The sequence below is a fragment of the Vibrio sp. 99-70-13A1 genome (assembly GCF_013114625.1).
GTDB lineage: Bacteria > Pseudomonadota > Gammaproteobacteria > Enterobacterales > Vibrionaceae > Vibrio.
Genome location: NZ_VTXD01000038.1, coordinates 1 through 45,785, shown reverse-complemented (window position 1 = coordinate 45,785; position 45,785 = coordinate 1). Strand labels below are relative to the sequence as shown.

Genomic DNA, 45,785 nt, shown 5'->3' with positions numbered 1-45,785 from the left:
CTCCAGCAGGGTTTCCTTTGAATGCTTCACTTGTAAATGAATCAACCTGATAGATATCTAAGTCCATTTGGTTCTCCGAATTTAATAAAGTCGTATAACGCCGCGTTAAGGGGTGAACAACGCCAACCACCTAACCTAAACCATTGTGCCGTAAACACTAAAACCGATTCAAACTAAAAATGCCAAGCGTTGAGAATCCCTCTTGAACGCCTTGTTATGCGAAATTCGACAAGGCTGATTTGTACGCATTTCTAGCCTCAGGGCTTAAGTAACTGTCCATACCTTGGAACAGTTCAAATAGCTCAGCACCATATTTGAGTTTGAACTCTTCACTGCTATAAACAAGCTCTAGCTCATTAGCGACGGTTAACTCGCAAAACAATTTCGCCATTGCATTGTCGAGTGTGAATGTTGAACCAGTAAACCTGTCTTTAAATTGGATTTCTAGCACTTTGCCAAATTGAGGGAATACATAGTCTCGGTCGCATGAGCAATACAAATAAACCAATGCTTCTTCATCATTACCAATAATTCGCGCTATTTCTTGGCGCTGGCTTAACGACACCATATTTTCATCGAAACCCGCTGTTCCATACGCGGCATGAAAGAGACCTGCGATTTGAAGTAATTCGCTACTACCCCAGTTAATTAGAACTTTCTCAGTACCTTTTAGGTGTGCTTCCAATGAGCCATTGAGGTGCTGAAAATCACCCGCACCAAGCTCTTGCAGCATTCCAAATTTATCCATAAATATCAATTTCCTTTAGGTCGCATAACGCCGCGTTAAGTGGTGAGCAACGCAGACCACCCTACCTAAACCATCGTGCCGTAAACACTAAATTCAAAATAAACCGAAAATGCCAAGCGTTGGGAATCCGTCTTAAACGCTTTGTTATGTTCACTTTAGCTTGCTGAGTAATTCGACAAAGCATGCTTCACCTTTGGTGAAAATATCTTCGCTTTCATCGATATAGTATTTACGCTGTACCCTTTGACCTTTGTTCACTTCAAACTCTATAAAGTTGTTGTGAAAGTCTTCAAATAAATTTTGAAATTGACTGCGTATATGCTCTGGATTTAACTCTATTGGTAGAACTACTAAGGTTGAGCAAGATCTGTAAGCACGTTCATATTCTAATTTCGCTTGAGTCAATCGCCTATGAGAGCTAACAACATCTTCGCCGCATATCTTATTTATTTCGGCTTCATCTGTGATGATTTTTTTGAAAGGAAAAAGTTCAACACCATTTTGAACCATTAAGCGCTTTTCTTCAGCAAACCAATATCCAATTTCAGCACTAACATAGCTCTCAAAAGCGGTTCTTAATGATTCCAATTTTTTCCATTGTTCAGAATGAGTATGCTGTTTCCTCCACGTTGTCAAAGCAATAAATGCCACAATCCCTGTTGCTATTGTAGCTAGATCGCTACCTACACTTATTAGTGTCGTCACATAAGCTTTAGCATTGCCGAACACCCCTAAGGTAACAAGAGCACCAGCAACAAAAGCAAACAATAAAGATGCTACATGCTTAATTTTCAATTTCGAACTCCTGTGAACATAACGCCCAATTAAGTAGCTGACAACGCTACCAATACACTCAAATTTAACACCGAAATCACTGAAGCTAAACCGAGCTGAAAATGCCAAGCGTTGGCAGTCTGCTTAAATTGCTTGTTATAAGCGAGGCTTGAGCATGTGCACAAACTGCTCGTCTTGCCCTACTACGCTAAAGCCCAACCTTTTATAAAGTTGTCCCACTCGATTTCCTTGCAAGTAACAAAGCTTAATTGGTAATGACTTTAGATCCGCAAGTTCAATAACAGTTTTCAATACTTGGCTGCCAATACCTTTATCCTGATATTCCGGTAGCAAGAAGAAACGACCAAAGTATAGATATTCAGAATGCGCCTGTACTAGGTAACTACCCACTGCGACACCATCAACTTCTATTATGGTCGGCTTTTCCTCTTCCCATTCATTGCTATGAATCTCTCTTTGAACATTCTCGTCCCAGCCAAAAACAGCTTTAATAGGCTCATATTCTGCTGATTTCTTAAGTTTAAATAAGAACTCATAATCACTATTATCAGCTTTACGGATTTCGTACACCTAATTCTCCAAACCTACAACTACGAACAGCTTATAACGCCCAATTAAGTTGCAGACCAACGCAAACCTGAACTAAAAGCAACGCGCCGATTACACCCAAACCAATTGGAGCTGAAAATGCCGCGCGTTGGCTGTCAGCTTGAATTGCTTGTTATATTTTACAACAATCGACTGATTTCATTGATAAAGAATTACGATACTAACTTGGTTTTCTAACCTAACTCACACGCTGAAATTGAAAGTGACGCCCAAAAACAACAAACCAATTCGATGAAAGGAAAATCAGATATTCGTAGTTAAATCCAGACAAACAAGAAAACTGAAACCTTCCAATTTACCAGCGATTTCAAAACCAAAACGGCAACTTTCATTGACGCGACTTTGAGCCAATTACATTTTCAATCGGCGCTGCTCGAACCCGAACTGAAGCACCCACGAACCTTGGCATGTTTTACGGCTAAAGAGATCTAGAACCTTAAGACCTCGATATTTGACTGCTGAAAGTAGCTGAAACAGACAGCCTGAGAAAACGACAAATCACCTACTTCATATTAATTTTAAGACGCTGATTTCAAATAAAATATAACGCCCAATTAAGTAGCTGACAACGCTACTAATACACTCAAATTTACCACCGAAATCACTGAAGCTAAGCCGAGTTGAAAATGCCAAGCGTTGGCAGTCTGCTTAAATTGCTTGTTAGAACTGTACTACAGAGCAATTGTAAGTTTGATTTCCATTAGTTTTTTAGCTAATTCCTCGTTTGCTGGCATTGGGAATACGCCTACAGATTTCACAGCTTTTTCACTGTTCTCACATAGTTTCTCATAACCAATTGAGCTTATTTCTGTAACATTGCCATGTTCACTTAAATGTATATTAAGCGTACAAATCTTACCTTCAAGCCTATCAGACCAAATCAATTCATTTTGAATCATTTGGGTATAGATTTGCCCATACTTATTTAGCTCAGACGAGCCTACCTTGCCTATGCTGCTATTGCTTTGAGAAGCACAGCCAGAGATCGCAAACGCCATACTTGCAGCTATACAAATATATCGAAACGGAGCCTTCATCCTATTTATTCCCTAAAAGTTCTAACGCCCTGTTAAGGTGTGAGCAACGCAATACCAAAGCAGCCGCATACCACCTTAAACACTAAAATCAACGCATAGTGAAAATGCCACGTGTTGCGAATCACTCTTAAACAGTTTGTTATATGAAGTTAGTGCCTAGAAAACCAAGATAGTCTTTCCTGCTCTTCTGGATAAGTCTCACCATAAACACAAGTGTACTGTACTGTGATTGTCGTAGATGCAAGAGATCTTCTGATTTCCTTTTTGATTCGATCATCAAAACCGTCCTCAAATGTTGCTTCAATTAAAATAAACTCATTTTGAGGAGCCAATACACGACCATCTATATTAGCAGCGAACGTGTCCCAAACAATTTCTGATGCTTTATCGCCTAACGACTCAACCAACGTATCGTATTGTTGACCAAACTTATTGATTTCACAGCTTTTAATTATTAATGGACCTAGCCCATAATTTTTCACTTTAACGAAAATCTTGTTTTCGTAGTCTCCCTTTGAAATATGCACAATAGGTCTCAACGACAATTTATTGTGAGTACGTTGAGCTTTAAGTGTTGTCTTAGCTACTACGAGTGAAATGACTGATACGATAACAGCACAAATCGCAATTATTTCTGACGGTTTTAATTCTAACCAATCCAAAATGCCACCAAACCTATCTTTTCATATAACGCCCAATTAAGTTGCAGACCAACGCAAACCTGAACTCAAAGCAACGCACCGATTACACCCAAACCTTTTGGAGCTGAAAATGCCACGCGTTGGCTGTCAGCTTGAATTGCTTGTTATGTGTCATTTATTCGATCAAGGCTAAATATAATATTACCATGTACATCATTTACTAAATTTTCATTTAACTCAAACAGATAAGGCATGTAATCCTTAAACTCCGGAACAGTAGAAACCTGATTATGCAAAGCTAGTTGAACAGCTCCTTGGCATCTTGTTGCTCCAAACAACATAACCTGATTAAAAAGTTCAAGTTCCTTTTTAGTAAAGTCTATCGTCCTAAAGCCATGGTGGGTTGAGTCATTCCTAAAAATTCTTATTTTTTCAATGATCCCTTTGATTTTCTTTTTCCATATACCATATCTAGGGTTTGCTTCTAATGCTGTGATAACAGAACTAGAAACTAGTTTACTTGACTTTCCGTTTGGAAAACCAAGAAACCACCGGATTGTAGCCCCTATATTATCCATCTCCGATTCTTTCAACAAAGCTTCTACTGCAAACCAATTAAATAAGATTTTTAACTGATAATTATTTTCGTGCTTACTATTTCTTAGCCAGTGCAAAGACCTTAAATATCGATTGCTCAACTCCGTATTTTGAGCCAAAACATAGTGCGTCATGTCTACTTGCTGCACATCACCTTGGTGTGTGAAGAATGCCATACTAGGTCTATGTGTGTTGTCTTTAATCTCATGTAACGAACCTTTAAGCAGATCTTTTACAAAGCCTATTTTAGACAACGAGAAGTTTGATATTGGAGCTTCAATTGACTTCAAATCCAATATTTCGGCAAAACGGTCATCTGCAATTTCCACAGCCTTGGGTATCGAAAGTTCATCGACAATAGTAGCGATTCGAGCGCAATGGCTATACTTAGAGAAATCTAAATGCAGGCTCTTTGCACAATTTTCTAGAAACCTTGACTCTTCTTCAAAGTCAGCACTTGCAGACCGTAGTTCAACATTCGAATAAACTAATGTTGAAGGTAAACATATACTTTGTGATTCAAGTACTTTTACTACTAGGAAAGCGGGCATTTTGTAACCTCTGACAACACATTTACTAACTTTTGGAGAGCTACTTGACGGATTGACTTTTCAGCTTGAGGACTCAACTTCATTTTGTTATTTCTTAGATAAGTACACAATGCAGCGATGGAACCATACTGTTTTTTCTGAACTACCATCGGTAGAATTTTATTCAGCAACTCCATTTTAAGTATCAGATTTTTAAAGATATATTTAGCTACCTGTTCGAAAGCCTTTGTGTTGTGCACCGAATAATAATACGTCAATTGTAAACCAAGTAATTCTTGCTCATTATATTTTTGCTCTATCAATAGCTTATCAAAGTTAAATACACCCTCATTATCGAAGCTCTTAATAGATAGCTCATAACCAAGCACTAAAGTTCTTTTATGGTTGGGCTTAATCTTGACCAATTCATCAAAATAGTGCTTCGCTTCCAATATCCTGCCTTGTTTTAGTAAAAACGATATGTATTCAGACAGTCGTTTTACGTATTTCTTGTGGGAACAAGGAGTATCTCTAAATTTCTTTTCTACAACTTCCACCTATTACTCCATACTCGGACACATAACGCCCAATTAAGTAGCTGACAACGCTACCAAATACACTCCAATTTACCACCGAAATCACTAAAGCTAAACCGAACTGAAAATGCCAAGCGTTGACAGTCTGCTTAAATTGCTTGTTAGTTTCATTGCTGGCGGCTTAGTAACAAGCTTGCTCCAGAAATAGCTAAAAAAGTAGCACAACCTCTATTGAAGCGCTTTGCCATTTTCGGCTTCGTGAACCACTGCCTTAAATATATTCCGAATATGGCATAAATAGATATTGCACCCATTTCTAATATTAGGAACGTAGCGCCTAAAACGAAGAACTGTTCATTTACACTAGCCGAAACATCAACGAACTGTGGGAGAAAGGCAGTAAATATTAAGATTGCCTTTGGATTACCAGCAGCTAACAAAAATTCTTGTTTAGCTAAACCAAGCCGGTTATGAGTGCTTTCTAATTCAGCGACGGGACTTGACTCCGAACGCCAAAGATTAATAGCAATCAACAACAAGTACGCCGCACCCACAATTTTAATGGTTAGAAATAGAGACTCAGATTTGTAGAGAACAACAGCTAAACCTGAAGCTGCCAAAGCTATCATTACAGAGAATGCAGCTATTCGACCCAAACCAGCAATGAAAGCAGACTTGAAGCCGTAACAACGAGCATTATTCATAGACAATAGGTTGTTTGGACCAGGAGTCATATTGAGCGTAAAGCACGCTGGTATAAAGAACAATAACTTCCAGATTTCCACAATATTTCCTCCATGAAAACTAACGCTTTCTATACATCACCATGTATACCTAATTACCCACGCTACCGCCACTTCACACGGGTGAAGAACTTAGGATAACATCACGTAACTGATTGAAACACATATCAACTAAGTATTACAACTTGCTGTGAACTTGGCAATTAGATTGCAAAATGTCTCATAATTCTTGAATCACTTAACTTTAAGCACAACTGTATATAAACACATACCAAAAAGATAAGTTAATCATGAAAAATCAGTTTCTACTCAGTGTGCAAGATCATATGCGGACACGCCATTATGCGAGTAAAACCATTGAGGCGTACATTATGTGGATCAAGAAATACATCATATTCCACAATATGGAACACCCTTCTAAGTTAAATGAAGTGGATGTTGAAAGATTTTTGAGCTATCTCGCTATTGAAAAAAAGGTCGCCGCTAAAACCCAGGCTTTAGCTTTAAATTCGATCAACTTTTTATACCGTGAATATTTTAGAACACCATTGTCTCTCGAAATGAAGTTTCAAAAATCGCAACTAGACAGAAAGCTCCCCGTCGTTTTAACAAAAAATGAGATGTCACAGTTTCTGGTGCATATTGATCCTAAATATAAGCTCCACATTATGCTGCTTTATGGATCAGGGCTGCGGGTAATGGAGTGCGTAAGGCTTAGAATACAAGATATTGATTACCACTATGGAGCGATAAGAATCTGGCAAGGGAAAGGCGGTAAAAATAGGACTGTGACACTGGCTAAGGAACTTATGCCCTTGCTAAAGCAACAAGAGAGTTTGGCACTCAACTATTACAAAAAAGATATCAACTCGGCTGGTTATAATGGGGTATGGCTCAACCAATCTTTACAGCGCAAGTACCCAAATGCTCACCTCGACTTTAATTGGCATTACCTGTTTCCTTCAGTCAAGCTATCTACCGATCCACAATCCAATCTATTAAGGCGCCACCATATAAATGAGATAGCCTTACAAAGGGCTGTTAAACGTGCAGGGAAAGACGCCGGAATTACCAAAAATATAACCTGTCATACATTGCGGCACAGCTTTGCTACTCACCTTTTAGAGTCAGGTGCAGATATAAGGACGATACAAGAACAGCTAGGGCATTCAGATGTAAAAACCACCCAAATTTATACCCATATATTAGACAGAGGCGCGAGCGGCGTTACCAGCCCACTATCAATTATTTTAAAGTAGATATAAAACTAGTCACAACATTAATAATGTCATACCAGCCACTAATGGCAGATATAAAAAAGCGCATTTAATGTTTCACAAAAGAGTTTAAAGTACCTTTGCTCTGCATCAAATGCGCTTTCCACAGAAAAGTATGACTAGTACCTTCCTATAGGGGGCTTAAGTATCCTATGAGACGAACGAAAGAAAAAGAGTCGTTTACATATTATAAATTTCCCCTTTTCTATTACTCTGATCAATATTGCTATTTTAGCTAATAGCTAGTGGCTGGAAATCGAAAACTATATTGCTCTTGGAGTGGTATTAAAATGGCGTTTAAACTCTCGACTAAACTGAGATGGGCTCGAATAGCCAACAAGCCTTGCTGCATCACTTATTCTCATTCCTTCCATTTGAATGAGATCTTTTGCCTTATTTAATCTGACTTTTTTTAGATACTGCAAAGGGGACTCAAATGTCACATTTCTAAATGCACTATGAAAAGCAGAAACACTCATATTCGCTTCTTCTGCTAAAGACTGAACAGTAATCGTTTGGTCATACTCCTCATGCACTTTGGATAACGCTTTAGCTACTCTAGCGTAATGCCCATCTTGATGAGCAAGATCAAATAAAACTCGCCCTTCAGCGCCAGTTAATGCTCTATAAACAATTTCATTGATTACAGCGTCACCTAAAATATTGGCTTCTATTTCACAATGGAGTGTCTTCATTAATCTGGTGCAGCTGTCTAACATTAACGGTTCCATTGCTGTCGATTCAAGCCCACTACTTCCCGTTTTATGTTTATTACAATAGCTTTCTAAAAAGCCTTGTTCTTCTAGTTGCTTAACGAGCTTATGCAGTCGTTTGGGATCAATCGTAATTGATAAGCCCAATAACGGCTCCTCATCAATAGGCAAGGCTTCACACTCTAGCGGCATAGGAACACCAACGACCAAGTAATCGCCCGCAGCATAAGTGACAGGACGATCACCGATGTAGATATTTTTTCGCCCTTGAGCAAGTAAGATGATCCCCGATTCATAAGTAAAAGGCTGCCTCCCATTACCATTACTGCTTCTATAAATCCAAACGCCGTCTATTTCAGTTTCTCTGATTCCTTCAAGATCATTCCAACCTTTTTTATCAACATAAGACTGCATCAAGTTCGCGAGAGTTTGCATAAATAGAGCCTATTCCAACCAATTTCAATATCTAAAGAATAACAACACTGTAGAAATAGGCAATTAAATTGGAGAAATCACTCTTTAAACACACAATAAATAGCACTAATATGCAAATATACAAACAAAACAATAATCAAATGCGCTGGTTTAAGGCATGTTGAACTTACACAAGGAATTAGCAATGCAATTCACATACGTAAACCCTACAGTTATCCATTTTGGACAAGGTCAAATCCAAAATATCAGCAACTCTGTTGAATCATCACAAAAGGTTTTAGTTATTTATGGTGGCGGTTCAATTAAAAAAAATGGTGTTTATGACCAAGTAACTGAAGCACTTAAAGACCACTCTTGGGTAGAATTCTCAGGTGTTGAAGCTAACCCAACAAAAGAAACACTGGATAAAGCGGTTGCGATTGTTAAAGAACAAGACATTGATTTCATCATCGCTGTTGGCGGTGGTTCAGTTATTGATGGTTCTAAGTATGTTGCAGCGGCTGCGAAATACGATGGTGACGGTTGGGATATCCTGCAAGGTAAGCACCAAATCACTGAAGCAACACCAATTGGTGCAATCTTAACGCTTCCTGCGACTGGTTCTGAATCCAATATGGGCGCGGTAATCACTCGTAAAGAAACGCAAGAAAAACTGCCGTTCATGCATCCAGCTGTTCAGCCAAAATTTGCGGTAATGGACCCAGATGTAATGAAATCACTGCCAGAGCGTCAGCTTGTGAATGGTCTTGTTGATGCATGGGTTCACGTATGTGAGCAGTACATCACTATGCCAACTAACGCTATGGTTCAAGAAGGTTATGCAGAAACGCTTTTGAAGAACCTGCTGGTTCTTGGTAAGCAATATGATGAGCGTGATAACGATGCATGGCGTGCAAACCTAATGTGGACAGCCAACCAAGCTCTGAACGGCTTAATTGGTACTGGTGTTCCTCAAGATTGGGCGACGCACATGATTGGCCATGAATTCACTGCACTTTGGCATGTAGACCACGCTCGTTCGTTAGCAATTGTTCAGCCATCTTTACTTCGTAACCAAATCGAAGCAAAACGTGGCAAGCTAGAGCAAATGGGTAAAAACGTATTCGGTTTAGAATCAGGCTCTGATTTGGCTGAGCGCACGATCGCTGCTATTGAAGATTTCTACCATAGCTTAGATGTTGCAACGGAATTTTCAGACTACGAAGCAGACAAACCAACAGCAATTGACCGTATTATTAGCCAGCTTGAATCACATGGTTTTGTTCAACTAGGTGAAAACCAAGCGATCACTATGGAAAAAACACGTGAGATTCTAGAGTCTGCGGTTCAATAATTAATTAGCAAAAGATGTAAAGTTGATGACTTAAGATCGATTGTATATAAAAACAGCGGAATTTTTGCCGCTGTTTTTTCGTTGAAGCACAAAGCTTTACTTATCACCCATAAGCCAAGATTTTTATGTGCAATCGCATTTCTATCTTGTTATGGTGAAGCATACCGCAGATATGTATGAAAAGAATTTGAACAGTCACCAACAAATGGTTGAGTTTAAAGCACTTAACAAATGGTATGGCGATTTCCATGCCCTTAAAAATATTGATTTAAGTATCCAGCAAGGCGAAATTGTTGTGATTTGTGGACCTTCGGGTTCGGGTAAATCCACACTTATCCGCTGTATCAACCAACTAGAGCCTTTTGAATCTGGTGCGTTAACGGTTAGGCAGCAAACCTTGCCATGCCAGTTCAATACTCCAGGCAAAGTAGGAATGGTATTCCAACACTTCCATTTATTTCCGCATTTAACCGTTCTTGAAAACCTCACGCTATCCCCGATTAGAACTCTAAAAATGAACAAGTCAGACGCCGAATCTCTGGCGATGCATTATTTAGAACGGGTACACATTGCTGAGCAAGCTCATAAATACCCCGTGCAATTATCGGGAGGGCAGCAACAGCGAGTCGCGATTGCTCGCTCACTTTGTATGAAACCTGAACTGCTACTATTTGATGAACCAACATCTGCACTTGATCCTGAGATGATTAATGAGGTACTTGATGTCATGGTAGAACTGGCAAGTGAAGGGATCACTATGGTGTGTGTGACACACGAAATGGGATTTGCTAAACAAGTGGCTGACCGAGTCATTTTTATGGATGAAGGGCAGATTGTAGAATCGAACACGCCTCAAGCTTTATTCGAAAACCCTCAGCATATCCGTACTCAAACTTTCCTAAATCAAATTCTTACCTATTGATGATCATACGAATTTTTAAACCCGTGATTTCTGCGCTTTTTCAAATTAGCCTGTTGGTTTTTGCTATCGGGTGGATTTTAGATTCTGGTGCGCAATCTATGGGTTACAGTTGGCAGTGGGACCGCGTACCCGATTACATTGCCTTCTATGAAGATGGTGAATGGTGGACTGCCGAACTGATTGAAGGCTTGCTTGTCACCATTAAGATTTCTTTACTATCCTTAATCGCGACCTTATTCATTGGCTTAGTAACGGCATTACTTCGAAATTCTGATTCGATCGTCGGCCGAACGATTGCCACCAGCTATGTAGAACTGATACGAAACACACCGCTTTTAGTGCAAATTTATTTGCTCTATTTTGTGTTTGGTCCTGTTATTGGTTTAGACCGATTCAGTACCGCGGTATTAGCCCTGGCACTGTTTCAAGGCGCTTATACCGCTGAAATATTCCGTTCTGGTTTGAATGGTATTGCTAAAGGGCAATTTGAAGCCGCTCAATCTTTAGGGCTATCGAAAACCTTTACATACTGGGATGTTATATTGCCCCAAGTGGTGCAACGTACACTGCCACCACTGACCAACGAAGTCATATCATTAATAAAAAATTCCTCTATTGTGAGTGTCATGGCGATATTCGATCTAACAACAGAGGCCAGAAACATTGTTTCTGAAACTGCGATGCCATTTGAGATTTGGTTCTCAGTTGCCATCATTTACTTAGCGCTTACACTTTCACTTTCTGCCGTTTCCGCTTGGCTTGAGCATAAGCTCGGGGCCAACTGGCGAACTCAATAAGGATTTATCAGCATGAAGCTATTTAAAACCGCAATCACGACCCTACTGACGCTCGCTGTCAGCTTGCCTGCAATTGCAGCATCAACTCCAAATTTAGATAAGATCAACGACAGAGGCACACTGCGTGTAGGAATGTCGACTTTCGTTCCTTGGGCTATGCGTAATAAACAAGGCGACTTAGTTGGCTTTGAAATTGATGTTGCTAAGCAACTGGCGAAAGATTCAGGATGGAAAGTAGAATTTGTTCCAACCGCATGGGACGGTATTATCCCTTCCCTACTTTCGAAGAAGTTTGATGTGATCATCGGCGGTATGTCGATTACTGAAGCGCGAGCAAAGAGCGTGCTATTTACTGCACCTTATTCTCACTCAGGCGTTCAGCTAGCCGCAAACAAAGAACTGGCAGAAGGTTTTACTCAAATTGATGACTTTAACTCTCGCCGCGTGAAAATTGCCGCTCGTCGTGGTGCGTTCACAGTGCAAGTTGCACGTGACACCTTCCCTAAAGCAAAAGTGCTTCAGTTTGATGACGATGCTCAAGCTTTCCAAGAAGTGTTAAACGGCAATGCGCATGCGGTTATCGCCTCTAGCCCTAAGCCTGAACATGAAAGTATCAAAAATTCAGATACTCTATTTATTCCTTTTACCGATCGCCTATCTAAAGGAAATGAAGCTTTTGCTGTTCGTCTAGGTGAAACGGATAAAGCAGAATTCTTTGACCAGTGGATTCAGAAACGTACTGAAGATGGCTGGTTACAAGAACGCTATGAGTATTGGTTTGCTACATTAGATTGGCAAGATCAGATTGCTCAAGGTCAATAGACTCCTTAGCAATGTTTGATAAACCCGTTAGGTGAGAAGTATAAACTCACTTAACGGGTAATTGATCACTCATTTCCTGATCCTGATTTTCATAAACCATTTCTACAATCTGAATTAACACCCAAATAGGTCCTTTGTGAGCAGTACTAGCAACGCATATTCCGTTAAACCTAATATGAATAACAAACCTTGGTTCCGTCGTCTGAACTTGCTCGACGGAATACTGCTTGCCGTAATCGCTGCATTCTCAATTTGGTTGTATTACCGTTCTTCTATTGGCATTAATTACCAATGGCGTTGGAGTGAGGCTTTTACGCTTATTTTTATTCCACCTTCCAGCGGTAGTGTCCCTTATTTTTTCCAAGGTTTAATCGCCACTTTACGACTAAGCTTATGGAGCATGGCATTAGCCTTATCGTTTGGTACCGTTTTAGGCGTCGCTCGCCATTCAAAAGTGACTTTTTTCCGAACCCCCGCACTTCTATTCATTCAACTACTACGCAATATCCCACCTTTGGTATTCGTGTTTATTTTTTACTTCTTCGTTTCAAATCAACTCATCCCATTATTAGGGTTAGAAGTATTGCTAAGAGAGCACAATGGCGATATCAATAAGGTACAAGCCTTCTTATTTGGACCTGCTAATTTGTGGGAAAATTTAGCCTCTGGTGTGATTTGTATTGGACTATTGTCTTCTGCTTACATTGCTGAAGTTATTCGTGCCGGTTTAGAAAGCGTACCTAAAGGACAGTGGGAAGCCGCCGATTCGCTTGGGCTTTCTGTCTTCGCTAAATACCGCTTTGTGATTGGCCCACAAGTATTGACTGCCATCACCCCACCTTTGGCCGGGCAGGCTATTTCTTTAGTAAAAGATACATCGATTGTTTCGCTAATTTCGATTCAAGAAATGACTTTTGTTGGTACAGAAATGGCGAACTCATCCGGTCTTATCTTTGAAATTTGGCTGATTGTTGGCGCCGTTTACTTTTTACTGTGTTTTATGCTTTCGCAATTATTCAAATCCATTGAGAAGCGTTCGAGCATTTATTTGAACCTTCAATAGTCTGGAAGTTTGAATCCATAGCCTAATATATTCTGTAAGCTATACATTTGGTTACGTTGCTCACAGCAATTACATTGATAGTAAAGGATTAGCACATTTAACCCATTTGAATCCTATACTTTGTCCATTCACTTCATACATGAGTTATCTATGGATCAACATAAAGAAAAAGCTTACCACGCCGTTGTTGGCGCTTTGGTTGGGGATGTCGCTTCTATGGGGTTACATTGGCTCTATGACCAACAGCAAATAATCAAAGTTGCTGGCAATCATCCTGAATTTCATGCACCAGATAGATTCGACTATCAAGACAAAGGCTTCTTTGCCCATGAAGGAAAATCAGTCGGTGACCATTCTCAGTATGGAGCGCAAGTTTTAGCTATGGTTGATGCACTAACTTGTGCAAAAGCGTACTCAGAGAAATGCTATATTGAACATTTTAGAGAGTGGTTCGACTTTGGCGGATACTGGGTCGGTTACATAGATAAGCCAACTAAAATAACCTTACAAAATATCCACCAGCTAGAAGCAAACGGGCTCCCCGTCACTCAATGCGGCGCTGATGATACCCAACTACCCGCCATTTCAAAGCTCATTCCCTTAATCGCCTGTTTTCACACCTCTAACGAACTACCTGCTATGGTAGAAAGCGCCGTAAGAGTCACTAATAACAATGATAAAGCCGTCGAGTGGGCTCAAGCTCTTACTCTACTTCTGCAAGCTGCTATTCAAGGGCATACACCAATGCAGTGTGTGGAAATGGTCAGACAAACCTGCAGTTCATTCATACACGAACAAGTGAACTTAGCGCTCGCTGAACCTGAATTATCCATCACCGAAGCAGCTCAGAAGTTTGGGTTACATTGTGATTTGGCTGCTGCTTTTCCTGTGATTATTCGTATTGTGGCGACGGCAAAAAACTACGAGCAAGGGATTCGAGACAACATTCTATGTGGTGGGGATAATTGTGGTCGCTCTATCATCATTGGGGCTGTACTTGCCGCGAGCTATTTTGACGATGACAGATCAATGCCATGCGAATGGCTTGCTCGGTTAAATCTGAATGGCAGCGTATTAGCTTTACCTATCCAATAAAAAAGCGCTGTGAAATACAGCGCTTCATTGTTATTCCTAATTTCTAGCTCTAAGGTCTAGCTTCTAGCTTCTAGCTTAAAAACATAAAATCTCAGAGATAGCTAAGTACCTTTGAACAACTATTTTGGCAAGTTGTCTAATGCATTCGCCATAGTGATCAAACGGTCTAAAATACGTTCGCCATCCACCCCAATACCATTGTGTTCGTACTCATTGGTAATCCACGCCTTAGCCATCGGCATGTTAGAAAGCGTTTCACGCGTGTAATCCAGTTCGACATACATGTCGTCTGCATACGCCGCGCATGCGACTGGCACGGAATTTTGGCTCAATACGTTTGCATCATAGACATCACACCAATCTTGCTTTTCAGCCAATAGATTTGCCGCATCACGGAGTGGTTTCAGCGTCTCTAGTTGATCGAACATCCACGGATAAACCATTTCACCGGTAAACCAAAATTCATTACCCGTTTGGTAATTATATTGTGGATACTGCTCGCGAACACGATGAGCTGACCAGTTTGAAGCGAAGCCCTGACAGTAAATCGATTCATGCAAGATGGCATAAATTGGATTCGTTAAATATCCCTGCTCTTGCTGCATTTGATTTAAAAAGCTATAGCTCAGCTGTCTCTCGCCATTCACATCAATAAACGCACTTTCCAATGTGAAATAGAGTGGCATGTTCGCCCCGCCACGCCCTAAGTTAATGCCAATCAATTGGAACTGTTCAACAGTGAACTGCTGACCATTAGGCAGCCTAACATCATTACTCAGTAAGTAATCTGCAATTTCACGACACATCACTTGTGCTTCAGGGAACTGAGCAAAAAACGCATTGTTTTTGTCTGTCACACGTTTATAAGTTGCTTGGTACACATCATCTGCGTGGCGAGAAATAGAAGGAATCCCGCCTGTCACATAACAACGCAATAAGCTTTGTGGGAACAACGATAAGTAAGACAATGTGCAGAAGCCACCAAAACTTTGCCCAAGCGTTGCCCACTGATCGACACCTAACTTTTCACGAATGGCTTCCGCATCTCTTACAATGTTATCGGCTCTAAAGTGGGTGAGGTATTGCACTTGTTCTTCAGTAGACAGATGTGCCAAAGACTCTTGATTCACTGGAGAGCTGTGGCCGGTGCCACGCTGGTCCAATAACAATACTCGGTAATCTTGCAAAGCACGCTTTAACCAGCCCGACTCACCACTTGCTCTTGGAGAAGGAAAACCAGGACCACCTTGAAAGTACACTAACCAAGGAAGATCTTGATTGTCTTTTGAGAGACTAACGAGTTCACGAGCAAAAACTTGAATGTGCTGCCCTTCTTGATCTTCATAGTTTAAAGGTAGTTGAAAATTATGTTGGCGATACAGTGTTGTTCCATCAATAAAGCTCTTTTGCACCTGACTTTCCTTCTTATTTATAAGGTTGCGACTGACTTATAGGACTTGGACTAAAATTGAAGTGCGGAAAATCATCAAATGAATGTTTGCCGATATGCACCTCAAACAACAAAATATTAACACTAATCCACGGGAGAAACCGCTCATTAATGTTAAGAAGATCTTTCACCAGCGTGGATAAATCTTCATAGAAAAGTCTGTATTGATAAACCAACCTGAAAAAGCTTCACCCATAAAAAAGCCCGCGATTAGATTCGCGGGCTTTTCATAATAAACGGACTGAATTAACCATTCAAAATAGAACAGCTATAAATTCTTAGCCTAATTAAAAGAAGTTGATTGAATGACGACCACTTTTTTGATCACGTTCAGTCTTTGGCTTGTCTTCTGTTTTCGCTTTCTTTGCCTGATTCGGTTTATTAGCTTTATTGGATTTATTCGGCTTATTTTCAGGTTTTCTTGGCTCTGCTTTAGCGCTTAAAGGGTGCGAAGTGTTTTTCTTGTTTTCTTTGCTATGAGCACTTTTCTTATTCGCCGGTTTTGATTTCGCAGGCTTCTTAGCAGCTGGCACTTTTTCTGGTTTTGCTACTGCTTCTTGTACCGGTTGGTCACACACAACCACGTAATATTCTTGGTTGAACTCAAAGAAGTCACCGTCGTACATTTTGCGGCGCTTACGGGTTTCTAATTCGCCATTTACAGCCACATAACCTTCAGAAATAATGTGCTTGGCTTCACCACCGCCGCCGACAAGGTTAGCGATTTTAAATACTTTATATAGTTCAATAGGTTGGGATGAAACTTCTACACCAAGTGCTTCAATTTCAATCTCTTCGCCTTCTTCACCACCAACATAGTCAGCGTCTTCGTAATATTCTTGTTCCATGTTGATTCTTACCTAAAACTAAATTCTAAACTGATTGCGCGCAGTGTAATGCCAAAAGACGTAAATAACCACGTTCTATTTAAAAACATTGATGGTAAGTAATTGCGCTAGTTATGTTCGCCTGTGTAGACTACAGTTAATAGTGAAGTCAATTATACAAAGGATTGTATGCGAATACTTTTGGTTTTATGTTTATGGCTCGGGTTAAACCAATCGCTCACCGCGAAGCAAATTCCGGTGACGGTTTACGCAGATGACGCTTATCCGCCATACAGTTTTGCTAGTGAAGAAAAAGCCAAAGGGATCTATTCTGATATTATGCGCTTGGCTTTTAGTCGCATGCCACGCTACAACGTCACAATAAAGCCCACCCCATTTAAGCGTGGATTAAAGCTACTTGAAGCTGGCAGAGCATTTGCTCTTTATCCTCCGTATTTCTATCCAAATCAACGCCAGTATATTAACCCCTACTCTGTTCCTATTCTTCAAGAAGAAGTCGTGGTGTATTGCAATACGAAACCACCTGTTAGTACTTCTTGGCCCGACGACTTTTATGGTTTGAAAATTGGGATCAACAATTCTTTTGCTATTGGTGGCGAGCAATTTTGGATAGCAGAAAAAGAAGATAAAATTACGATTGAGCCCGCGTTAGATAACCGTGAAAACATCCTTAAACTCAAAACAAATCGTATTGATTGCTACATCAACGATAAGTTATCGATTCTTTGGGAAATAAAGCGAATGAAGCTTTCTGGTGATCTTGATGAAGATCGTGAGTTTGAACTTGGTATCAGTGTTAGCACGGAGCAGGGCTACTTAGCATTTTCAGCCGATGCAGATAACCGCTACCCCTATAAAGAGCACTTTGTTAAAAAATTTAACGCCATCATCCTTGAGATGCAGAATAATGGCGAAATTAACAATTTACTGAACCGCTATATCGACTAACTACTAACTACTAACTACTAACTACTAACTACTAACTAAAGATTTTGGCTAAATGAGGATAAAGAAACCAGTTGTTTGGTGTAATCATGCTGAGGATCGCTAAACAATTGCTCTGTCGCGCCTTGCTCTACTATATGCCCCGCTTTCATCACTATGGTGTAATGACATAACGATTTCACGACATCCAGATCATGGCTAATGAACAAATAGGTAAGCCCATACTTTTCTTGTAATGACTTTAATAGATCAAGCACTTGTGATTGGACGGTTCTATCCAATGACGATGTCGGTTCATCCAGCAATATAAATTCCGGTTTTAACACCAAAGCTCTTGCCACAGCAATACGCTGCCTTTGCCCACCTGAAAACTCGTTCGGGTAGCGGTGACGAGTGTCAGGATCTAAGTCGACCTCTTTCATCACTTCACAAATTTTTTGCTCAAGCTCAGTTTCCGTTAACTCTTGATGCACTAGTAAGCCTTCACCAATCACCTGAGCGACCGACATTCTGGGGTTAAGGGCTGAGAATGGGTCTTGAAACACCACCTGCATGCGGCTTCGGTATGGCAACATATCAGTTCGGTTTAAGCCTTGGAGCTCTCCTCCATCATAAGCAATTGAACCTTCACTCTCGATCAGTTTAAGTATCGCCATGCCAGTGGTGGATTTTCCCGAGCCACTCTCGCCAACTAAACCAATCGAGTGCCCACGCTTTAATGTGAACCCCATATCCGTGACCGCTTTTACATGCGATACCACTCGTTTGAATATGCCCCCAGTAATAGGAAACCAAACCCGAAGCTGATTCACATTAAGCAGCGACTCGCTAACGTCTGGCACCTTTACTGGCGAACCTTTAGGGTCTGAATTGATCAGCTTCTTGGTGTAAGCGTGATGAGGCGATGAGAAAACTTGCTTACAATCGCCGCTTTCTACCAAATGCCCGTCTTTCATCACTGACACTCGATCCGCTATTTTTTTCACAATACTCAGATCATGGGTAATGAATAACATCGCCATACCCAACTCTTGTTGAAGTGATTTAAGCAAATCTAAAATTTGAGCTTGCACGGAGACATCAAGTGCAGTGGTGGGTTCATCAGCAATTAACAGCTCAGGTTCATTAATCAGCGCCATCGCAATCATGACACGCTGACGTTCGCCGCCCGACAACTCATGAGGGTATGACAAGATTTTTTGTTCTGGATGACGAATACCCACCTTACCTAACCACTCTAAAGCCAATGCCTGCGCTTTGTTGGTTCGCATTCCGCGATGTATGGATAAGGTTTCAACGAGCTGTTTACCCACTTTATGTAGTGGGTTGAGAGAAACCATGGGTTCTTGGAAGATCATTCCTATTCTTCCACCCCTCACACCTCTTAGTTGACGCTCCGAACAGCTCAGAATATCGATGCCGTTGAAGTGAATACTGCCGTTTAGGTAGTGAGCGGATCCTTTCGGTAACAATTTTAGAATGGAATTAGCAGTCACCGATTTACCTGAACCACTTTCACCCACTAAAGCTAAGGTTTCCCCTTTTCTGATCTCTAAGGAAACCTTATGAGTGACTTGCTCCACCGTACTTTTGTTATCGAGTAGATTGACTCTTCCGAATCCAACCGATAAATCTTTAATCGTCAATACGGGCTCGTTCGGTTCTACGTGGTTCTGTTCTACATGGTTCGCTTCTAGATGATTAGATTCTACGTGATTAGTCATCAGGTTCTACCTATTCTGGTGCGGGTCAAAAGCATCACGTACCGCTTCACCGACGAAGACGAGTAACGTCAGCATCATAGAAAGTACAACAAACGCAGAAATACCAAGCCATGGCGCTTGTAAATTAGCCTTGCCTTGAGCAAGCAACTCACCTAATGAAGGCGAACCTGCAGGCAAACCAAAACCGAGGAAATCTAATGAGGTTAAGGTCGTGACTGAGCCTGACAAAATAAACGGCATCATAGTGAGCGATGCCACCATAGCATTGGGTAACATGTGCCTAAGCATGATGCGTTTGTCATCCACTCCCATGGCTTGCGCCGCCCGAACATAATCAAAATTGCGGCAACGTAAAAACTCAGCTCTCACTATGCCCACTAAACTCATCCAGCTGAATAGCACCATTATCCCCAATAACCACCAAAAGTTTGGTTCGATAAAGCTGGATAGAATGATTAACAAGAACAGAGTCGGCATTCCAGACCAAACTTCAATGAAGCGTTGCCCCAGTAAATCTAGCCAACCACCGTAGTAGCCTTGGCTCGCCCCCACAAACACGCCAATCACACTGGAAACGATGGTCAGGACAAACCCAAACAAGACGGAGATTCTGAAGCCGTAAATAATACGCGCCAGTACATCGCGTCCTTTGTCATCAGTACCAAGCCAATTGACGTTATCGGGCTTTGAAGGAACAGCGCCAGTAATATCAAAATTGATGGTGTCATAACTAAACGGGATCAACGGCCACACGATGTAGCCTTGCTCTTCTATCAATTCGATGACGTAAGGGTCTTTGTAGTCGGCTTCGGTTTCAAACTCTCCGCCAAACTCGGTTTCAGCATGTTCGGTCAGAACGGGGTAAAACCATTCAGTTTGATAGGACACCAACAAAGGTTTGTCGTTTGCGATAATTTCTGCAAATAAACTCAGCACAAATAAGATGGTAAACACCCACAAGGAAATAAAACCGCGCTTATTCGCTTTAAACCTTAGCCATCTTGCTTGATTCAATGGGTTAGTGAATTGAAATAGACGTTTATTAAATAGACGCTTAGGGTACAAACGTTTCAATGTTAAAGGCTTCTCTGATGAAGGTTTCTCTGCTGAAGGCTTTTTTGCTGAAGTCTTCTTTGCTGAAAGCTTCTCTGCTGAAGGAATACTATTCATGGTTATCTCGCCTCAAAATCAATTCGAGGATCAACCCATGTATAGGTCAAATCGGAAATAATACTCAGCACCAAACCAAGTAATGTCATGATGTATAACGAGCTAAAGACCACAGGATAATCACGCTGGATAGTCGATTCAAATCCGAGCAACCCTATACCTTCTAAAGAAAACATCACTTCAATTAACATTGAGCCTGTGAAGAAGATACTGATGAATGCACTTGGGAAGCCCGCAATGATAATCAGCATCGCATTACGAAATACGTGTTTATACAAAATGCTACTTTCATCCAGCCCTTTAGCCCTTGCTGTCACAACGTACTGCTTGTTTATTTCATCTAAGAATGAGTTTTTAGTTAGCATACTCAGCGTTGCAAAGCCGCCTATTACCATCGCAAAAATAGGCAAAGCTAAATGCCAAAAGTAATCGATGATTTGCTGGTACCAGTTAAGCTGTTCAAAATTACTCGACACTAAACCGCGCAGTGGGAACCAATTAAAGTAATTACCACTAGCAAATAAGATGATCAAAATAATCGCAAATAAGAAGCCCGGAATCGCGTAACCAATAATGACGACCGCGCTCGACCAGATATCAAAGCGAGAGCCATGGTGAATGGCTTTGAATATCCCTAATGGAATAGAGATTAGATAGATGATCAACGTGCTCCATAACCCTAAAGATATGGAAACGGGAAGCCTGTCTACTATCAAATCAATGACATCACCACCTTTAAACAGGCTCTCGCCAAAGTTAAACATGGCGTAATTTTTTAGCATGTCAAAGTAGCGTTCATGCATGGGTTTGTCGAAACCAAATTGCTTTCTGATTTCTTCAACAACTTCTGGGTCTAATCCTCTTGAGCCTTTATACCCACTGGCAGACGCTTGTTCACTGTTGCCTAAGTCAACCTCTTGACCGCCACCAGAAAAACGTTCCATTATCCCTGAGTTGTGCCCCTCAAGTTGCGCAACAGCCTGTTCTACAGGACCTCCGGGCGCAATCTGGATAATAAAAAAGTTAATGGTGATGATCGCCCACAGTGTTGGAATAACAAGCAGTAGACGTCTGAATATATACGCGGCCATTTCAGCTCCTAACGACGTTTTTCAGGTAATAAAGCCGCTTTTTCTTCCGATACCCACCATGTATCTACCCCTAAATCGTATTTAGGCAAGGTACTAGGGCGTTCAAATTTATCCCACATCGCTACGCGGTATTTGCCAGAGTACCATTGAGGAATAAGGTAAAAGTTCCATTGAAGAACCCTATCAAAAGCTGGACCTAACGCGCTCAGTTTTTCAGCGTCACTTTGGCTTTTCGCAATTTGTTCCGTTAAAGAATCAACGACTGGATCCATTACCCCTGCAGTATTAAACGTAGAGTCGATATAGTTAGAATTCCAAGCAATTAATAAGTTTGGATTCGGGTAAGGGTTAGCAGAATAAGCCGATGACACCATGTCAAAATCACGATCTCTTAATCGCTTAATATATTGAGTGGTGTCCACAGTACGTATCTTCATTTCAATTCCCATGCGCTTTAGGTTTTTCTGCATAGGGATGGCGATACGCTCAGATGTTGGGCTGTAAATCAATAATTCAAAAGCAAGAGGCTGACCAGTCTCTTTGTTCGTCATCACCTTATTTTTTAGCTCCCACCCTGCTTCTTTAAGCAATTTAAACGAGGTGCGCATTTGGCTACGAATTCGACCGCTTCCATCCGTAACGGGTGGCTTAAACTCTTGGGTAAATACACGAGGATCAATCTGATCTTTAAATGGCGTTAACACCGCTATTTCAGCCTCAGATGGCAAGCCTTTCGCTTCATACTCGGTATTTTGAAAGTAGCTACGAGTACGTTGATACTGGCTGTAGAAGAGGTTTCGATTCATCCATTCAAAATCCATCGCATAGGTTAATGCTTCACGAACTTTAGGATCAGAGAAAGTGGTAATTTGGCTATTGAAGATAAAGCCTTGTGTCGTTTCAGGCTTTTCATGATTGATCTCTTCTTTGGTAATGTAGCCCTTATCGAAGTTCGTACCGGTATAAGAGGTTGCCCAAAACTTGGCAGTGTTCTCTATACGCAAATCGTACTCACCCGCTTTGAATGCTTCAAGCATCACGGTGTCATCACGGTAATAGTCGTATTGCACTTGTTTAAAGTTATTGCGCCCTACGTTTACAGGTAAGTCTGCCGCCCAATAATCTTCCAATAAACCGTAAGTGACACTTTGACCCGATTTATAATCGATCACTTTGTATGGACCACTGCCGACTGGCGGCTCATTCAGTGGATCGCTTAACTTTCGATACTTCCAATAATGTTTAGGTAATACACGGGTAGATTGGGCAAAGCTAAAGAGCTTCTCTCTGTTAGGCGTCGCCATTTCAACGCGCACAACAAGATCAGATAAGGCAGTGACGGATTTTATATCTTTGTAATACACGCGGTATTGAGGCACGCCTTCATTTGAAAACTTATCAAAGGTGAAAGCCACATCATGAGCGGTGATAGGCACCCCATCTTGGAAGCGAGCGTTAGGGTTGATATCAATTTCCAGCCAAGAGAAGTCATCGGCATAGCGAACTTTAGAGGCAATAAGTGGGTAATACGCGTCGATTTCATCGCTTGGTGAGTACATTAACGTGTCGTAAAGCTCCCCTGTATATTTCGCCGAAACGCCCCGAGAGCCAAAGCGATTAAAGCTATCGTAAGTGCCGGTTTCCCCATAGGTCACTTTACCTACTTTAGGGGCATTGGGATTCACGTAATCAAAGTGAGTGAAACCTTCTGGGTATTTTGCTTCACCAAACCCAACAAGCTGCGTAGTTTCGATTACTGCGGTTTTAGCTTCTGATGATTTAGCTTCTGATAACTTAGTTTCTGATGACTTAGCTTTTGATAAATTAGCTTCTTCGGCATTCACATTGCTTACAGAAAAACAGACCGTAGAAAACATTGCAGCTATCCCGGCTGCCGTAAGGTGGTGAGCCAATTTGCGGTTAAACGGATTTTGATTGTTTAGAGCTGTTTTAATCAGTGATCCGTTACCTTGAATACGATGAAGTGGCTGACTTTGAAAACCTTTACCCATTTGATTCTCCCTTCAAATGTTTCATATCATCTGCAAGCTGTGAAGTTAGCGCTGTATCAGAGATATCTAATGTCGTACGTATACCATTAAAACTAGTATAGAGAAAAATCTAACATCATGTAATAACTAATAAAAGACTCATCATATTTCCCTATTTTTCCAAGCTAAAGTACCAAACCATTCATTTCATGGCCCTAAAAGAGTAAATTATCAGCCTAAATGATGCAGTAATCTGCTCACTTTACTAATTATTATCCGTATAATATCTTATTAAATCACTCAATTGATGTCTGGCTAACTTAATGAAAACGCGACTACTGGAAATTGCGATAAATGAAACTGAAATGGTACGTCGTCAATCGTTAATTCAACTTGCTGATGGAGATTTATCAAGACTTGAGCAGCGTTTAAATTTACTCGCTTTAGACACTGTAGACCTTGCACAGCAAATCGTAGAAAAGCTTGATTCCACAACTGTCAACAAAGTCATGTTCAAAAGAGTTAAGACAGAATTAAGCGGGCTCGTCAGCCGAATGTTAGTCACACTCTATATACCAACGTTTAATATTGATTACTTATACACCCTAGCTGATCTCTGCCAACTTTTGGTGACTCATGATCTATCAATCATTGATTTCACCCTTTGTGTACATAGCATTCACTCTCAGATTGCAGAGCACCTTCGTCTTTCTTTAGTGGAAGACAGTATGGATCCAACCAATACCCTTTCTGCATGGAGTAAGCGCACTCTACTAGAGACTCAACTCCTTTCAGAAATGTACAATTTCCTGTATCAAGCGAACAGTTCCAGCCAGTTTAAAGCGTTGCCTCTGAGAGATGAGTTAACAGGCGTCTATAACAAGCCCGCATTTATTGATGAATTAGACCGAACCATCGCCCTTTGCGACCGTTCAAATGACTCACTGACCATTTTGCATATAGATTTCCAAGAATTGGCGAAAATTAATGACCGACTTGGCTATGCAGTAGGCAATGCTGTTTTACAACAATTTGCCAATATTTGCGCAGAGCAGTTACGTAAGACTGAAACCATTGCCCGTGATGGTGATGAGTTCTTTATTCTACTGCCCTGTACTCCAATCAAAAATGTGGAGAATATTTGCGAACGTATAATTCAACGCTTTGAAGAAACCGTAGATACTCAAACGACGCTTAGAATTGGGGCGTGCTCTTATTCACCTCAAGGTGACATTACGCTTGAACAACTGCTTTACTGTGCAGAAACACATTTGAAATACGCGAAAGAGCGCTCACTGATCACCGATAATCATGAGTTCAGCTTAGGTACAAAGAAAACCACCAATAATGTTCTAAGGCTAATCAAATAAGATTCAAGATAGGCTAAAAATAAGTTTTTATGGTTTTGCGTTTATTAAACCGATAAACCAAGCCATAATCATTGAAAATCATCACATTGAGCTTAACTTGAAATTACCTTCTACTCTGACTTTCACCACCATCAACATGCTCAATTACCTTGAGCCGCCAAATGCATACTACGATTTTGAAAACATCTACAGTCAAGACGAGTGGCAGCAAAAGCAGACCTGGTTTTCCAACGCGATAAAAACACTCGATAGTGATGTGATTGGCTTCCAAGAAGTGTTCAGCCCAGATTCATTAGCGTCACTTTTACAAATACTTGGCTACCCTTATTTCGAGGTTGTCGATTCACCTTATGTAGAAAGTGATTACTTATACACATCCCCTGTTGTCGCCATTGCTTCACGCTACCCAATCATCCAAGTTCGGCCAGTGACTCCAAACCTTGATTTACTCAAGAGTTTCAATGCAGCTCCTGATTTTTCTTTCAATCGCACGCCTGTACACGCCACAATTGACCTCCCTCACTTAGGCGCGACAGATTGTTATGTGGTGCACTTTAAGTCGCAAAGACCTTCTGAGCCCCATACTGATGCTGATGCTGATGCTGATAAGAATAAAGAGCCAAGTAGTGATTCTTTAAACCAATTACATACCGAACAACTGGGCAGGTGGCTTTCTACGGTGCAAAGAGGTGTCGAGAGTAACCTGCTGCACAAGTATATTTCTCAGCAACGTCTTCGGTCTGAACAGCCCATTATTGTCATGGGTGATTTTAACAAGCCAATTTTCCATGATGAATTCCAAGGTCTGCTGTCTTATATGTTGAATCGTGATGAATCCAGTAAGAACTGGTTATCTCATTTTCGATTGCGAGACAGTTGGGATCTCTACCACCAGCTTCACCAAGAAGATTTGTTAGAACACCGAAAGCCGACGCATTACTATGGAGCGGCAGGCTCGGTTTTAGATTACATTTTGCTTTCTAATGAGTTCGATTGCCAAAACTCATCCAGCTTAATGGAAGTCCACGAATTCACCGTCACAGACAAACACATCGTTAACCCAAGCTTTGAGGTTGACCAATTTAGTACCGATCACGCTTTAGTATCGGTGACGGTCCGTATTCGAGAATAACCACACGCAATCTTTGATAACCTTAGTCCTATTTTCGATAACCACGACTCAGTCCTTAAGTGGCATTTCACTGAATGTCACTTCTCCCCACTCCCTTATAAATATTCACTAGGCAACACTCTTGCCTGTCTGCTTCTATTTCTTCATCTTCATCTTCATCTTCAAGGATCTTCCCTTACAAATACGGTTTTGATGACGTTAATCGCGTGAGCTTCCTCACCAAAAAACACCCCATCGAAACGTTTCGATGATCGTTATCACACAATTCCAAACCAATAAGTGCAATTGATAAATGAAACACTATTATCACTATCGAAACGTTTCGATGGGTTTTATTTGAGCTTCACTCATACCCACAGCGTTCTTAAAGTAGGTAGCATAATGAAAAAAAGTACTCTAATTAATTCAGACCTTTCATACCTAGTGGCGACACTTGGTCACACTGATGAGATCACTATTTGCGATGCGGGTTTACCTATCCCTAACCATGTACGACGTATTGATCTAGCATTAACTCACGGAGTACCAAGTTTTCAACAAACTGTGCAAACCATGCTTGATGAATCGCAAATTCAAGGTGTGATTATTGCTGAAGAATTCGTCACAGTAAGCCCAGAAAATCACGCGGTTCTTATCGAACAACTAAAATCGGAAGAAGCGCGCTGTGGGAAAACTATTGCTGTCACTTACATCAGCCATGAAGCTTTCAAGCAACGCACTAATGACAGCCGAGCGGTGATCAGAACCGGTGAATGTACACCTTATGCGAACGTTATTTTTCAAGCTGGCGTGACCTTTTAACCACGTACTTTGACGGAATTCGCTCTAACTTTATTATAATTATTCTGGCCCCGAGTAAGGAACCAAGATGACTCAAGCCATTTTAGAACTTAGCGCTATTGAGAAAGCCTTCCCTGGTGTGAAAGCCTTGGACAAAGCGAGTCTCAATGTTTATCCAGGACGCGTAATGGCGTTGATGGGTGAAAACGGCGCTGGTAAATCGACGTTAATGAAAGTGCTCACGGGTATTTATCACCTAGATGCGGGCAGTATTGCTTATCAAGGTCAGCCAGCCGCCTTTAAAGGACCTCGTGACTCCCAAGAAGCAGGAATCAGCATTATCCATCAAGAATTAAACTTAATTCCGGAACTGACGATTGCTGAAAACATCTTCCTAGGGCGAGAAATTACCGGAACTATGGGCCGTATTCTTTGGAATGAGATGTACCAAGAAGCCGATAAATTACTAAAGCGTTTAAACGTAAATCACAGTTCTAAAACACCCTTAGGTCAATTAAGCCTAGGTGAGCAACAAATGGTTGAGATTGCCAAAGCGCTATCATTTCAATCTAAGGTCATCATTATGGATGAACCAACAGATGCCCTAACCGACACAGAAACCGAATCGCTGTTTACGGTGATCAATGAACTTCGCGCAGAAGGCTGCGGCATTGTTTACATCTCTCATCGCTTAAAAGAAATCTTTGAAATTTGTGATGATATTACCGTGCTTCGTGACGGGAAATTTATTGGTCAATGCGAAGTAAAAGACACGGATGAAGATGGTCTGATCGAAATGATGGTCGGTCGTAAATTAGATGAGCAATACCCTCGAATTGATGTGCAATTTGGTGAGACTTGCCTTGAAGTAATAGGGCTAACAGGCTCAGGTGTAGACGACGTGAGCTTTACTCTTAAACGCGGAGAGATATTAGGTGTCTCTGGTCTTATGGGCGCAGGTCGAACCGAGCTAATGAAAGTGATTTATGGGGCTTTGCCAAGTGAACGTGGCGTCATTAATTTAGACAACAAGACCATTAACCCTGCTTCTCCGAAAGACGGCCTTGCCAATGGCATCGCTTATATCTCTGAAGACCGTAAAGGAGACGGGTTGGTTTTAGGACTATCAGTTAAAGACAACATGTCACTGTGCGCTTTGGATCAGTTAACCACCAATGGAAAAATTCAGCATGCTGATGAAGTCATTGCTGTGGATGATTTCATCAAGTTATTCAACATCAAAACCCCGACTCGCGAACAAATCATTGGCAATCTTTCTGGCGGTAATCAACAAAAAGTGGCGATCGCCAAAGGGTTAATGACTAAACCTAAAGTCCTTATCCTCGATGAGCCAACGCGCGGTGTCGATGTAGGTGCGAAGAAAGAGATTTATCAACTCATCAATAAATTTAAAGCGGAAGGCATGAGCATCATTTTAGTTTCTTCTGAAATGCCGGAAGTGTTGGGGATGAGTGACCGCATCATGGTGATGCATGAAGGCAAAATTAGCGGTGAATTTGACGCTAAAGACGCAAACCAAGAATTACTACTGGCGTGTGCTGTCGGTAAGAAGATTAATAAGGACGCAGCATGAGTACTAAAACCATGAGCAAAACAACTGAAACTGAAGCACCAAAGAAAAAGCCGCTGATCAGCAAAGAATGGCTGATCGACCAAAAATCATTGATTGCTTTGATCTTTTTAATTGTTGTCGTTTCTTTCTTAAACCCTAACTTTTTCACTGTCGACAATATTCTTAATATCCTACGTCAAACCTCTATCAACGCCATTATTGCGGTAGGTATGACACTGGTTATTTTAACAGCCGGTATTGATTTAAGTGTCGGTTCGGTGCTTGCTCTTTGTGGTGCATTCGCAGCCAGCTTAATTGCCATGGAAGTCCATGTATTAATTGCCGTCCCAACTGCGCTGGTTGCTGGTGCTGCTTTAGGGGCTATCAGCGGGATTATTATTGCGAAAGGCAAAGTCCAAGCTTTCATTGCCACTCTCGTGACTATGACTCTACTACGTGGCGTTACCATGGTTTATACCGATGGTCGCCCTATCTCGACAGGTTTTACTGATACAGCAGATGCGTTTGCATGGTTTGGTACTGGCTACGCTTTGGGCATCCCGGTTCCAGTTTGGATTATGGTTGTCGTGTTTGCAGCGGTTTGGTACTTACTTAACCACACTCGCTTTGGTCGTTATGTTTATGCCCTAGGTGGTAATGAATCGGCGACACGTCTGTCTGGTATCGATGTCGATAAAGTTAAAATCGGTGTCTATGCAATCTGTGGTTTGCTGGCAGCAGTGGCTGGCATTATCGTCGCGTCACGTCTTTCTTCGGCGCAACCAACAGCCGGTATGGGCTATGAACTTGACGCAATTGCAGCGGTGGTATTAGGCGGTACGAGCTTAGCCGGTGGTCGCGGTCGAATTATGGGTACATTAGTCGGCGCTTTGATTATCGGCTTCTTAAATAACGCCCTCAACCTATTAGACGTATCTTCGTACTACCAAATGATTGCCAAAGCAGTGGTTATTCTTCTGGCGGTATTAGTGGACAACAAAAACAAGTAACACCTGTTTAAACCAGATAATAAATGAAACACATAACGATTAGAAAATTGACCTACTAATAATATGACATCAGAGCTAGGCGCTAGAGCAATTGGACTAAACATTAGAGCATTTGGCTAACTATTAGAACATTTGCCTAACCATTAGAACACTTGAGCCGGCCTTAGCTCGCCCCCTACACAAAGGACTATAACGATGAAAAAATTAGCGACTCTTATTTCTGCTGCTGTACTTTCAACTTCTGTATCTGTGTCTGCACAGGCTCAAGATACAATGGCTATCGTACTATCCACTCTTAATAACCCATTCTTTGTAACGATGAAAGATGGCGCAGAAGCAAAAGCGGAAGAGCTAGGCTACAAGCTTATCGTTCTTGATTCACAGAATGATCCAAGCAAAGAGCTATCAAACATCGAAGATTTGACGATTCGAGGCGTGAAAGCCATTCTGATCAACCCAACGGATTCAGATGCTGTTTCTAATGCCATTCGCATGGCAAACCGCTCTAAGATTCCAGTACTAACGCTCGACCGTGGTGCAAGCCGTGGTGATGTTGTGAGCCACATTGCTTCTGATAACGTGATCGGTGGTGAAATGGCTGGTCACTTCATCATGGAAAAAATCGGCGAAAAAGCAAAAGTAATTCAACTTGAAGGCATTGCGGGGACTTCTGCTGCACGTGAGCGTGGTGAAGGCTTCATGAACACGGTAAATGGTAGCGACCTTGAATTATTGGCAAGCCAACCTGCTGATTTCGACCGTACTAAAGGTCTGAACGTAATGGAAAACTTATTGGCTGCAAACCCGGATGTTCAAGCAGTCTTCGCACAAAATGATGAAATGGCGCTAGGCGCACTTCGCGCAGTACAAGCTTCAGGCAAAGATGTGATGATTGTTGGATTTGATGGTACTGACGACGGTATTGCTGCTGTTAAGCGTGGCAAGTTAGCTGCAACTGTTGCTCAGCAGCCTGACCTAATTGGTTCACTTGGCATTGAAATGGCAGACAAAGTGCTGAAAGGCGAAACAGTGGAAGCTTACGTACCAGTTCCTCTAAAAATCATCGCTCAGTAATCCTGTTTAGCGCTGAAAATCTAATTAAGCAGGGAGTCCCCTATCTCCCTGCTCATTAGCTTTAAGCTCATTAGAGCTAAGCTTAAAATTCAAAATTCAGATAGTGCATCGCTGTTTCTCATCCAATATCTCATGAGATAAGCAACAGCCATGCATTTTCAAATACGATATATCATAAGGCTCGTATCATGACTCAACTGATTGTTTTAGGTAGCGTAAACGCTGACCATGTTTTGCAAGTTCCTTCATTCCCTCGCCCAGGTGAAACTTTAGTGGGCGGCAACTACCAAGTAATTCCTGGTGGCAAAGGCGCAAATCAAGCGGTTGCTGCAGCTCGTTTAAAGGCAGATATTGGCTTTATTTCCTGTGTTGGTGACGATGCATTTGGTATTAACATTCGAGATGCATTTGCGAAAGACGGCATCAATACTGATGGCGTCATGATTGCTGATAAAACCCCAACAGGCATCGCGATGATCCAAGTTTCGGCTTCTGGTGAAAACAGCATTTGCTTATCCGCTGAAGCCAACGACAAGTTAACGAGCGACATCATTGAACCGCACTTACAAAAAATACGTGATGCAAAATACTTACTAACGCAACTTGAAACACCAATTGAAGGCATCGAGTATGCCGCCAAGGTAGCAAAAGAAAACAGAACCAATGTTGTGTTAAACCCTGCCCCTGCCCGCCCTTTATCTGATGAATTACTGGCGTGTATTGATGTAATCACCCCAAATGAAACGGAAGCGGAAGTCCTAACTGGAATCACAGTCACAGATGACCAAAGTGCTCAAAAAGCTTCAGAAGCTCTGCATTTGAAAGGCATTGAAATTGTGATGATCACATTAGGTGCTAAAGGTGTTTGGCTAAGCCAAAATGGACGTGGTGAACTTATTCCGGGGTTCCGTGTAGAAGCCACTGATACTACAGCGGCTGGAGATACGTTCAATGGTGCATTCGTAACGGGTTTACTAGAAGACATGCCAATTGAGCAAGCCATCAAATTCGCTCATGCCGCAGCGGCTATTTCAGTGACCCGTTTTGGGGCACAAACTTCGATTCCTAGCCGAGAAGAAACCGACACTTTTCTTGCAGAGCAAATGCAGTAAGCCCATAAAAGATATTACGTAATCTGTTGTATTTCCTTTAGAATGAGTTTTACGGAAACATCTAAACGTAGTTATCTTTAATCAACACAGTTCTATTAGCTGGTTTATAGTCTGTATTTTTAGTGCTGTGTTTAAGATTATTTTCCGACTACGACTCAAATTTAACTTTCTCAATTGGGCACATTCTGTTTGAGCGCATTCAGTATCATCACAAGGACTTAATATGGCAACGATGAAAGACATCGCCAGGTTAGCAAAAGTATCAACTTCTACCGTTAGCCACGTGATCAATAAATCTCGCTTCGTCAGTGATGAAATAGCAGAACGGGTCAATAACGCCGCCAAAGAACTGAATTATGCACCATCAGCGTTGGCGCGCAGCTTAAAAATGAAACGCACCCATACTATCGGCATGTTGGTCACCACCTCAACCAACCCATTCTTTGGTGAAGTCGTCAAAGGGGTAGAACGTCGCTGCTATGAAAAAGGCTATAACCTGATTTTATGCAATACGGAAGGTGACAGCGAGCGCATGAAATCATCCATCGATACCCTACTGCAAAAGCGTGTCGATGGGCTTATGCTTATGTGTTCAACCCTTGAAGGTGAACATTTAGATGTATTTGAACGTTACCCTGAGCTGCCAGTAGTGGTAATGGATTGGGGACCAATGCTGTTTGCCAGCGATAAGATCCAAGATAATTCGCACCAAGGCGGGTATATGGCAACCAAGTACTTGATTGATAATGGTCACACTGAGATTGGTTGTGTCACCGGTCCTTTACACCGTAATCAAGCTTCTTTGCGTTATGAAGGCTATAAAAAAGCCATGGCTGATGCGAACCTAGAACTTAATGCCCAATGGATTATTGAGTCTAACTTCATGTGTGATGGTGGGTTTGATTCTTACCAGAAGCTCAAAAGCAAAGGTCAATTACCTAGCGCCCTATTTGTATGTAACGACATGATGGCGATGGGCGTGATCAATGCGGCATATCAAGATGGTCTGCGCATCCCAAGTGACCTTTCTATTATTGGTTATGATGACATTCACTTATCTAAATACATGACGCCATCTTTAACCACGATCCACCAGCCTAAACATCGATTAGGGAAAGCGGCGGTAGATACTTTAATCAACCGACTTGAAACCCCTGATGCTTACCCGCAAGTCGTCGAGCTTGAACCAACATTAGTAGAAAGAAACAGCGTACAAACACTTTAAGCCTATTAAAGTGGCTCGCCTAAAAAGAACATTCCAAGAATCAGGCAACGCTTAATACGTTGCCTTTTAAACTTTCATGGACTTAGACAGTTCACTTAAGCATCAGCCGCTAAAAGCAAGCTGTTGTAAGAACTCGCTTTCGAAATCCTCTTCAATGGGTTTGTTAAAGCAGTCAATCAGCCAATCTATTTTCTGTTTGCTCAATTGCCCACTCACCACAAAAGCTTGCTGAACGCCCGTTGAAGCTAACTTAGCAGTACCAAAGTTTTTATCTTTAGTGCTGTTTATTCCATTCACGGCTAAACCAAGATCTTTTTCTACTTGCTCATCTGCACCATGGAAATGCAGTGTTTTAGTACCATCTGAGCTATCACTAGCTAGGGTTTCTAGCTTATTCGCAAGATCTATAACCAGCGTCATTGGGTTTTTATTCGAAGAGATTCGATATAAGAAACCACCTTCAACTCTCTGCCTTACCCAGTAGTCAAATTCATCACAATCTAAAATGGATTCACTGATCAATGCCGCTTCGCTTTTATAACCGCATACTTCTAACATTATTGGTGTGTGCTTGAATTCTGGCTGCCCTGAAGCACTATCTACATTCGGTAGAATTAAATCACAAGGCTTACTGTTTTTTGCTGTAGTGCCATTCCAATGGATAGGCATGAACACCTGCTCTTTTTGCACATCGTCAGTCACCACCAGCCTCGCCTGACATTCACCTTGCTGGCTTTTCACGCGTACTATTGACGGTTGCCTTGAGGCAATATCAAGGCTGTAATCATTAGAAGGCTCGTAAGCATCAGAAACTAGTCCTAATTGACTCGCAGTTTCAGGATGAACCGCAACAAAAGGCTCAGGGGTATGATCGCCAAGATCCGCCGCTAATCCAGTACGAGACATTGTATGCCATTGATCTCGAATTCGCCCTGTATTCATAAGCAATGGATATTCAGGAGATGCAGAAGCAATCGGAGTTTGATGTTCTACAGCCACAAATTGGGCTTTCCCTGACGCGGTGAAAAACTGATTATCAGTAAACATTCGTTGATTGGTTAGTTCCGTTTGTAATTCCATTACTGGCCACTGTTGGGGAGTCAATCGGCTATAACCTTGGTCATCTAACTGAGTTAACCCAATCAAACACAGGTCTCGATTCTTCCCGTCTTGGTTATCTAAGCTGGTCATTTGGCAATATTCATTGAATACCTGACCTTCATGTAAATAATCAAACTGTTCAGAAAAGCCCATCTTTTTTGCGACTTGGCTTATCATCCACCAATCAGGTTTCGCCTCTCCAGGGCTGGGTAAAATGCGTCTTTGACGAGAGATTCGACGCTCAGAATTAGTCACAGTGCCCGACTTTTCACTCCAACCTTGTGCAGGTAATAAAACATCGGCAAGGCGCGTGGTTTCGGTATCTGCAATACAATCCGACACCACCACAAATGGGCATTTTTCTAACGCTTCTTTCACTTTCACGCTATCAGGCAAGCTAACAACTGGGTTCGTTGCCATTATCCATACCGCTTTGATTTTTCCTTCATGCATCGCATCAAACAAATCTATCGCCTTCAGCCCTGCTTGCTCGGCTAAATTATCCGTTTGCCAAAAGTTACTGATCAATTGATGGGCTTGAGCGTCGCCAAATTCAAAGTGAGAAGCCAACGTATTCGCTAAGCCGCCAACCTCTCTTCCTCCCATAGCATTGGGCTGCCCTGTGACTGAGAAAGGTCCCATTCCCTGCTTACCTATCTTACCGGTCGCTAAGTGGCAATTGATGATTGCGTTGACTTTATCGCAACCTTGGCTGGATTGGTTCACACCTTGAGAATAGATAGTGACGACTTTGTTCGTGCGAGAAAAAGCGTCGTAAAAGGAATCTAGCTCTTGTGAAGTAAGCCCCGTAATTTGCTCTGTGCCTTCACGAGTTTCGACTTGTTTAGCCGCAGGTTTCATTGCCTCGTTAAAACCTTCGGTAAATTGGTCAATGTAATTTTGATCCAAATAACCCTTTTCCTCTAGATACGAAAAAAGACCATTAAATAGCGCCACATCTGAACCGGATTGAATCGCAAGGTGTTGATCAGCAATATCACAGGTTTCCGTCACCCGAGGATCAATCACAATGACTTTTAAGTCTGGATTAGCTTGCTTGGCAGCCCTTAACCTTTGGAATAAAACAGGATGACACCACGCGAGGTTAGAGCCTGTAATGACCACCAGCTCAGCCTGTTCTAGATCTTCATAGCAGACGGGCACGGTGTCGGAGCCAAAAGCACGTTTATGACCAACCACGCTAGATGCCATACACAAACGGGAATTACTGTCGATATTTCCGCTGCCGATGAAGCCTTTCATCAATTTATTTGCGACATAGTAATCTTCAGTAAGAAGCTGACCTGAGACATAAAACGCGACGGAATCTGCACCATGATCTTTGATTGTTTCGGCAAATTTATCTGCAATCAGTTGGGTGGCTTCATCCCATTCAACGGCTTTTCCATTCTCTGAAGCCTTTCCACTCCTAGAGGCTACAAGTGTCGGCTGTAGCATTCTCCCAATAGGCGTCACTGTATTGCCTAATGCCGCCCCTTTGGTACAAAGTTTTCCATAATTTGAAGGATGGTGTTTATCCCCTCTTATTTCTAATTTCCCTGAAGAGGTTGGCCTTGCTTCAATGCCACAACCGACACCGCAATAAGCACAGGTAGATTTTATCCATTCTTGTTGTGAACTCGTCATTCATCCCTCACGCAATTATCCTTAATTGTATGTAAGACACTACAGCAATTTACAAGCCAGCTTTATCCTCAGTCGAGATTTAAAAATTAAGTCAATAAAAACAAATAGATAAAATAATAACTTCCGAAAATGAATTAATAAAACTCATACCAATCGATATATAACACTAAATTTGCACCAACTTACGCAAACTTGCACCATAAGCGCTCATTTTAAGCAATTAACTAAAAATAAAAACTACCACTTTAGGGGTAGATGCAAAAATCGCACACACACTAAGTAATTGTTTAATAACCAATAATTTTGTAATTATTATGATTTTTAAGATTTTGGCACCCTCCTTGCTCAACCAAAACAAAGGATGAATAACTACAAAATTCAGAATGAACGATAAGTAAGAGAAAAAGCTCTCTTTTCCTTATTACTTTCATTCCTATCTGAACCAGCTGATAAAAAAGGAATTTGCAATGAGCCAGAAGCCTACAAATAAAACTAAGATTGTTGTCGTTGGAAACGGCATGGTCGGACATAAATTTATCGACAATCTGATTCAAGATAAATCCGATGAATTTGACATCATCACTTTCTGTGAAGAATCTCGATTAGCTTATGATCGCGTGCAGCTCACTTCTTACTTTGATGATGGAAAAGGTGCCGATGACCTTGCCCTAGCAAGCGAAAGTTATTACCAAAGTAACGGAATTAACTACTTGCTCAACAGCAAAGTCACTCAACTTGATACAGACAATAACCAAGTCATCACCGACAGCGGTCATATTGAAAGTTATGACAAACTGGTATTAGCAACAGGCTCCTTTCCATTTGTTCCCCCTATTCCAGGAAATGACCAAGAACATTGTCATGTCTATCGTACATTAGATGATTTGGATGCCATTGAATTATCAAGCAAGCAGAGCAAATCGGGGGTGGTAATTGGCGGTGGCTTGTTGGGTCTTGAAGCTGCAAACGCTGTTAAGAACTTAGGGCTAGAAACGCATGTTGTGGAATTCGCCCCTCGCTTAATGGCAGTTCAATTAGATGACGGTGGCGGCGCACTTTTACGCCGAAAAATTGAAGGGCTCGGAGTTCAAGTTCATACCGAAAAAGCGACATCAGAAATTGTAGCCGGTGACACTGCTCGCTACCGAATGAACTTTGCTGACGGTACTCATCTTGAAACCGATATGATCGTCTTTTCTGCTGGTATTCGCCCTCAAGACTCCCTTGCTCGCGGCTCAAACATCACTATTGGTGAACGTGGCGGGATTGTGATTAATAACCATTGCCAAACCAATATCGATAATGTTTATGCGGTTGGTGAATGTGCACTTTGGGACAACAAAATTTTTGGTTTGGTGGCACCCGGCTATTCCATGGCAAAAGTGGCGGCATCACATATAGCGACTCAAGGAGAAACTGAATCGAGCTTTACTGGCGCAGATATGAGCACCAAACTCAAACTGCTAGGTGTAGATGTTGCCAGTATCGGGGAAGTCCACGGGCGAACAGAAGGCGCGCAGTCTTACACTTACAATGATGAAATAGAGCAAGTGTATAAGCGTTTAATCATTTCTGCCGATGGTAAGAAAATTGTCGGTGCTGTACTGGTTGGTGATGCTGAAGCTTACGGCACTTTGCTGCAAACCAAACAAAATGATATGCCCCTTCCTGAAAACCCAGCCGTATTAATTTTACCCAATGTTGCTGACGATTCAGGATCAGCAATGGGCGTAGAAGCCCTGCCAGACACGGCGGTCATTTGTTCATGTTTTGATGTCACCAAAGGCGATATTAAACAAGCGGTTTCTGCAGGTTGCACTACGATGGCTGCGCTGAAAGAATCGACGAATGCTTCAACCGGTTGTGGTGGTTGTTCCGCCTTAGCTAAGCAAGTCTTAGATAGCGAGTTAAGCAATTTAGGCGTAGAAGTCTGTAACGATATTTGTGAGCACTTTGCTTACTCTCGCCAAGAGCTTACCGACATTATTCGTGTCAATAAAATCAAATCATTCGATGAAATATTGGACTCTCACGGACAAGGTCTAGGTTGTACCGTGTGTAAGCCAGCCATTGGCTCAATCCTCGCATCCTACTGGAATGATTACATTCTTGAAGATCAACATTTAGAGCTTCAAGACACCAATGATATCTACCTAGGCAATATGCAAAAAGACGGCACCTACTCTGTCGTCCCTCGTATTGCAGGCGGTGAAATCACACCAGATAAACTCATCGTGTTAGGTGAAGTGGCAAAGAAATTTGATTTGTATACCAAGATAACGGGTGGTCAACGAGTTGATTTATTTGGCGCTCAACTCAACGAGTTGCCTGTCATTTGGAAAACTCTCATCGATGCTGGTTTTGAAACGGGTCATGCCTACGGAAAATCCGTTCGTACCGTTAAATCATGCGTGGGCAGCACTTGGTGCCGATATGGTGTGGACGACAGTGTTGGCTTAGCTATCAGGCTTGAAAATAGATACAAAGGGCTGCGTTCCCCTCACAAAATCAAATTTGCCGTATCTGGCTGTACCCGTGAATGTGCCGAAGCTCAGTCTAAAGACTTTGGAATTATCGCCACCGATAAAGGCTGGAACTTATACATTTGTGGTAATGGCGGCATGCGCCCACGCCATGGTGATCTTTTTGCTACTGATTTAGATGAAACCACTCTTCTTAAATACATTGACCGAGTCCTAATGTTCTACACACGCACGGCTGATCGCTTACAGCGTACTTCGGTATGGATGGAGAATTTAGAAGGCGGTATGGATTATCTAAAACAGGTGGTTATTGAAGACAAGCTTGGTGTTGCTGCGGAATTAGAAGCCGATATCGAACTGAATATTTCTAAATACCAATGTGAATGGAAAACCACCATTGAAAACCCTGAAAAAATGAAGCGATTCCAACATTTCATCAATAGTGAAGACATGGATGAGAACGTCACTTTTATCACAGAAAGAGAGCAGCGCTTCCCTACTCCACTTTCAGGCTCTTCAAATAATGGGGCTTCAAGCGATAGTTCTTCAAAAGATAAAGCTTCAAAAAATATAACTGAGAAAACCAAAGATCAACGAATTGAAATTACTGAAGTGTCATAACACGGGGTTTAACCTATTAGCGGTTAATGCTCAAAAATAACATAGCGGTTAAAGCTCAAAAATTACATAGCCGTTAATGCTTGAAAGTGACACTTCGAAATGAACAACTTTTAACTAATGAGACAAGGAGAACGCCATGGGAAATTGGCTAACAGTCTGTAGCGCAGATGATTTAACTCCAAATGCTGGGATTTGCGCCAAGGTAGAAGACAACCAAGTTGCTATATTTTATTGTAAGCGCAACGACAAACTCTATGCTTTATCCAATTACGACCCTATTGGTAAAGCCAATGTCATGTCGCGTGGTATTATCGGTTCGCTCAGCGGTGAACCCTATGTCGCATCGCCTTTATATAAGCAACACTTTCATTTAGAAACGGGAGAGTGTTTGGAAGAACCAAGCCACCAACTGCATAAATTTGAAATTCGAAGACAGGGAAAGCAGGTACAAGTGTTATCACCTGCGGCTTAAATAGCTCTGTCGATTAGACGTTGATAAGCACAATTTTAAATACCGAATTCAAATTTATTCGCGTTCTTTTTAACGCAAAATTCGCTTAATAACGATTGTTTAAATGAAAGTGCTTTTATTGGAAATAATAGGTTAATGGTAAACATTACCCGATAAATAAAAGCCACTTTCACTCCATATATAAAGGATTTATTACATGGATAACACAAAATTTTCGCTGCTGTCATTTACTGGGAAGATGAAAGTTTTACACCTCAGTTGGATGGCATTTTTTATCACGTTTGTTGTTTGGTTTAACTTTGCCCCACTTTTGCAAATGGTTAAAACCACTTTAGGCTTAAGTACAGAACAAATTAAAACGTTGCTTATTTTGAATGTCGCACTGACCATTCCTGCGCGAGTCGTGGTGGGTATGCTCACCGATAAATACGGACCGAGGATTGTGTATTCTACCCTGCTCGCAGTCTGTTCTATTCCTTGTTTTATGTTCGCGTTTGCAGACTCCTTCATTCAAGCCGCAGTTGCCCGCTTCCTACTTGGTTTCATTGGTGCAGGCTTTGTTGTAGGCATTCGTTTGGTTTCTGAATGGTTCCCACACAATGAATTGGGCACTGCCGAAGGTATTTATGGAGGTTGGGGTAACTTTGGTTCAGCAGTAGCAGCGTTTACTCTACCCACTCTTGCATTGATGTTTGGTGGTGAAGAAGGTTGGCGCTATGCCATTGGTATTACTGGGGTAATGAGCTTAGTTTTCTCTTTTATCTTCTATAAAAATGTTACTGATACTCCAAAAGGCGCGACTTACTTTAAACCTAGTCAAGTGACTGCAATGGAAGTGACATCAAAGGGTGATTTCTTCTTCCTATTGATAATGAAAATCCCAATGTATGCCGCTTTAGCGTTACTGGCTTGGAAACTTTCCCCCTCAGGTATCAACATGATCACTGAGGTGATGGTGAATGCTGTTTATGCATCACTTATTGCCCTTTATGCTTATGAAGCATCACAAGTATGGAAGGTCAACAAGAAGGTATTTAAAGAAGAAGTGCCTGAAATGCATCAGTACAAATTCAAGCAAGTTGCTGTATTAAATGTACTGTACTTTGCCACTTTTGGTTCTGAACTTGCTGTTATTTCAATGCTGCCACTGTTCTTCTCAGAAACATTTGAATTAACGCCAGTCATGGCGGGTATGGTGGCTTCTGCCTATGCATTTATGAACTTAATGTCTAGACCTGGTGGCGGTTGGATTTCAGATCGATTCGGTCGTAAACCAACACTCTTAATCCTTACGGCTGGTTTGGCTGTTGGTTACTTTCTTATGGGACAAGTGGGCAGTGATTGGCCATTATGGTTAGCAGTGGCTACCGCTATGGGTTGTTCATTCTTCGTTCAAGCTGGTGAAGGTGCGGTGTTTGCTACAGTACCTTTAATTAAACGTCGTATGACTGGTCAAATTGCGGGTATGACAGGCGCTTACGGTAACGTGGGAGCTGTGGTTTACCTAACGGTCCTCTCTTTTGTTTCATACCAAACGTTTTTCTTAGTGATTGCAGGTACGGCTGTACTTGGCTTCGCAACCTTAATGTTTATGGAAGAACCGAATGGGAAAATTGCGGAAGTAAATGATGACGGCAGCGTAACATTGATTGATGTCTCTCATTAATTTGAGCTAATAGGTGAGAAATTAGACGTACTTGTACTTGTGCTTGTACTTGTACTTGTACTTGTACTTAATATTTAGTGCTTAGTGCTTAGTGCTTAGCACGTCAATACTCACGTAATAAAGACAATGAATCGGGGGCTATCGTATTTCACTCATTAAAAGCATCGAAGTGTTATTGATGAATGAATATCGATTGCCGTTCAAAAGCTCGACTGGACTATGTATTGAATAAGGTTGTATTCAACCTCATTATTTTAACTATTCAGTCTGAGCTTTTGTTCTTGCTTCTGCTCTTCAACAAAGGGAAGAGTTAACCAAGGAAAGGGAATACATGGATCAAGCTTTTAAAAATCCTGAACAAGATATAGCCATCAGCCAGAACAGTAATCAATTAGAATTACGATATGGTGGGTGTTCTTTACAAGGAAGAAGGGATGAAAACCAAGACGCTCTCATTGTGAAGCACCCTAAACTAACGGCTGAACGTGAACTAAAAGGCAGCATCGCCTGTATTGCTGACGGAGTCAGTTGCAGTTCTCACGGTCAACAGGCAAGCCACACAAGTGTGATGCAGTTTGTCACGGATTACTACGCAACACCCAATAGTTGGACAGTCAAAAAATCCGCTCAAAAGGTGCTTACCGCGCTCAACTCTTGGCTTTTCAGTTCAAGTGAAAAACAAAACCTATCGCACAACAGCTTAGTCACGACATTCAGTGCTGTGATATTCAAATCCAATACAGCTCATATATTTCATGTGGGTGACAGCCGAATCTATCGCTATCGTTCTCCTCTCGAACACAACCAGACAGCCAATCAATCAGCGGGTGACCAACAACGAGATAGCGAAAAAAAGCGGAATAAGCTACACCAAAAGCAGAGCAGTCCATTCCACAAGCAAAGTAATCCACTTAACAATCAAAGCAATACACTCCAAAAACAAAGTAACCCACTCACCCTGCTCACAAGAGATCACCAACGAAAAAGCTTTGGCGATAATCATTTTCTCACTCGTGCATTGGGTATGGACAATAAGCTCGATATTGATTATCAAGCTATTCCATTACAGCAAGGCGATATCTTTCTACTTACGACAGATGGCGTTCATGATTATTTATCAGAAGCAGAGATTCTTGCAGAATTGGATAAAATGAAGCACCCATTTGGGGAAGGTAATCAAGAAGCTAGTGGTACTCTTAAAGAAACACAAAACCTAGATACATCAAGTTCTCAAGCAAGCATTGAACAACGTAATACACTGAATGCTGACCACTTTGAAACTACGACTCACTCTCTATGCCATAAAGCCCTCTCACATAATAGCAAAGACAACATTACAAGCTTATTAGTGGAAGTGACGCATTTACCCAAACCTTCACATCTTGAATTTCAAGCTAATATACGCAGCCGTGTTATTCCACCAGCATTAAAAGTTGGTAACACCATTGATGGATTTAAGGTAACAAAAGTAATCCACGCGGGTGCGCGTAGCCATGTCTATCAAGTCACTGAAATTGATACTCAAAAAGAATACATTTTCAAAGCACCTTCTCTCCACTATAGCGAAGATCAAGATACGATCACTGGCTTTTGTAATGAGCAATGGGCAGGGACTCAATTAGATAACAAAAAAATAATGAAAGTGTACCCATGCCCGCCACACTCTAAATTTCTGTACCAATTGTGTGAACCCATTCAGGGCATCACGCTAAGACAATGGATGTTTGATAACCAATCAATTGTTCGCTCAACCGACAAGCTTGATGAGATAAGAAGAATAATTCGTGATGTAATTAGCGCTGTGCGTGTCTTACAGCGTGCTGATATGGTTCACCGTGATTTAAAGCCTGAAAACATCATGTTGTTACCAAGCGGTGAGATAAAACTTATCGACTTAGGGGCTGTATTAGTCAAAAGCCTTCAAGAATTAGAGCCTAAAGATACAGCGAGCGGACAGCATTCAAAGCAAGCCCCACTAGGCGCGGCTAACTACATTGCACCAGAATACCTAAACTCTGGTGAAGCGAGCATTCAGTCAGATTTGTTTTCGGTAGGCGTCATTTGTTATGAAATGCTAACTGGAGAGTTACCATACAAAGAAATGGACACTCAATCTCTCGCGAAAGCTCGCCATCAAGAATGGCACTATATCTCCTTTGTAGACAAACATTCTCATCTTCCAGCTTGGTTAGACTTAACCTTAAAAAAGGCTTGCCACCCAAGCCCAAACTCTCGATATCAAGTATTGAGCGAGTTTGTTGAAGATATCTATTCACCCAACTCGTCACTGGTTGAAAAACAAAAAAATAGCCCGTTCATCAACCGCCAGCCACTGCAGTTTTGGAAACTGCTTGCTTTGTTACTAGGCTTTGTCGCCATCGCAGAGTTTTTGCTGTTATTACAATAACCTGTGCAACTGTGTATGCCGGTTTCACAAAATAGCCTTAGGCAAATGGCAAATGGCAAATGGCAAATGGCAAATGATCGTTAACTAGTCGCCTTCAAATAAAAAGCCTCTGATCACTTTTCATGATCAGAGGCTTAATTTATCCAAACAGGTTTTCGTACTTCATCAAAGCTCAGTATTTATCAGCTCTAATCTTTCTTAGCGATAAACTTTACTAATACCAAGCCTAAACCTAAGACATACAAGACCTAGATTTAGTCGCTTATAACTTAAATTGGTCAACCAAACTTTGTAAGTTCAAACCTGCTGCCGATAGCTCATCCACAACATTGCTTGAATCATGGCTTGCTTCAAGTAAAGCAGAAACAATGTCACGGATTGCCACAAGATTACGGTTAATTTCTTCCGTTACAGAGCTTTGCTCGGTGGCTGCCGTAGCAATGTGATCCGTCATATTATTGATTGACTCAACAGCTGAACCTACAGCATCTAAGCCAGCAGTAATATCAGAAGAAGAACTTACTACTTTCCCGCAGGTTGTTTGGCTTTCACTCATGGATTGAACGGCTTGCTCTACAAGCTGGTGTAGCTCATCCAACATAGTTTTTATTTCGTGAGTACTGCCTTGGGTACGGCTTGCTAAGCTACGGACTTCATCAGCAACAACAGCAAAACCACGCCCTTGTTCACCCGCTCGTGCCGCTTCAATGGCTGCATTTAAAGCCAGCAAGTTCGTTTGTTCAGCAATGTCACCAATGACTTTAAGAACACCATCAATTTTTTTAGACTGATCATGCAAAGAACCCATGTGTGAGCTTGTCTTCTCAATATTACCTTCTAAAGAGGTAATCGAACTAATGGAGATGGTCACTCGCTCTTGAGCTTGTTGAGCATCTTTATTGGCGTCATTTGTCGCGGTAGAAACCTGGTTCGCACTTTGTGCGACTTCATGTGCAGTAGAACTCATTTCCGTTACTGCCGTTACTACTTGCTCGGTTTCGTGGTTATGCGTTTCGAGCTGTACCTTAAGGTTTTCGGTTTGCTTATTAATGGTATTAGCAGCTTGAGTCACATGCCCCGTTGACTCTGTCACTTGTGACATAATACCGTGCAATTTGCTGATGAACTTATCAAAAGCTTTACCCAGTTGAGCTATCTCATCCTCACCTTGTGCATTAATACGGTGAGTTAAGTCTCCTTCACCACTGGCAATGTCTTCAAAGGTAGACAACATTTCCCGAATTGGAGCCGTCACTTTATTCGCTACGAATGTCATAACAGCCACAACGATCAGAAGAATGGCAATTGAGCTAAATAAGACAAATTGCATTTGTGTGTGCATTCGCTCATTCGCAGTATGACGATATTCTTCTGTGGCTCGAATAATGTCATCTGTATATAGACCTGTACCTAAAAACCATGAGCTACCAGAGATCGGAGCAGAATAGGCAATTTTAGGTTGTGGAGAACTTGCCCCAGGCTTGTCATATACATATTCAATGAAGCCACCCCCTTGTTTTGCTTTTGCTTGCAAACCTTGGGTGATCCGAACGCCATTAGGATCAACAAGACCAAGCCCTGAAGTTCCCTCTGCTTTTGGCTTCAAGCTGTGAACTATATAAGTACCTTCACCATCAAACATGAAAAAGTAACCGCTACCACCATCAGAAAAACGAGCATTTTTCAGAGCATGTCTGGCTGCCACCTTTGCTTCTTCATCTGTACCTAAACGGCTCACGACATCTTCAATCACAGCTTGAGCAACCGTTGCCGCATCTTTAATGTTGTTTTGTCTTTCCTTTGTCAACGTCTCTTGGTAGTGGCTGACTTCTGCTTCAACTGATTTCAATTGAAGGTTAATAACAATAGACATAGCAACAGTTATCACGAGAACCATGGGCACAAGTGACGCGAGTAAAAATTTCAATTTCATTGATAAACGATTCATACATCCTCAATTATTATAATAGGTATGATTAATACTAGTGACGCAGCAGTATATTAGCCTGTAAATAAATTATAGCCATTACTAAACTTTATTATTAGTTCATTCTAGATATCAATTTCAAATGAAACTTGATGTTCACCAAATAAACGGAATTAGTGTTCATAAAACGGGGAACTTAAAGCAAAAATATGTGACATATGCACCTTTAAGCTTAGAACATCTCTATCTCACACCTGTCTCTTATACACATCT

36 protein-coding genes and 1 pseudogene are annotated in these 45,785 nt (G+C 41.5%); 20 read left to right on the top strand and 17 right to left on the bottom strand.

Translation table 11 applies throughout. From position 1 onward, the window contains the following. Positions 1-214 precede the first annotated feature (214 nt). From F0226_RS19115 to F0226_RS19075, 8 genes are all read right to left on the bottom strand, one after another. Positions 215-748, bottom strand: coding sequence for a DUF6817 domain-containing protein (locus tag F0226_RS19115; protein WP_043877205.1), 534 nt, complete (start codon positions 746-748; stop codon positions 215-217). 150 nt (positions 749-898) lie between these two features. Continuing rightward, positions 899-1,543, bottom strand: coding sequence for a hypothetical protein (locus tag F0226_RS19110; RefSeq protein WP_171737129.1), 645 nt, complete (start codon positions 1,541-1,543; stop codon positions 899-901). A gap of 135 nt (positions 1,544-1,678) precedes the next feature. Next, positions 1,679-2,113, bottom strand: a complete 435-nt coding sequence (locus F0226_RS19105) for a GNAT family N-acetyltransferase (protein WP_171737128.1) — start codon at positions 2,111-2,113, stop codon at positions 1,679-1,681. Positions 2,114-2,823: 710 nt separating this feature from the next. Continuing rightward, the gene (locus F0226_RS19100) at positions 2,824-3,150 is read right to left on the bottom strand and encodes a cell envelope integrity protein TolA (protein WP_171737127.1); all 327 of its coding nucleotides are present in this window, start codon (positions 3,148-3,150) and stop codon (positions 2,824-2,826) included. 188 nt (positions 3,151-3,338) lie between these two features. Continuing rightward, positions 3,339-3,851 (bottom strand): hypothetical protein, encoded by a 513-nt coding sequence (locus F0226_RS19090; protein WP_171737126.1) that lies wholly within the window; start codon positions 3,849-3,851, stop codon positions 3,339-3,341. A 143-nt stretch (positions 3,852-3,994) separates the two neighbouring features. Continuing rightward, positions 3,995-4,978, bottom strand: a complete 984-nt coding sequence (locus F0226_RS19085; RefSeq protein WP_171737125.1) for a hypothetical protein — start codon at positions 4,976-4,978, stop codon at positions 3,995-3,997. Next, the gene (locus F0226_RS19080) at positions 4,963-5,514 is read right to left on the bottom strand and encodes a hypothetical protein (RefSeq protein ID WP_171737124.1); all 552 of its coding nucleotides are present in this window, start codon (positions 5,512-5,514) and stop codon (positions 4,963-4,965) included. Before F0226_RS19080 ends, F0226_RS19085 begins: the two co-directional genes overlap by 16 nt. Positions 5,515-5,660: 146 nt before the next feature. Next, entirely contained in the window at positions 5,661-6,278 is a 618-nt protein-coding gene (locus F0226_RS19075; RefSeq protein WP_171737123.1) for a LysE family transporter, read from the bottom strand. Positions 6,279-6,526: 248 nt separating this feature from the next. Here F0226_RS19075 and F0226_RS19070 point away from each other — a divergent pair, with 248 nt between their 5' ends. Continuing rightward, complete coding sequence (locus F0226_RS19070; protein ID WP_171737122.1) at positions 6,527-7,495, top strand: integron integrase; 969 nt, start codon at positions 6,527-6,529, stop codon at positions 7,493-7,495. Between the two features lie 281 nt (positions 7,496-7,776). Here the strand turns inward: F0226_RS19070 and F0226_RS19065 are convergent, their stop codons facing one another. After that, positions 7,777-8,661 (bottom strand): AraC family transcriptional regulator, encoded by an 885-nt coding sequence (locus F0226_RS19065; RefSeq protein ID WP_171737121.1) that lies wholly within the window; start codon positions 8,659-8,661, stop codon positions 7,777-7,779. A 184-nt stretch (positions 8,662-8,845) separates the two neighbouring features. Between F0226_RS19065 and F0226_RS19060 the strand changes: the two genes are divergently transcribed. The 6 genes from F0226_RS19060 to F0226_RS19035 all read left to right on the top strand — a co-directional run bounded on the left by F0226_RS19060 (position 8,846) and on the right by F0226_RS19035 (position 14,693). Continuing rightward, entirely contained in the window at positions 8,846-9,994 is a 1,149-nt protein-coding gene (locus tag F0226_RS19060) for an iron-containing alcohol dehydrogenase (protein WP_171737120.1), read from the top strand. Between the two features lie 205 nt (positions 9,995-10,199). Continuing rightward, on the top strand, positions 10,200-10,916 hold the full coding sequence (locus F0226_RS19055; protein WP_171737132.1) for an amino acid ABC transporter ATP-binding protein: 717 nt from the start codon (positions 10,200-10,202) through the stop codon (positions 10,914-10,916). Beyond that, entirely contained in the window at positions 10,916-11,713 is a 798-nt protein-coding gene (locus tag F0226_RS19050) for an amino acid ABC transporter permease (RefSeq protein ID WP_171737119.1), read from the top strand. Before F0226_RS19055 ends, F0226_RS19050 begins: the two co-directional genes overlap by 1 nt. 12 nt (positions 11,714-11,725) lie before the next feature. After that, a complete protein-coding gene (locus tag F0226_RS19045) occupies positions 11,726-12,535 on the top strand; it encodes a transporter substrate-binding domain-containing protein (RefSeq protein ID WP_171737118.1) in 810 nt (269 codons plus the stop codon). A 136-nt stretch (positions 12,536-12,671) separates the two neighbouring features. After that, positions 12,672-13,598 carry an ABC transporter permease subunit gene (locus F0226_RS19040; protein ID WP_171737117.1) on the top strand — a complete coding sequence of 309 codons (927 nt, stop codon included), beginning with the start codon at positions 12,672-12,674 and terminating at the stop codon, positions 13,596-13,598. Between the two features lie 150 nt (positions 13,599-13,748). Continuing rightward, entirely contained in the window at positions 13,749-14,693 is a 945-nt protein-coding gene (locus F0226_RS19035; protein WP_171737116.1) for an ADP-ribosylglycohydrolase family protein, read from the top strand. Positions 14,694-14,812: 119 nt separating this feature from the next. On the opposite strand, the gene F0226_RS19030 is transcribed toward F0226_RS19035, so the two are convergent. Next, a complete protein-coding gene (locus F0226_RS19030; protein WP_171737115.1) occupies positions 14,813-16,105 on the bottom strand; it encodes an alpha/beta fold hydrolase in 1,293 nt (430 codons plus the stop codon). Between the two features lie 325 nt (positions 16,106-16,430). Then, the gene (locus F0226_RS19025; RefSeq protein WP_171737114.1) at positions 16,431-16,991 is read right to left on the bottom strand and encodes an RNA-binding S4 domain-containing protein; all 561 of its coding nucleotides are present in this window, start codon (positions 16,989-16,991) and stop codon (positions 16,431-16,433) included. 168 nt (positions 16,992-17,159) lie between these two features. Between F0226_RS19025 and F0226_RS19020 the strand changes: the two genes are divergently transcribed. Continuing rightward, entirely contained in the window at positions 17,160-17,939 is a 780-nt protein-coding gene (locus F0226_RS19020) for an ABC transporter substrate-binding protein (RefSeq protein WP_171737113.1), read from the top strand. Between the two features lie 35 nt (positions 17,940-17,974). Here the strand turns inward: F0226_RS19020 and F0226_RS19015 are convergent, their stop codons facing one another. From F0226_RS19015 to F0226_RS19000, 4 genes are read right to left on the bottom strand one after another with little or no spacing between them, the layout of a single operon-like run. After that, entirely contained in the window at positions 17,975-19,660 is a 1,686-nt protein-coding gene (locus tag F0226_RS19015; RefSeq protein WP_171737112.1) for an ABC transporter ATP-binding protein, read from the bottom strand. 6 nt (positions 19,661-19,666) lie between these two features. Further along, positions 19,667-20,830, bottom strand: a complete 1,164-nt coding sequence (locus F0226_RS19010) for an ABC transporter permease (protein ID WP_253820866.1) — start codon at positions 20,828-20,830, stop codon at positions 19,667-19,669. A 2-nt stretch (positions 20,831-20,832) separates the two neighbouring features. Next, positions 20,833-21,921: a microcin C ABC transporter permease YejB gene (locus F0226_RS19005; protein WP_171737111.1), complete on the bottom strand. Its 1,089-nt coding sequence runs from the start codon at positions 21,919-21,921 to the stop codon at positions 20,833-20,835. Positions 21,922-21,929: 8 nt separating this feature from the next. Continuing rightward, positions 21,930-23,765 (bottom strand): extracellular solute-binding protein, encoded by a 1,836-nt coding sequence (locus F0226_RS19000; RefSeq protein ID WP_345776534.1) that lies wholly within the window; start codon positions 23,763-23,765, stop codon positions 21,930-21,932. Between the two features lie 470 nt (positions 23,766-24,235). On the opposite strand from F0226_RS19000, the gene F0226_RS18995 reads away from it, so the two are divergent. From F0226_RS18995 to F0226_RS18960, 8 genes are all read left to right on the top strand, one after another. Further along, positions 24,236-25,282 (top strand): GGDEF domain-containing protein, encoded by a 1,047-nt coding sequence (locus F0226_RS18995; RefSeq protein ID WP_171737110.1) that lies wholly within the window; start codon positions 24,236-24,238, stop codon positions 25,280-25,282. A gap of 97 nt (positions 25,283-25,379) precedes the next feature. Beyond that, entirely contained in the window at positions 25,380-26,414 is a 1,035-nt protein-coding gene (locus F0226_RS18990; protein WP_171737109.1) for an endonuclease/exonuclease/phosphatase family protein, read from the top strand. Positions 26,415-26,795: 381 nt separating this feature from the next. Beyond that, positions 26,796-27,215, top strand: coding sequence for a D-ribose pyranase (rbsD, locus tag F0226_RS18985; RefSeq protein WP_171737108.1), 420 nt, complete (start codon positions 26,796-26,798; stop codon positions 27,213-27,215). 67 nt (positions 27,216-27,282) lie between these two features. Further along, positions 27,283-28,788 carry a ribose ABC transporter ATP-binding protein RbsA gene (gene rbsA, locus F0226_RS18980; RefSeq protein ID WP_171737107.1) on the top strand — a complete coding sequence of 502 codons (1,506 nt, stop codon included), beginning with the start codon at positions 27,283-27,285 and terminating at the stop codon, positions 28,786-28,788. After that, positions 28,785-29,777 carry a ribose ABC transporter permease gene (rbsC, locus tag F0226_RS18975; RefSeq protein WP_171737106.1) on the top strand — a complete coding sequence of 331 codons (993 nt, stop codon included), beginning with the start codon at positions 28,785-28,787 and terminating at the stop codon, positions 29,775-29,777. The genes rbsA and rbsC overlap by 4 nt, the downstream gene beginning before the upstream one ends. 195 nt (positions 29,778-29,972) lie before the next feature. Continuing rightward, complete coding sequence (gene rbsB, locus F0226_RS18970) at positions 29,973-30,851, top strand: ribose ABC transporter substrate-binding protein RbsB (protein ID WP_171737105.1); 879 nt, start codon at positions 29,973-29,975, stop codon at positions 30,849-30,851. Positions 30,852-31,039: 188 nt separating this feature from the next. Then, positions 31,040-31,963, top strand: coding sequence for a ribokinase (rbsK, locus tag F0226_RS18965; RefSeq protein ID WP_171737104.1), 924 nt, complete (start codon positions 31,040-31,042; stop codon positions 31,961-31,963). Positions 31,964-32,186: 223 nt separating this feature from the next. Next, entirely contained in the window at positions 32,187-33,188 is a 1,002-nt protein-coding gene (locus F0226_RS18960) for a substrate-binding domain-containing protein (protein ID WP_171737103.1), read from the top strand. A 102-nt stretch (positions 33,189-33,290) separates the two neighbouring features. On the opposite strand, the gene F0226_RS18955 is transcribed toward F0226_RS18960, so the two are convergent. Then, positions 33,291-35,936, bottom strand: a complete 2,646-nt coding sequence (locus F0226_RS18955) for a nitrate reductase (protein WP_171737102.1) — start codon at positions 35,934-35,936, stop codon at positions 33,291-33,293. A gap of 467 nt (positions 35,937-36,403) precedes the next feature. On the opposite strand from F0226_RS18955, the gene nirB reads away from it, so the two are divergent. The 4 genes and pseudogenes from nirB to F0226_RS22615 all read left to right on the top strand — a co-directional run. Next, positions 36,404-39,040: a nitrite reductase large subunit NirB gene (nirB, locus tag F0226_RS18950; RefSeq protein ID WP_171737101.1), complete on the top strand. Its 2,637-nt coding sequence runs from the start codon at positions 36,404-36,406 to the stop codon at positions 39,038-39,040. Positions 39,041-39,176: 136 nt separating this feature from the next. After that, complete coding sequence (gene nirD / locus F0226_RS18945; protein ID WP_137373841.1) at positions 39,177-39,512, top strand: nitrite reductase small subunit NirD; 336 nt, start codon at positions 39,177-39,179, stop codon at positions 39,510-39,512. Positions 39,513-39,708: 196 nt separating this feature from the next. Further along, positions 39,709-41,178 (top strand): NarK family nitrate/nitrite MFS transporter, encoded by a 1,470-nt coding sequence (locus F0226_RS18940; protein WP_171737100.1) that lies wholly within the window; start codon positions 39,709-39,711, stop codon positions 41,176-41,178. 331 nt (positions 41,179-41,509) lie between these two features. Continuing rightward, positions 41,510-43,408: pseudogene (locus F0226_RS22615) on the top strand (bifunctional protein-serine/threonine kinase/phosphatase); the annotation flags it as partial. A gap of 439 nt (positions 43,409-43,847) precedes the next feature. Here F0226_RS22615 and F0226_RS18930 read toward each other — a convergent pair. Then, on the bottom strand, positions 43,848-45,533 hold the full coding sequence (locus F0226_RS18930) for a methyl-accepting chemotaxis protein (RefSeq protein WP_171737098.1): 1,686 nt from the start codon (positions 45,531-45,533) through the stop codon (positions 43,848-43,850). Positions 45,534-45,785 lie beyond the last annotated feature (252 nt).

Excerpts from the sequence above, each read along its gene's own strand:
- F0226_RS19115 (WP_043877205.1), bottom strand. The coding sequence starts at position 748 with ATGGATAAATTTGGAATGCTGCAAGAGCTTGGTGCGGGTGATTTTCAG.
- F0226_RS19100 (WP_171737127.1), bottom strand. The coding sequence starts at position 3,150 with ATGGCGTTTGCGATCTCTGGCTGTGCTTCTCAAAGCAATAGCAGCATA.
- F0226_RS19085 (WP_171737125.1), bottom strand. The coding sequence starts at position 4,978 with ATGCCCGCTTTCCTAGTAGTAAAAGTACTTGAATCACAAAGTATATGT.
- F0226_RS19070 (WP_171737122.1), top strand. The coding sequence starts at position 6,527 with ATGAAAAATCAGTTTCTACTCAGTGTGCAAGATCATATGCGGACACGC.
- F0226_RS19065 (WP_171737121.1), bottom strand. The coding sequence starts at position 8,661 with ATGCAAACTCTCGCGAACTTGATGCAGTCTTATGTTGATAAAAAAGGT.
- F0226_RS19060 (WP_171737120.1), top strand. The coding sequence starts at position 8,846 with ATGCAATTCACATACGTAAACCCTACAGTTATCCATTTTGGACAAGGT.
- F0226_RS19055 (WP_171737132.1), top strand. The coding sequence starts at position 10,200 with ATGGTTGAGTTTAAAGCACTTAACAAATGGTATGGCGATTTCCATGCC.
- F0226_RS19050 (WP_171737119.1), top strand. The coding sequence starts at position 10,916 with ATGATCATACGAATTTTTAAACCCGTGATTTCTGCGCTTTTTCAAATT.
- F0226_RS19045 (WP_171737118.1), top strand. The coding sequence starts at position 11,726 with ATGAAGCTATTTAAAACCGCAATCACGACCCTACTGACGCTCGCTGTC.
- F0226_RS19035 (WP_171737116.1), top strand. The coding sequence starts at position 13,749 with ATGGATCAACATAAAGAAAAAGCTTACCACGCCGTTGTTGGCGCTTTG.
- F0226_RS19025 (WP_171737114.1), bottom strand. The coding sequence starts at position 16,991 with ATGGAACAAGAATATTACGAAGACGCTGACTATGTTGGTGGTGAAGAA.
- F0226_RS19020 (WP_171737113.1), top strand. The coding sequence starts at position 17,160 with ATGCGAATACTTTTGGTTTTATGTTTATGGCTCGGGTTAAACCAATCG.
- F0226_RS19015 (WP_171737112.1), bottom strand. The coding sequence starts at position 19,660 with ATGACTAATCACGTAGAATCTAATCATCTAGAAGCGAACCATGTAGAA.
- F0226_RS19010 (WP_253820866.1), bottom strand. The coding sequence starts at position 20,830 with ATGAATAGTATTCCTTCAGCAGAGAAGCTTTCAGCAAAGAAGACTTCA.
- F0226_RS19005 (WP_171737111.1), bottom strand. The coding sequence starts at position 21,921 with ATGGCCGCGTATATATTCAGACGTCTACTGCTTGTTATTCCAACACTG.
- F0226_RS18995 (WP_171737110.1), top strand. The coding sequence starts at position 24,236 with ATGAAAACGCGACTACTGGAAATTGCGATAAATGAAACTGAAATGGTA.
- rbsD (WP_171737108.1), top strand. The coding sequence starts at position 26,796 with ATGAAAAAAAGTACTCTAATTAATTCAGACCTTTCATACCTAGTGGCG.
- rbsA (WP_171737107.1), top strand. The coding sequence starts at position 27,283 with ATGACTCAAGCCATTTTAGAACTTAGCGCTATTGAGAAAGCCTTCCCT.
- rbsC (WP_171737106.1), top strand. The coding sequence starts at position 28,785 with ATGAGTACTAAAACCATGAGCAAAACAACTGAAACTGAAGCACCAAAG.
- rbsB (WP_171737105.1), top strand. The coding sequence starts at position 29,973 with ATGAAAAAATTAGCGACTCTTATTTCTGCTGCTGTACTTTCAACTTCT.
- rbsK (WP_171737104.1), top strand. The coding sequence starts at position 31,040 with ATGACTCAACTGATTGTTTTAGGTAGCGTAAACGCTGACCATGTTTTG.
- F0226_RS18960 (WP_171737103.1), top strand. The coding sequence starts at position 32,187 with ATGGCAACGATGAAAGACATCGCCAGGTTAGCAAAAGTATCAACTTCT.
- F0226_RS18955 (WP_171737102.1), bottom strand. The coding sequence starts at position 35,936 with ATGACGAGTTCACAACAAGAATGGATAAAATCTACCTGTGCTTATTGC.
- nirB (WP_171737101.1), top strand. The coding sequence starts at position 36,404 with ATGAGCCAGAAGCCTACAAATAAAACTAAGATTGTTGTCGTTGGAAAC.
- nirD (WP_137373841.1), top strand. The coding sequence starts at position 39,177 with ATGGGAAATTGGCTAACAGTCTGTAGCGCAGATGATTTAACTCCAAAT.
- F0226_RS18940 (WP_171737100.1), top strand. The coding sequence starts at position 39,709 with ATGGATAACACAAAATTTTCGCTGCTGTCATTTACTGGGAAGATGAAA.
- F0226_RS18930 (WP_171737098.1), bottom strand. The coding sequence starts at position 45,533 with ATGAATCGTTTATCAATGAAATTGAAATTTTTACTCGCGTCACTTGTG.